This window comes from Scytonema sp. NUACC21 (assembly GCF_054684315.1).
The window spans coordinates 57,672-115,342 of the sequence record NZ_BAAFZH010000097.1 but is presented as its reverse complement, the minus strand read 5'-3'; the positions used below and the strand labels follow the sequence as shown (position 1 = coordinate 115,342).

The window sequence follows — 57,671 nt, the reverse complement described above, 5'->3', positions numbered from 1 at the left end:
TGTTTAAGTTTTTTAAAGGATGCTAAGAGGGTTGCCTAACTACAAAATTTGATAATTGTCACATAACTACCTACAAAATTTGATAATTATCACATAAAATGATAAGCAAAACTGAACTCTAGTCATTCGTCCTTTGTTAATTGCCTGTTGACTCTTGACTCTTGACTCTTGACTCTTGACTAAAATGAAACTAACGACTAGAGGACATTACAGTGTAAAAGCGTTGCTTGATTTAAGCTTACAGCCAGAATATGGCCCAGCATCTACTAAAGCAATAGCCTCCCGCCAAGATATCCCTGCTCCTTACCTGGAAAAATTACTAATAGAAATGCGCCGCGCTGGATTGGTGAAATCAATTCGCGGCAGTATTGGAGGTTATCAACTTGCGCGATCGCCCGCACAAATTTCTTTGGGAGAAATTTTAGAAGCAGTTGGTGAAACTATTGAACCCTTACCTCATCACCAAGCGTCTCCAACCCAAGCAGAAGATTGGGTAACCTATAGCCTTTGGCAGAGATTGCACCAAAAACTCAAAGAAGCGTTATACAGTATTACTCTGGCAGACCTATATTATGATGCTCGTAGTTGGCAAGCTTCTCTTGGAGAAGAAGCCAGTTTTATTGTTTAGTCATTAGTCTCTTAGCATAAACCCTAACAAAGGACAAAAGACTAATGACAGAGGAAACTCGTAAAAAAGACCAATGACATCTGCTGTTATTTTAATCATTGCCGCTACTATAGATTACTTAATTGGCGATCCTTGGGATTGGCCTCATCCAGTAAAAGTAATGGGATGGGTAATTTCGCACTTTACCAAACTCGCTTTAACATATTGTCATAATTCTGTCACGCAACGCATAGCTGGAATTTTGCTAGGCATCATCTTAATACTTGGTAGTGGCACTATTGGATATTTCCTTATTCTAACTACCAAACTTATACATCCCCTTTTAGGAGGAACATTAGAATGCATTCTCCTAGCCAGCTGTTTTGCTGGTCGCAGTTTGAGAGTAGCAGCCCAAACAGTTTTACAACCTCTAACAGCAGGTAACTTGTCGGAAGCTCGTTCTGTTTTGAGTAATTATGTTGGTCGAGATACAGAGAATTTGACAGAATCAGAAGTTTTGCGAGCAACTCTAGAAACTGTGACTGAGAATGCCACTGATGGGGTGATGGCTCCTCTTTTTTATGCGATTATTGGAGCGTTTGTACCTGTTGTCGGTTCGACTCCCTTAGCTTTAGCGTACAAAGCCAGCAGCACTCTCGATTCAATGGTGGGCTACCGGGAAGCGCCGTATACCTATTTAGGATGGTTTAGTGCAAGGGTGGAAGATTGCCTGAGTTGGATTCCATGTCGATTTTTCGTCATAACACTGGCACTTCTTTCAGGTAAACCTTTGCACGTTTGGCAAATTTGCCGTCGAGATGCTGTTAGCGATCCCAGTCCCAACTCTGGGTGGAGTGAGTGCGCCTACGCTGCTATTTTAGGTGTGCAAATGGGTGGTACAAATTGGTATCGTGGCATTGCAAAGCAAAAACCACTGCTTGGAGACGCTATCAATCCCATTACCTCAAGTTGTATCGAGCAAGCTATGCAACTGACTCGTTATTGTTTTTTACTTTGGTTGGGCATAGGTTGTACTTTACTTCATATATATAGTATTTATTAACTCACTCCCCGCCTCATAGATGCAGAATTGTAACGAGAGTAGTACCCACCTGAGATAAAAACAGGTAATCATGGAGATAGAGAATTCCTAGCTGCTCATTGTTAATAACCAATGGCTGGTTGCTGTATTGCGATTAGTCATTAGCCATTAGCTATTGTCAAAAACATGGTTCAGGGGTATCAGTCTATGATTCTATCTACTCAAGCTAAAGTTGTTGAAATTCTTTCACCACAAGAACTCCGTCGTACCGTTAATCGCCTCGCGTCCCAAATTGTAGAAAAAACTCCATATCTGTCTCAACTCGTTTTAATTGGTATCTATACCAGAGGTGTGCCATTAGCCCAGATGCTGGCACGTCAAATTGAGGCGCTTGAAGGTGTACCTATAGAAGTGGGAGCATTGGATATTACGTTTTATCGCGATGATTTGGATCAAATTGGGTTGCGGACTCCTGCAAAAACCGACATCCCTTTCGATCTCACGGGAAAAACAGTTATCCTCGTAGATGATGTCATTTATAAAGGTCGGACAATTCGTGCGGCTTTAAATGCTGTCAACGAATATGGTAGACCGGAGTCCATTCGTCTGGCAGTTTTGGTAGACAGGGGTCATCGTGAAGTCCCAATTCATCCAGATTTTGTTGGCAAGCAATTACCTACTGCCAAAGATGAGAGTGTCAAAGTCTTCCTACAAGAACTTGATGGACGAGATAGTGTGGAGTTAATAGGAGAGAAGTAGGCAAAACGAAGTAATTCGTAGTGAAACCGACTAAAGTCATTCGTCATTCGTAATTCGTAATTCGTAATGGCTATCTCAATTACGAACTACGAATTATCAATTAGGAATTCCTCATGACAGGACTAGCGTGATGGTGAACTAAGTACCATTTGCCACCAAAAAACTCAAAGATGTTCGTCGCTGTAGATTGGGCTTCGAGTCTTCTACCGTTGACAATTTGCAAAATATTCTCTACAAGTACCACATAAGCGACATTTTCGCGAACTTCTGTCGTAATGATATTTGTGTTGATCTCGATGTAAGCTGTATTTCTAAAGATTTTTACCCAGGAAGTCTGAATCTCCTTCCAGCCGCGCAGCACATTCCATCCAGGGTGAACGCACAGGCTACCAGTTCCTTGCGACCACACTGCACCCATTGCTTCAAGGTCTTTCTTTTCAAAGGCTCGATAAAAAGCTTCATTAACAGCTAAAACTTCAGAATGCTGGTGAGTCATAATTAGTTGCGTTAGGGCTTAGGATGAGCTTGCCTCATATCTATGATATCGGTGGGCAGTGCCCCCCCTACAAATCTACAAATCTCGGGAATTTTCTAATTTTCACTTTTAACGGTGCTAATCGTTTGTAAGAGTTGTTTTGCGGTATATGGTTTGGCTAAGAAGGCTTTGACTCCTACCTCTGTAACGGCATTAATCTTTTCAGTAGAAGCCAGCCCGCTCACAGCAATGATTTTTACGTCCGGATTAATTTTTTGTAGCGTCCGAATTGTTGTTAACCCATCCATAGATGGCATGACCATATCTGTTAAAACAATGGATATCTGATGCCGATATTCTGCATAAAGGGCGATCGCTTCAATGCCATCACTAGCAGTTATGGCTTTGTAGTTATAGTTTTCCAATGATGTTTTGGTAACTTCTCGAATTGAGTCTTCATCATCTACAACTAAAATCAATTCTCCATTCCCCTGTGGTAAATCCATTTCTTGCTCTTCCAGGGTTTCTTTTGCTTCTTGTGCTGGTAAATACACTTTAAACTGAGTGCCTTTCCCTATTTCACTGTAGACATTAATAAAACCGCTGTGACTCTTAATAATGCCTAGTACTGTAGAAAGTCCTAATCCAGTACCTTTTCCAATTTCTTTAGTGGTAAAAAATGGTTCAAAAATACGGTCTACTATTTCATAAGGAATACCAACTCCAGTATCTGAAACGGTAATGACCACATAAGACCCAACACGAGCATCAATGTGCATTCTAGCGTAATTTTCGTCAACTAAAAGATTTTCAGCAGCGATCAGCAAGGTACCACCATTGGGCATAGCATCACGAGCATTAACGCACAAATTCATCAAGACTTGATGTAGTTGAGTTGCATCACCAGAAACAGCCCACAGATTTTGTGCTATTTGAACGGACAACTGAATAGATTTGGGAAATGTTTCTCCTAGAACTTGCTGGATTTCTCTAATCAAATGCTTTAATTGGAGTAGAGTGCGATTGCCCTCTATTCCCCGAGTAAAAGAGAGCACTTGCTTCACCAAATTTGCTCCACGCTTAGCATTGGATATTAAGATAGGCAGCAATCGCTTACTGCGTTCATCATGCAATTGTGATTCCAGAAGTTGTGCCGTCATGAGAATAGGCGCAAGAACATTGTTAAGATCGTGAGCAATACCACTTGCTAGGGTACCAATGCTCTCAAGACGTTGGGCGCGAAAAAATTGTGCTTTTAGTTCTTTTTTTTCTGTGATATCAGTATTAACAACGAGAATTGATTGTCTTTTTTTATCAAACTCTCGTACCAAAGTCCAGCGACTCTCAACAATAATTTCTTTACCTAATTTTGTTCGTTGATATAACTCCCCTTCCCAAGAGCCACTTTTTACCAAGGAATTAAGAGCTGATTGTAATTGCGATAAATCTTTTTCATCCCACAGTTCTGGTACTTTCTTGCCTATCACCTCAGTTGATTTCCAACCATAAAGATTCTCGGCGGCTTTATTCCAAAATAAAATTTTGTTTTCTAAATCTCGTACAAAAATTGCGTCGGTGGCAACATCAAGTAAAGCTGCCTGTTCGCGTATTTTTAACTCGGCTCGTTTGCGTTCAAAAGCGTAGCGGATGGCACGTTCAAGCAGTGGTGCAGTCAATTGACCTTTTTCTAAATAATCTACTGCACCTGCTTTCATTGCCTCAATATCTATTTCCCTATCTCCCTGACCTGTCAGTAAAATGATTGGGGAAGAGCAGCCGAGATTTATGGCTTCATGCAACAGTTCCAAGCCGTTATATGCTCCCAAACGGTAATCTACAAGATACAGATCGTGTTGGTTATTAGCAAGAGCCTCCTTTGCTGACTGATAACTGTTAACCCATTCCAACTCGCAATAAGCCATCTGAAATTCACGGAACCAATCACGAGTTAGAGTGTAATCATCTTCGTCATCATCGACTAAAAGAACTTTAATGGGGATTTGCTTCATTTCTGCCTCCCTTTTTTATAGTGGCAGTTCCACGGTGTCAAACCAGTATTTTCCTATTGCCTTCATCACCTCAACCAAGGAAGCGAAAGTCGCTGGTTTAATAATGAAAGAGTTCGCACCCAAATCATAAGTACTGTGAATATCTTCCTCTGCCTTAGAGGTTGTGAGCACAACAATGGGAATTTGCCTGAGATTAGAGTCAGCTTTAATTTCCTTAAGCGCTTCACGACCATCTTTTTTGGGCATATTTAAATCTAGCAAGATTAGACACGGACGTGGTGCAATATTTTTGTCGGCATACTTACCACGTTGATGGAGATAATCCATCAACTCCTCACCATCAGTGACAGTGTACAATTCGTGAGTCAAGCGGCTTTCGGTCAATGCCTCACGAACTAACATACGGTCATCCTCATCGTCTTCAGCCATTAAGATTGTAGTGGTTGTTTGCCGACCATTCACTCTACGTTCTCTCCTTTACGTTGGTTATATCATTAATTGATTGTTAAAATAAAACCAATAGCGGAGCTCGGTTGTAAAATCATTACACCCTTTGCAGTATAATAAACTGTTATTCAGAAAAGCGAATCAAGCAGACGGATAAATTGGTAGTAAAACAATGAAACTCGATCCCTGACTTGGTTGACTCCGTGCAGTAATGGTCCAACCGTGACGCTCCACAATCTTACGGGCAATAGCTAACCCCATCCCCGTGCCTTCATATTCGTTGCGACCGTGCAAACGTTGAAAAACGTTAAAAATGCGATCGAGGTACTTTTCGTCAAAACCAATACCATTGTCTTCAACAATAATTTGACAATTGTCCGTAGAGTTTTGTTCGCTGTAAATTTTGACAATAGGTATCTCTTCTTTACGGTGAAACTTCAGCGCGTTGCTAATGAGATTTTGCAGCAATTGATGCATCTGTAGTGGATCGGCATGAACCGTCGGTAACTCACCCACTTCCACACGGGCTTGAGTTTGTAAAATACGGATTTCTAAATCAGATAAGACCTCTTGCATCACTTGGGTCAGATTCACTCGCTCAAAAGGTTTTGCTCTAGTGGTAACTCTTGAAAGTGTGAGCAAATCCTCAATTAAAGCATGCATCCTACGAGTTGCATTCTGCATCCGTTCAAGATAGTCGCTTCCCTGTTCGGTCAAAGCGTCACCACAAGAAGCTTTTAATCGCTCTCCAAATGTTTTTATTTTACGCAGTGGTTCTTGTAAGTCGTGAGAAGCAATAAAGGCAAATTGTTGCAGCTCCTCATTGGAACGCGTGAGTTCTTGTCGTTGGCGAGTTTCTTGTTCTAAAAGTTGAGCTTGAGCTAAAGCAATACCTATCTGATCTGCTAACTGTCGTAAAAGTTCAGTTTGCCAACTTGTCCACTCGCGAGGGGAAGCACATTGATGAGCAATAAGCAGACCCCATAATTTATTCTTTAAAAAGATAGGTACGACTAAGTTGGCTTTGACACCTAATTGTTGTAAAAATTTTATATAGCAAGATTCTACTGCTACCTGCTCAACGTTAGCAATAGAACCAATCCGCCCTTGACGATATTTCTCTATGTAATCCTCTTGAAAGCAGGGATCGTCAATATTATGTCCCAAAACAGACAGAAATCCAGGAACAACAGCCTCCTGTACAACAACTCCGGAACCATCTGATAGCAACCGAAAAATTAGTACGCGGTCTGCGTGCAACACCTGTTGCACTTCTGTGACGCTTGTTTGAAGAATTTCATCAATCTGCAAGGACTGACGAATTTTTAACGTGATGTCGGCAAATAATTGAGAGCGCTGTTCGCTGTCTCTGAGGGCGTCTTCGACTTTTTGACGCTCAATTGCCGCAGCCAGCATATTGGTCACAGCTTGTAAGAAGTAAATGTCATCTTTATTGAAGGTGTGCGATCGCGTTGTATGGACTTCTAAAACACCAAAAGGAGCGTTTTTTCCAGGAATTAATAACGAAAGACCACTGACTATTTCACCCTCGCCCAGCAACTGTGGTTTAGAAAAGCGCGTTTCCGTGCGAAAATCATTAACAATCACTGCTTCTTGAAAAAGTAGGGTATACCCAGCTTGAGAATCTCTTGCGGCGCTAACAGTTGTTTTTTCTACTAGATCTTCGTGCCAACCTACCCCTGCTTTTAGCTTGAAAGTTTGACCATCAGGCATAAGTTCCAAAATATTGCAATACTCCACCTCAAGGCTTTGGGCAACAAGGGTGACAGTTTCATGCATTAATGTAGTTAAACAAAGACCAGCTAATGCCATTTGACTGAGTTCTGCCACCAGTGCCTGTCTGTTGGCATAAACTTCCAGTGACTCTTCCGCTTGCTTGTGCTTAGTAATGTCCATATCTACTCCGGACATCCGCAGCGCTACTCCTTCAGAGTTACGAAAAACAACTCCCTTGCTTGCCATCCAATGAATAGTACCGTCTTGCCAAAGAACCCGGAATTCAATGTCGTATTCAGTTCCTTCTTGAAGAGCCTGTTTCACTGAACGGTTGACAAAATCACGGTCTTGGGGATGAAGGCGTTCAATAAAAGCTTCATAGGATGTACCTTCAATCTCATTTTCCAAAGGAAAAAGTGCTTTGAAACGATCTGACCAAGCCACTTTGTTACTTGTCATGTCCCAATCCCAAGTACTCATGCGAGCGGCTTCTAATGCTATCCTGAGTTGAGCCTCTCGTCTCTGGGCCTGCTGAGTTTGCTGTTGTAATTCTTGCATCGCACGACGGGCTTCCAATAGACGACGCACTCGCTGACGCAAAACTTGCCATTGAATTGGCTTGGTAACGTAATCTGTCGCACCAGCTGCGAAAGCACGCTCTACTGATACCTCATCCGCAAGCCCAGTAATCATTAATACGGGTGTTTCTGTACCACCAGGAAGTGTTTGTAATTGAGAACAACAGGTAAACCCATCCATCGTGGGCATAATAGCATCTAGCAGTACTATATCTGGCTGTAATTTTTTATACAATTTTAAAGCTTGCTGACCATTGCTTGCCTCTATCACCCGGTACCCTTCTCTTTCCAGGAGTCCCCGCATTTGTAACTGTGTAATATCATCGTCGTCTACAACCAGTATTATATTAGTCATTTATTATTTGTCTTTTATCATTTGTCACTAGTTTAAGACAAAGAACAAAGAATTATTGACCAATGACTGTGTGTAGAGTTTTTAATAATTCCTGTGCTGTATAGGGTTTTGGCAAAAATATTGTGGGTACAGCTGTTTTATTGAATAGCACTTGATCGCTTGTAGCCAATCCACTGACAGCAATGATACTCAAAAGAGGGTTCATTCTTTGCAAAGCACAGATAGCAGTGGCTCCATCCATGTTTGGCATCATCATATCTACAATTGCCGCACTAATTTTATCTTTGTACTGAGCATATAACGCTACTGCTTCTATGCCATCACTAGCAGTCATTACTTTATAATTATTATTTTCTAAAGAAGTTTTGGTAATTTCTCGCACAGCAGGTTCATCATCTACCACTAAAATCCATTCTCCAAATCCTGTTGGTATATCCAAATCTTCCACAGATTGCATAGCCACTGTATGGATAGCTGGCACATAGACTTTAAATATTGTGCCCTTACCCAAGCTGCTGGACACGCTAATAAAACCACCATGTCCTTTAACAATGCCCATAACTGTTGATAGCCCCAGCCCAGTTCCTTTACCAAATTCTTTGGTTGTAAAAAATGGTTCAAAAATTCTATCTAAAAGCTCATTGGAAATACCTACGCCTGTATCAGTGATTGTGAGAACAATGTAAGACCCTTCTTTAGCATCAAGATGCATCCTAGCAAAGTTTTCGTCAATGAACACGTTCTTAGCTGAGATTGTTAAAGTTCCACCTTTAGGCATTGCATCTCTAGCGTTAAGACACAAATTCATTAGAACTTGATGCAATTGAGTACTATCACCTTGCACTGGCAACAGGTCTGACTGAATCTCTGTTTGAACAGTTATGCATTTTGGAAATGTTTGCTCGACAATTTGCTTCATTTCCGCAATGAGATGCTTGATTTGGAGGACAGTGCGATCGCCCTCCATTCCACGTGCAAAAGAAAGAACTTGTTTAACCAAATTAGCGCCGCGTTTGCCATTATTTTCCACAATTGTTAGTATTTCCTTGCTGCGTTCATCCTGACATTTCATTTTGAGCATTTGGACTGACATTAAAATTGGAGAAAGAACATTATTCAAATCATGAGCAATTCCACTAGCAAGAGTTCCGATACTCTCCATGCGTTGAGCGCGTAAAAACTGCTTTTCCAGTTGTTTTTTCTGAGTTATATCAGTATCCACAACAAGAATAGATTTGGGTTGATAATATTCATCTCTTATTAGTGTCCAACGACTTTCAACTAGAATTTCTTTGCCAGACTTAGTAATTTTTTGCAATTCCCCTTGCCAAGAACCATGCTCTAAAATGTTTTTGTAAATTTCTAAATGTTGTGTTATCGGTTCGTTATATAAAATTTCATCAGCATTTTTACCAAGAGCTTCTTTCGCATCCCAACCATAAAGTTTTTCTGCGCTTTTATTCCATAGCAAAATTTTATTTTTCAAATCTCGCACAACAATTGCATCCGTAGCTATATCAAGTAACGCTGCTTGTTCGCGGATTTTTTGTTCTGCTTGTTTGCGTATGGTAATATCTTCAACAATATACGCAAATCGCTGACATTTTCCATAATCCTCCACAATTGCCGAGACTGTAGCCTTCAGCCATCTGTCACCATCAGCTGTTTCGTGGGGATATTCAAAGGTTACAGGTGATTGAGTGCGTTCTGCTTGACGGTAATAATTAATCCAATCACCTACGTACTTCTGTGACATACCCATGTCTCTAGCAAGGCGATTTCGCATTTCTGCTGGGGTGATGCCGAAGAATTTTGCTGTCGCAGCGTTATTAGAAGTATGCAGGATTTCATTGTTTGCCAGTTCAACAATGCCCATCATCATTGGCGCACTGTCAAAGAAACTGCTGAGTACAGATTCACTTTGCCGTAATGCTTCTTGTGCCTGTTTATAATCATTTTTTATACTTGCTACCTCAGTTAAGTTCCGGCGTAGTTCCAGTTGCCTCATAATCAAGCGACTAATTGCTTTGAGCGACTCTACTTGTTCCGACTTCATCTGGCGTGGTGTGCGATCGATAACACATAAAGTACCTATAACTTCTCCCTCTGGACTTATTAAAGGAACCCCAGCATAAAATCTTACATAGGGGGCAGAGGTAACTACAGGGTTACAGGCAAACCGTCGATCCGCCCAGGTGTCAGGAATAACTACAATATCGCGTTGTTCAACACAATAGGAGCAAAAACCTAAATCTACTGGCATTACTTCCACATCCAGCCCCACTTTTGCTTTAAACCACTGACGGTTAGTGTCTATAAAATTGATGAGTGAAATTGGTGTCGCACACACTTGGGCTGCGAGGAATGCTAAATCGTCAAATGCTTCTTCCGGTGAAGTGTCGAGAATCTGATAGTGATGGAGAACTTTTAACCTCGCTGCTTCATTTTTTAATAAGGAACTCATTATATCTTTTCCTACTTTTGCTGAATTATGGCTTTCAAAATGCTGTAACTCGCAGTTGTTAGAGATAATCAATATGGAGATTTTCAGGGCGGCTGCAGGAAATTCTTGCTACCTGTGAGTTTGTTGATGAGAGCCATAGATATCTAGATTTTCAGCTTGTGAGAATTATATATATCGAAATTTTCAACTTTTGAAAGCGAAATTTGTCGCTCAGAGTGCCTTCATGCGGTAGCCCTAACTGACAACTGTTTCCCTGGTTAATTAAGTGGTTACCATATTTGTTAACTCAATCGACTTACTAATTGATTTGTTAGAAGTTTATAAATGATTTTGTTACTTAACTATATTAATATGCCTAAAGGGGGATGACGACTTTTTTTCCGGATTTCAGTAAATTTTTTGAAATTATACAGTAGTTGCGTATAATTTCGTAAAAGTCTGTTAATATTTAAATTGTTATAATTGTTGCAAATACCTGCTAAAGGTTGTTGTCAGAGTAGGGATTGCAGTTTGAAGGACGTATCAAGGTTTTTGAATTCCCCACATACTTGTGGGCGTTTTTCCCCTATCGCTGTAACTCTAAGAACAAGAATTAAGTCAGTCGGTAGAAATAAAACCAAGTTTGTTAAGGAATGTAAACCTTACCATAACCCTGACAAATGACAAACGACAAAGAACGACTTTAACCAGATAACTTTACTTGTACCGATTTACATAAAAATTACCAAAAATGAATTTGGCTGTAACAAATCGATTTGCAACTCCCATAAAACCAAAAACCGAAGATGGCTTTGCCATTACCTTTGCGCCATTGTCTCTGGATGAAGTTTACGCTAAAGCTGATGACCTATCTAATGGGGCTGTGGTGGTTATGAGTGGAATGGTTCGCAATCAAACCAATGGTCAACCTGTGGTTGCTCTAGAGTATCAAGCTTATGAACCTATGGCTTTGCGTGTGTTTTATCAAATTGCTGCTGATATTCGCTCTTCATGGCCGATTGTCAATCGCGTCGTCATTCACCATCGCATTGGGCGTTTACAAGTTGGTGAAATTAGCGTTCTAGTCGCAGTAGGTTGTCCCCACCGTTCTGAAGCGTTTGAAGCTTGCCGCTATGCGATTGATACCCTCAAACACAATGCTCCCATTTGGAAGAAAGAACATTGGCAAGATGGTTCGAGTAGTTGGGTGAGTATTGGTGCTTGTGAAGAGCAAAATTGTTAGTGCTTTGTTGTTGTGAGTAGCTACTCACAACTCACAACTAACTTATATTTTCTTTATATTTTTTTACAAAAAAGCTACTTATCTATTTCAGTTTGTAACTATTTGCTTATCTCAAAAGGCTATTCCTTTAGACTTATCTCCAATAGAAACTTTTGGGGTAAATACCAATGCAATCATTAAGTTTCATTTGTCACGGTTCTGTAGTTGCTGTTTCCTTTGTAGCTTGTATTGTAGGTTTGCTTTTATTGTGGGAAGACAAGCAACACAAGAATGAAATAGAAGAAACAGAGAAAATTCTGTTTAGAATGAGCTTTTCTTACTGGCTCGTTTACTGTGTTGCTTTTGCTATTCAGAAACTTGTTCTCCCTGACTGGGAAACTCTATTGATGACTTTAAGAATAACAACCGCACTGTCATATTTCTTAACATTTTCTTGTATTATCAGTCTGCCACTACACAAATTGGCAGTACGTCATGTTCAAGATTAGTTATTGGTCATTAGTCATTTGTCATTGGTCATGAGTAATTGGGTGTCCAAGTCAAAATACCAGTTTTGGGGTCAAATACCGCACCACCAGGAAGATTAGGAGCCCAATAGGTCAGTTTATCGCGATCGCTGTCATTGGCAGCAACTTTAATTTGTAGGGTTTTACCTTCTGCACTACGAATAGTTATACCACTGTCGTTAGTAGCGATCGTTCCACCGGAAACCGCAGGAGTTGTAAATACGGGTTTATTATTTGCACCTGCGACATTGATAGTAAAGGATTGTGTTGTATAACCACCGCGCAAATCATAGGTGTAAAGGACAACCTTCTCTTGAAGAGTGCTACCTGCAACGGGAGTCCAATTAATTAACCCGTTAGCATCAACTGTCATTCCTGTTGGTGCATCGTAGAGCAGGTATCCTAGGACACTACCATCTGGGTCAAACGCTGAAATTTGATAGCTATAATCTTGACCTAGGGTTGCTGTTGTTACTGCAGTTGAGGTAATGACTGGGGCAAGGTTGGGATACGGCATTGCGTAGATGCCCGGTGTAAATTCAACCCTCAAGGCATCGGGGTTATTGACAGTAATGGTGCGTACTGTTGTAGATGCGCCAGACTTTAATCTTCCATCGGGTAAGCTATCCTTCAAATCAAGTAAATACGCACCAGAATCTGTACGTCCCACTGCGCCGTTGGGGACTCCTGTAAATGTTGCACTTGGGTCAAGTAGCAACATGACAGGTAATAATAAATCCTGGTCTGCCTTACTGGTAATTGTGACATCAAAGGATATTGTCCCCTCAGCGCGGTGACTTCTAGCATTGCTGAAGTTAAAATCAACTAGACTAGAGAAATTGGATACAGTCGTAAATCTCTCGCTGTATGCTGTTTCTAACTCAACGCCTGCGGTACTCTTGATATTTTGCAGTACCTTAAATTCATAATTACCCGCATCAAAGGTGTTGAAACCAAGCAATGCAGATTTCGTTGCTGTATCGTAGCGTACTGATACGGGATTAATGATGTTGCTATTACCACCAATTAACTGGTAATTATTTGGATTGAGTACCGACGCCAGATAGTTGCTTGCGCCTGCAAACATATCCGAGTCGAAGGTAACGGAAATAATGTTTTGTGGCAATGCAACGATCGCATCTTTAACCGGGTTAGTAGCAGAGACTTTTGGTGCGAGAGTCGGATTGAGGACATCGATTTGACCGGAATGGCTGATTAAAACCCGACCATCGGGAGTCACTTCAATATTTTCACCCCATGTGGTACCATCCTGCTTGCCAGTCGCTACTTTGATATGTTGCAGCGTTGCTAAATCCACCATCAATACGTCACCGTTATTGGTGGAAACAAATGCCAATCCAGCCAAACGGCTACCAGTCGCCCCAAACGCCAGGGAATCGACTTCTTCAGAGAAGGATAGCATTTGTTGGGCACGACCTTTGGCATCAAATTTGACAACAAGCCCTCTGTCCGGCCATGATGTTCCCCACAAGCTACCATCAGGAGCAAATGCCAAACTGTCAACCCGCAAGTCACTGTAGTGAGTAAATGTTTCCGCGATCGGGTTGAAAATTTCAATTCCGTTTCCGGAAGAAACATAGATCGACCCTGTTGTTGGATGAATTGCCAGTGTTTGAGTGATGCTATCACCGTATTGCTTGACAATTTGACCAGTTTGTGAATTAAGTTGCAGTAACGGACCACCACCTGTAGTCGCCCATAGCGTACCATTACGGTCAACTGACATATCAAATATGGGTTGCGATAGCGTCACTAGGGGAGTGGGGGAAGTTTGGGTTCCTTGTGAGGAGAAGCGATAGAGAGAACCACGGTTAGTTCCACCACTTGCTAGTACTGTACCATCTGGTAGGACAGCGATCGCCATCGCGCCAAGATTACCATGACTCTTAGGTATACCTGTTGCAAACGCACTTGCACTAAACGGACGCAATACAATTTCAAACTCAGGTTTGTTGGTAGTGGGTAAGGTTGCGGGAGTATTATTCTCGGCTTTTGCTTGAATAAATAACTCGTTGGTGGAAATTTGTTGCGATGGTGGTGCGGGTGGTAGGATATCCGGTTTGGTAGTAGCACTAACAGTAGGAATACTACCTAAGTTGACACTAAATCCATCGTTGGGGGTGATAATTCCCAATGGGGGCGCTTGTTTGTTACCTGCATTGTCAGTTGCGAGGGCGAGGAATTCGTATCTTGAACCTGCTAAACCGCTATATATTGCTTCTTTTTCTTGAGTTTGCGACTTCCAGACTTTGAAATCACCGCCATTTTCGGCAACGTAAACGGTGATATGTTTGACACCAGAACCAGAAGCATCATCAGTTGCATTCCAGGTTACGCGATAATCGGTTAGTGAGGGGGAGAGGGAGGGAGTGAGGGAAGGTGAGTTTTCACTATTGAGTGGAGTTACGTTAAGAGTAGCAGTGGGTGCAACGCCATCAATAATATTTACGATGCGATTGGTATCGATGGGGGAAGCAGTATTAAACAGGACTTTTGCACTGCTGGTAATTTCTGTTCCCGTAATACTGTTTTCCTTGGCTGCAATGGTGTAGCTAACAAATCCCGCACCTGCTCCTTTGGCATCGTTGGGTAATAAAATACCAACATTCGGGTTTTGTACAACTTCCAGAGTATTGGGGTCAATGGCTTCTAACAACCAACTCGCGGTGTTGGTGGCTAAGTCAATTCCCGCACTGACTCCTAGAATAAACCCTTTAGTCGCAGTAAAATCAAAGTCCCCTTGGAAAAAACTCCTCCCTGTCGGAATATTGACTTGAATATCACCCAACTTAATCCCCCCAAGTTGGAAGGTGCGTGGATCTAAGTCACTATCGAGTTTGGTCACTAACTGAACTTTGCCTACTGCTGTTGGTGCGGTACCGGCGTTTTCAAACCGGATCGTGTAGGGAAGTTCAACACCAACTGGGATAATATTATTGTTGCCGTAACCTAAGGGTCCGGTAAGGGAGACGAGGTTACTGGTACTGCTGGGTGTTATAAAGGCACTGTTAAAATTGGGTGCAGGGATGGCGACACCGGGAGGTAGTTCTACTCTGGCGTCTTTAAATGGAACGTAGATATTAAATGCTTGCTTTTGCGTCGCTCTTGACAATCCCCGGTCAAATTGTTGGAGGTTGGGAATGTCGTTGCTACCAATTTTACTGGCATCGTGACCGTACCATTTGCGGATGTTTTCAAAGAAGCTCACCAAATTACCTGTGGAGGTGATTGCTTGACCCGCAGGTCCTACCAACAACCCGGTAGCTAATGTCGCCATTAAACTAATAACTTGCGGGTTTTCTCGGATGGGAGGAGCAACGTTATCCGGTCGCAGCAGCCCAGCTTGTTCTAAGGCAGCTAGGAATGCGTTTGTCCAAGTGTCGGCATCGGCGGCTAAAATGGTTAGGGTGGGGGTTGCTGTTTTATCTTGGAGAATAGCAGAACGCAACCTCAGAGCTTCAAGTTTTTGTTCGGCGACAAATTCAGCACGGGTCATCGCCGTTGCGGTGGCGACAATGGGGAATTTGAACGCCAAATCGTCACCATTTAAATCCTCTAACAGTTCTGGTTCGCGTTGCAAGAGTTCCTGGAATCCAGGGTAGATTTGGACGCTGAAGTTTGCACCTGTAAATCCGGCGTTTGGTAGGTCGAGGATGTAACCGGGTGCGAGGATTTGTCCGTTGAGGTTAACATTTGAGACAATCGAAGCCCAGGGGACGTCATCCAGTTTTCCTTGGGGATTGTTTTGCGGTTGTCCGCTTAAGTTTGAGCTAAATTGTACGTAAGGAAGTTCCAAAATTGGGTTTGAGCCAAGTTCGGGAATGCCAAAGCTGAGGTGGACGTAAGGGGTGTCGATATTTGTTAAACTTTTCACCGATACGGCGTAATTACCAGTTTCCCCAGGCGCAAGTATATTTGGTCCGCCCAGTCCAACGGTGACATCAGTTTCAATGGCGCGTTCGATTAAATAGCGGTATGGAACGATCGCACTCTCGCCATCAGGGTTCGTAACTTTTACATCATACAACCCGTGGGGAGCATTCCTCAAATCAAAGATGGCGGTAATCTTGGTACTGTCTACCACCTCCCAACGGTCGGGAATATATTCGCCAATTCCCGGACGCACGAGTTTGACTGTTGCTCCTTTCTGAAATTGCGCCCCGGATATGGTGGTCGTAACGTAGCGGCTGTCACCACCTCTGTCAGTCGCTATATCGGTGATGCCAAATGGTAAGGCTTCTGCTTTAATGGTTACAGGTGTTTCATTTCCTGAGATTCCACGTAATAATACGTAGTATTTGCCTTGTTGCGTGTTGGAAACGATCGCGGTTTGGTCGGAACCAATGATTCCCTTTGAGGCGGTGATGTATTTTGTGCTGGTGGGGGAAACGTTAAAGCCGACGTAAATTTCATTCCCACTCGCCTCAGTTCCATCCGTTGTGATGCGGATTGTTTGTCCCGCATCGACGTTCAGTTCAAATAGCCGTTCTTGTCCTTTGGTCAGAGTTGTTGCTTGACCGACATTCAGTTGCAACCCAGAAGCATTCACTTTAAATGAATCTTCTGATGCTTTCAAGTTGTTGCTTTCCCCACCTTCAACTCCTTCGTAAACTTCATTGAAAATATCAGTGCGGACGATGAGGCGGTAGTTATCTGGAGTAACTCCCGGTAAGAAAATATTGTCAGATATATCGATATACTGTTCGTAGCTACCTGGAGTCAGAGTGGTTGGGTCTATACCAGCAAGAGTTCCACTGAAAGTTTTGCGCCCGATTAAGCGATCGCCAATATCCCATTTGTCATCATTAGACAAGTAGACCGCATCTGTCCAACTTCCGGTCATGGAGTTATTGCTATCATTAACAACACTCCATTTCACCGTCACGGGGTCTCCCACTTGGGTGCTATTAGGAATGGTAATATTTGTGACTTTTAAATCGACAGGTGGTGGCAGTTCAATAATCAGAGGTTGGGCGCTATGCTTATTGTTATTGCCTTCGTTACTACCTTCAAACACGTTACCACGTGGATTGGATAGAGTTGGGTCAGTCACAACAAAGACATAGTACGAACCATCAAGGTCGGTAGGGAGATAAAAGCTGGAAGAATTAGTATAACTGGAATTGCCATTCAACCCACCAGTACGTGGAATGGAACCAAGGTAGCGGTCAGCTAAGATATCGAGTTTGCGATCGCGTGAGAGGTAAATTAAATCGTTCCACTCGCTTTGTCGCGGTGGTGTGTTTCCTCCGCGATTGGTAACGGTATATTCAAGGTTGAGTTTTTGTCCTCTCAAAGCACGCTGTTCTTGAACTTCAAGTGCGGTGACTTGCAAGTCAGGTGCTTCGGTAAACTCAATATATAAATCTGCTAACGCTTGGTTGTTATCTTCCTTACTAAATTCCGGTACGCGAGCCATTTCACGGCTCACATACCACTCAAATCCCAGGTTATTCTCTCTGTAGGGAGCAAAATTATAGTTCGAGTCGGTAAACACTATGACTTTGAAGTCACCAGATATGTTATCTGGAAGGATAAATTCCTGACGTTGGGTGTAGGATTCACCTTGTTTTAAGATACCAGTGCGCTTGTACTCACCTAGGAAAATATCTTGAGCATCCAAACTATTATCGTCTTTACCGATGGAAAGATATACGCGATCGTACCAAATGCTTTCGCGGGTATCTCGCGTACCAATATTGCTAACCTTCCAGTTGACAGCTATAGTTTCCCCGGAGGTGGGTGCAATTCCCGGTTGAGGAGTTTCGATTTGAAGGTTGCTAATTTCTAAATCGGCTTCGCGGAAGATAACTGGAATTTTTGCCGATTTATAATTATTCGAGGTATCTTCATAGGCACTGGTTTCATATCCTACACGTTCCCAATAGTTACTTAACCAGCCTGTCGCTGGTAAACCACCACTTCTTGAAGCATCCGCTAGGCTCAAGTTCGTAAAGACGTGGATGTAATAGTCGTCTTTAATACCGACAGGGAGGGTGACGGTTTGCTTTTGGGTGTAAGATTGACCCGTACCCAATCCAGATTTCGGGAGATTTTGCGCGAACAATCCCAAGAAAGTGGCGTTGCTACCATTAAAAGTACTTTCTTTAGAAATCCAAACTTCATCGTACCAGTATCTTGTTCCCTCCCAGACAGATGCACCATTGTTTGTGACCGTCCATTCAATTGTCGTGGGGTCACCAGAATAGTTGGGGGTAAAGGTTTTGATATTGGTGACAGCAAAATCGGCACTTATGCTGGTGACAAGAGTAGGAGCAACATAAGTATTGTTGTTGGTATAGGGACCTTCCCAAATTTCTTTTAATGGATTGGTTGTGACGATAATGTATTGACCCGTCGCACCAGGGGAGAGGACAGTTTCTAACTCACTCGTGTAGGTAGCTGAGCGTGCGAGTTGTTGGTCGCGTCCAACATTGCCAAGATACCATTTTACCGTAGATGCTTCGAGGCTAGGTGCATCGGTAAGGTAAACCTCATCATACCACGACCCAGAGGTAATATCGACATTTCCATTATTCTTGACCGTCCAAGTGACTTTGAACGGTGTTCCACCCATTGCCACTTCAGTTGGCGTGACCGATACAATTTGTAAATCAGGAGCGGCGGGTAGTAAAACTTCTATTGGACTTGATGCGTAATTGTTGCTGTCAAGTTCGTTGGCGTCGTTTTGATTGGAATTATTACTAAAGGTATCTTCGTAAACATTATTGTACGCATCCGACCAGACTGTGATGTACCATTGTCCACCTTGTAAAACAGTTGGTAGTGTTACCTCAACTTCGTTTTCGTAGAAGTTGGTACCGTTGTAATCATTTTTGATTTGAAGCGTTCCTGTATGTGTGAAATTCCCTAGAAGAATATCTCGCTCGCCACCTTCTCGACTGTTAGAGGACGGACGACCAGATGTGCGCGTCAGCCAAATTGAGTCAGTCCAGCGATCGCGATCGGTTTCACCAGCACCAGAGTTAGTAACTTTATAGTTTACCTTAATTTTTGCCCCTGCAAACGCTTGGTCGGGGCTGACAACATGATTTGCAACCAAATCTGCAGGTGGTAGCGATGTTATCTTCAATTCCTTAACTAGAGTATTATTTCCATCCTGTGGGTATTCGTTGATACTATTTCCTGCATCAGTTTGGACGATAATATATGCGCGGTCGCGGAAATATTTGGGAATTTCAAAGTTAGCTAAATCGTGTTTGTATTTTCCAAGCCCTAAAAGAGCGCTATCGTTATTGAAGCTGCCAATTAAAGTATCGCCACTATCAATAAAACCATCTAAAGATAAGTACACATTATCAACCCATTTGCCTTTGGCTTCAACTTGACTGAGGTTGATGATTTCAAAGCTAGCGAATGCGGTACCTCCTGCAGAAACGCTTGTTAAAGGTACATCTATACTGTTGACGCGCAAATCGGGACGGTTGGGGAGGATAACTGTCAGATTGGACGTTGAAGTGAGGGTGTTGTTGGCGAGTGCGTTTGCTTGTTCGTACACGCCACGATTGCCGTACCTATCAGCTATATTGGTTTCAACAACAACTTCATAAGTCCCTTCAAGGCGAGAATCTAAGGTAAATGATTCGGTTTGGGTATAAAACTTACCTGCAACCAGTCCGTTTGTTTGCTTGAAGCTTCCCAAACCATATACAAATCCCGTGGCGATGTTCCGCAAGTAAACAGAGTCATACCACTCTCCACCCCCATCACCGGTATTGAGTGCATTGGAGTTAAATACCTGCCATGTGACGTCAATTTTACTACCTGCAAGTGCTTCGGGTATGGTGCTGATGCGATTGACGAATAAGTCAGGTGTGTTACCCCGTGCGATTTCAATGGCTTGAGAGAATGAGGTGTTGTTGTCGGTGTAGATAAATTCGTAAGGATTGTTACTACCGGCGGTGGTGACCCCAAGGTAGTATGTACCAGGTTCAAGGTCGTAGGGTATGAAGACATCTCGAGAGCGGGTGTAGGTGTTTTTCCCTGACTCGTGAGAAAGTGCGCCGGTACGGTCAAAAGAGTCAAGGGTGCGAAGAATTTCAAATGAACCTGTTTCTGTTTTACGTGCTAGCTGTACTCTGTCGTACCAAGAAGCGCTATCAGTGACACTAATCCCAAGGTTTTTCACTTCCCAGTTTACCCTGAAGAACGATCCGGTGCTTGCGGTTGCGTTTGTTTCAACTTTTGTGACAACTAAATCTGCATAAGGTTTGAGGGCGACGGCGAATTGAGATGGCGATCCGGCGGTGTTATTGGCTTCAAGTCCGTTTTCAAATACCGAATAAATGATTTTGCCATTCTCATCTCGGATATCTGCGTCTGTTTGAACAAATAATTTATACTTGCCCTGTAAGTAGTTGGGAAGCGCAATGACTTCCGTTCTCTGGTAAAATGCTCCTTTTGCCAGAGCACCTTCATGTAAAAAGCTTGCCAATACAATATCGTCGTTATTACCTATTTCTGAGTCAGCACTGGCAATAATGCGATCGTACCATTTGCTAGCTTGACCCGCACCTGTACCGTTGGTGGTGTTGGTGACCGTCCAATTTACCCCAAGGGTTGCAGGTGCAGGGACTTGGTCGCGCAAGATGAGAGATGATGATACCGTAACGTTCGATACAGCTAGATCTGCGTATTCTCCTAGTTGAATTTGTACCGCACTGTAGGCAACATTATTTTCTTCACCTGATATTTCTTTGACTTGGCCATCGGCATCAGTAACTAGAAGTAAGTAGTAATTACCACTGAATTCTATAGGTAAGTCTACATCAAGTTGTGTGGTGTAGTTGCTGCTTGCTCCTAGGGGGCGATCGTGCTGGAACTGCTTGAGGAACAAATCGCTAGAATCAAACTTATTATCTATTGATAGATAGATGCGGTCTACCCAATTATCTGTAACTGATGCCGTACCAGTATTGCTGACCGACCACCCCAAGGACACAGTTGTACCGGATGTGACTGTGGTGGGAGATGTGGTAATAGTTGGTACAAGGTCAATCGAGCCCAGAGTAATGGGGATAGCTTTAATATTATTATTTTCGTTTGTTTCCCCCTGTAAATTGGTGCGATCTCCTACAAATAGGAGGTAGCGGTTACCTGTAGTGGTGAAGGGAATAGTAATTTTACGCGTAACGGGGTAAGTGGCTTGTGAGGCTAATGGGGTGTTGTCTGCGTTCCAATAGTCAGCAACAGAAGTATCTTGGGCATCGAGGTTGGTGTCATCGCTCAGGTAAATGCTATCATACCAATCAGCAAAAGCGTCTCCAATACCGGAGTTAGCAACCGTCCAAGAAACGTCAATAGTCTCACCCAAGATGGCACGATTTGGAGCGGTGGCATCAGAGACAATTAAATCGGGAGCATTAATTGTGAGGGGTAAGAAGCGTACATTGTTGCTTTCGTTACTCTCGCCTTGTGTATTATCGCGGTCGGTGACAAAGAGCAGGTACTTGTTACCCCGTATTGTGCCAGGAAGAGTAACATTCAAGGTTTGAGTATAGTGAGTCAGCGCCGCCAAGGGCGTTTCATTGGTTGCTGATAAGGCACCCAGTTGAGTGTCGCTGTCATCTAAGGTTGTATTATCCGACAGGTAAACCGAGTCCCACCAATCTGCCGGGGCGGTAATATTCCCCGTGTTAGTCACAGTCCAGCCCACCTGAATTGTTTGGTTTACGCTTGCAGTTAATGGAGCAGTCGCAGCAGTTAGTTCAATATCCGGCGCACCCAATTCAATGGCAACTGGTGTGACATTGTTATTGTTGTTTGTCTCAGGTTGGTAATTGTCAAGGTCAGTCGCAAATAATAAATACCAAGTTCCTTGTTCGACCTTAGGAAGGGTGATATTGAGCTCGTTGGTGTAACTCATCCCTGCAGCCAGTGGCGTGTTTTCTCCTGCCCACTGGTAGCCAATTGATGTGTCATTGCTATCTAAAGTCGGGTTTGCTGAAAGGTAAACATGGTCCCACCAATCAGCCAGCGCTGCGCCAGTTCCCTGGTTAGTGACAGTCCAACTCACTGAAATTGTTGCACCCAAAATGCTGTTTTGTGGAGCGCTCACAGCAGAAACAACTAAATCCGGGGCTGTCACCGACAAAGCTACAGAACGTACATTGTCTGTTTCATTGATTTCTGCAAGTTGGTTACCATTGTTGTCAGTGGCAATCAACAAATACCAGTCACCAGGAGTGACAGATGGGATAGTCACGTTGTGGTTTTTACTGTAGCTTGCACCAGATTCTAGAGGGCTTTGATTGGCTGCCGATAGGTTACCTAAGTAAATATCGTTACTATCTAAAGTAGGATTGGCAGACAGGTAAACAGAATCCCACCAATCAGATAGGGCATCCCCCGTACCTTGATTTGTCACCGTCACTGAGATATTGATGCTCTCGTTCCATGTTGCTGTGGTGGGCGCACTGGCCTGAGAAACTTGGAGATTCGGTGCCTTAACAAAGAAAGGTATGGCTTTGGTATTGTTGTTGTTATCGGTCTCACCTTGGGCATTGTTGGCATCGGCAACAAACAGCAAGTATTTACTACCAGTTCCCGAGTGAGTGGGGATGGTAATGTTCTTGCTAGCTTGGGTGTAACTGCTATTGCCCGACATTGGCATAAACTCTGACGCGCTGAAGCTAGCAACAAATTGATCGGTGCCGTCTAGGATCGTGTCATCCGACAGATAAATTTGGTCGCTCCAAGTAGTCGCCGCCGTCTGTGTTTCAGTGTTTGTGACCGTCCACTCAACCTGGATAGTTTCGCCCCAAGTGGCAGCAGAAACCCCAGTGCTAGCACTACTGACGACTAAATCCGGTGCAGTTAGGGTAATCGGGACTGCCCGGAGATTATTGGTTTCGTTTGTTTCACTTTGTTGGGAACCTGCATCTGCAACAATCAGCAAATAGCGATTCCCCACAGTGGTGTTGGGAATGGTAATGTTGCGGTTAAAGTTGTAGGTTGCACCCACAGCAAGTGGGGTTTTTTCAGCTACGTTTTGATCCGAAACCGCCACATCGCTAGCATCAAGAGTTTGGTCATCAGACAGGTAAATTGTGTCGTACCAGTCTGCGGTTGCCTGTCTGTTGCCTTGGTTGAGTACAGTCCAGTTGAGTGCGATCGTTTCTCCCAAGACAGCTGTGCTTGGAGCAGTGGCGGTGGTAATTGTTAAGTCCGGTTCCGCATCCCCAATGACAATCGGGATTGCCCTGATATTATTATTTTCGTTAGTTTCTCCTTGAGCATTATGGATATCTGTGACTATCAACAGATAACGACCCCCGATTGGGATGGTGCTTGGCAACGTTAAGAGCTGGCTAACAGTGTAGTCATTCTCAACTGCTAAAGGAGTCAAGTTACCCATCCATATTTCTTTAAGCAGGGTATCTGTACTGGTGTTGAAAGTTGTGTCATCTGATAAATAGATGCGATCGTACCAGCCCGTATTAGCACTTGTATTGCCCTGATTCTTCACTTTCCAGCTTAGCTCAATCTGCGTGCTGGGATAGCTCTTAGCAGGGGCAGTGGCATCAGTGACTACCAAATCAGGAGTTAGGACTGTAATTGGGACAGCGCGGAGGTTGTTGGCTTTGCTGAGTTCACTCTGGTAGTTGTAAGCATCAGCGACAAACAGCAAGTATTGACTGCCTGTTCTGTCTTGGGGAATTGTAATATTACGGTTGAGGCTGTACTCCCCGTTTGCTGCCAATGGTATTTGAGACCATACCCATTGATCTCCAACTCTGGTATCGCTAGCATCGAGGGTATTATCGCTGGAGATGTAAACAAAATCATACCAGTCTGCTGATGCACTTAATGTACCCGTGTTCTTAACCGTCCAAGAAACAGAGATATTCTGCTGCGTTGATACCACGCTTGGGGCTGTTGCGGTTGTAACCTCTAAGTCTGCATTCTCACCCGTAATTGTGATGGGGATTGCCTTGACATTATTGCGCTCGTCACTCTCATTTTGATTGTTATACCGATCGCTGACAAATAGCAAATAACGGCTTCCGGGTTGACCTACTGAATTGTTGGGTAAGGTGACATTGATGTTACTGACCGTATAACTACCATCAACGGCAAGTGAAGTTTCTGTGTCTATCCAACGCTCATTCAGGTAAGAATCGGAACTATCGTAAATGGCATCGTTGGATAAGTAAATGTGGTCGTACCAGCCACGACCATACCACCAGTTGTACTGAGGGTTTGTAGCAATTTGTCCCTGGTTTTGGACAGTGTAAGACAGCTCGAAAGTAGAACCCGGAGCAACAGAATTGGCAGAAGCACCAGCATCAGAAACTACGAGGTCTGAAGCCTTAATGTAGATAGGAACTGCTTTGACATTGTTGTTCTCGTTTGTTTCGCCTTGGTAGTTATGGCGGTCAGCCACAAACAGCAAGTAACGGTTGCCCGCTTTGACGTAAGTGGGAATAGTTACATTGGAAGTAACGTTGTAGCTAGAGAGAGCCCCTAATGGGGTTGTCTCATAATTCCAATGGTCAGTGATGTATTCATCTGAGCCATCAAAGGTTGTATCGTCTGAGAGATATATTGAGTCATACCAATCCCGTGAGGCGATAACATCTCCAGAGTTGGTCACACTCCACGAGACTGATACGGTTTCCCCTAGTCCTACGGCAATTGGGGCGGTTGCATCAGAGACGACTAAATCGGGAGCAGTGATGGTGATGGGAGTTGCCCAAACGTTGTTTGTTTCGTCAGTTTCGCTTTGATAATTGCCACGATCGCTGACTATAAGTAAATAGCGATCGCCCAGTTTGTCCTGGGGAATCACAAGATCTCCAGTACGAACATCGGTGGCACCTGATGCTAGGGGCTCGGAAGCATTACGGGAAAAATTAGTGACGTAAGTGTCTGTTGTATCAAATTTGTTGTCGTCGGAAAGGTAAACCGAGTCATACCAGTCAGATGCGGCTGATACAGCCCCCGAATTTTTCACCGTCCAAGATACTGAAACAGTATCACCAACTGCCGCAGTTGTGGGAGCACTTCCAGTGGTAACGGTCAAATCGGGAATCGTGATGTCTATGGGGATGGCATAAACATTATTAGCATCACTGGTTTCTGCTTGGTAGTTGCCATAGCGATCGGTGATTACCAATAAATACCATTTCCCTGACCCGGTACGTTCTGGTAAAGTGAATTTCTGACTTTTGCTGTAAGTTCCGGATTCTGCCAGTTGAGCATTAATCCAGAAGTCGCCCATATAGCGGTCTGAATCATCGAAAACGGTGTTCTCAGACAGGTAAACCGAGTCATACCAACCGTTGCTCTGTGTCGGTACGCTTCCCTGGTTCTTCACCGTCCAGTTCACAGTAATCGATTCGCGTTCAGATGCGGTCAATGGAGCTGTTGCCTGTGTGACAATCAGGTCTGGAGGAATGATGGTAATGGGCAGTGCGTAGGCATTATTAGTGCGATTGCTTTCAGGTTTGTCTGGATTGGTGACAAACAGCAAGTACTTGTTCCCCAATCCTGCATTGGTGGGAATGACAATGTTTTGAGCTTGAGTGTAGCTCTCAAGTTCTGCCAGTGGTGTAGTACGTCCCACAGGACTACCCAGACGGGTGTCTTTACTGTCTAGAGTCGTATCATCAGAAAGATAGATTTGGTCAGTCCAGGCACTTTGAGTACTGCTAGTACCTACATTTGTCACTGTCCAGCTGGTGCTGATAGTTTGCCCCAGTCCAAAGGTTGTTGGGGCTGTCACATCACTCAAGCGCAAGTCAGATTCAAGGGGTGTTAAGCGGGCTGGGGTTAAGATGCTGCTGGGAATCACCTGCTTGCTACCGCCTACTGGGGTGTAGCTGAGAGTGACGCCTGCGTACCAATCGTATTCAAAATACTCCAGACGCAAATCGTGCTGTCCCGGCGTTAAGTAGATGGTTGCAGAATGTTCTTGAAAACCATGTACTCCCCCATTGTCAACAACTAAGCGATCGTTAATGTAAAGACGCGCACCATCATCGCTATTGATAGAAAAAGTAACATCCCCCTCAGTGGCAATGTTGATTTTGCCAGTCCAGCGTGCTGCGAAGTGGTCTGTTTGTCCTAAGTTTGCACCAAAGTCGTACCAAGTAGAACCAAAATTGACACAAGGGTCAACTCTCGTCAAAAGGGGAGCGAGGGCATCGTAGTTAGGAAAGTTATTAACAATACCACCAGGTACGTAGTATTCCCCCAAAAGCCCTGTCAAAGTAGTAACATCAAGCAAGGCTTCCAGCGTACCATAAGTCCCATAATTGGGGTTACTTGAGGATTGAGGACTATTTTGGTTTTGGACTGGGCTACCCGATTGCAGTAGGGGTAGGTTTGGATCGGGGTCAACAATGCTGATAGCAACTGCTTTAACATTATTGTTCTCATTGGTTTCACCCAAGCTCTTCCCCCCGTCGGCAGCAAATAGCAAGTACTTGCTGCCTTTTGTAACGGTGTTGGGCACTGAGAGCAGCTGTGTTATTGTGTAACCTGCGCCACTTTCTAACGGCAGTAGCCTTTCGGTTTGTATATCCTTGAGTAATGTATCGGTGTTAGTATCTAGTGTGTCATCATCGGACAAATACACCCAATCTGACAAAGACCCGTACCCGTAGTAGTCGCCATAGTTCCACCGGGGCTGCAATGCACTCCCGTTTCCCTGGTTAGTCACCGTCCAACTGGCTTCGATTCTTGCCCCTGCATAAGCCTGCTGGGGGGCAGTAGCATTAGACACAACAAGGTCGGGAGCCTCAATCGTGATGGGAACTACCTTGACGTTGTTAGACTTATCTGCATCACCCTGGTAGTTGTATTGATCCGCTACAAACAACAGGTAGCGATCGCCGTTAACATTATTTGGCAGGATGACATTTCGTTGAATGGTGTAACTACTTCCAACGGCTAAGGGTTGGTACGAGTTGTAGTTGCCCGAATAAGCATACGTTAAATAAACAGCCTCACTATTGAGTGTAGGAGTGCTAGACAGGTAGACATAGTCATACCAATCATAGCTAGTTGTCGCTACCGATCCAGAATTGGTGACAGTCCATTCAATGGGAATTTGCTGCCCAACGACTGCTGTACTAGGAGCGGTTGCTGCACTCAGCGATAGGTCTGAATTCTGCCCGTTAATAGTAAACGGTACGGCTAAAACGTTATTGCCTTCGTTAGTTTCGCTTTGGTAGTTGTTGGTATCGGCAACGAACAACAAATAACGATTCCCCGGACTGCCAACAAATGAAGTAGGTAGTGTAACATTTTGCTCCACCGAGTAGCTGCCCAATGGCGCTAACTGTATTGAGTTGTAGTTAGAGGTAAGATAGGTATCCGAACTGTCATAAACCGCGTCGTAGGATAGGAAGACGTGGTCGTACCACTGACCTGTGCTGGTTGTATCCCCAAGGTTTTTAATTGTCCAGGAAACGTCAATACTGTCTCCTGAGTTAGCGCTGGTGGGGGTATTTGCCTCTGCAACCACTAACTCAGGTGCATTGATGTAGATAGGAACTGCTTTGACGTTGTTATTCTCGTTAGTTTCACCTTGGTAGTTATCGCGGTCTGCAACAAGCAGCAAGTAACGATTACCCGCTTTGGCATGGGTGGGAATGGTCAAGTTGTGGGTGGCGCTGTAGCTAGTATTGCTAGCTAAGGGAGTTAACTCACCCGTCCATTTGTAGGAGATGTACTGGTCTGAGTCATCTAGGACTTGGTCATCTGAAAGGTAAAAATAGTCATACCAATCACCATCAGCAATCACGTTTCCCTGATTTGTTACTTGCCAGTTCACGGTAATTTCCTCGCCCAATGTCGCGCTACTGGGTGCAGTTGCATCAGCGACAATCAGGTCTGGAGCGTTCACTTCAACTGGAATTGCTTTAACATTGTTGTTTTCGTTTGTTTCGTATTGATTGTTGTTAGCGTCAGCAACAAACAGCAGGTAACGATTTCCCAAAACAGTATTGGGGATAATAACAGTCTTGGTCAGGGTATAAGTGTCTCCAACTGCCACAGGTGTACCGGATGTACCGGAATCAAACACACTCACATATTGGTCTGACCCATCCCAGGTGAGATCGTTGGACAGATAAATGTGGTCATACCAACTGTGGGTAGCTTCTACGTTCCCTTCATTTTTCACCGTCCAAGTTAACTCAGCGCTGCTACCTACTGTCACCCCAACCGGTGCAGTTGCTCCTGTCACGACTAAATCCGGTACGGTAATATCTATGGGAACCGCCCGGACGTTGTTGGTTTCACTTTCCTCAATTTGATAATTATCGCGATCGGCTACAAATAGCAAATACTGTTTTCCTGCCCCGATGCGCTCTGGGAGTGCCATATTTGTGGTCACTGTATAACTGGCACTAGGTGCTAATGGCGTTCGATCGCCAGTCCCAAGATAGCCCATGTAGCGGTCTGAGTTATCTAGGATGGTGTTGTCTGATAAGTAAACGTAATCATACCAATCGTTTGTCGCCACCACTTCCCCCTGATTGGTGACGGTCCAACTCAGGGCAATTATGCTTCTTTCTGCGGCTGTGGTCGGTGCAATTGCATTTGTGACCAGTAAGTCTGGCGCACCAACATTCGCATTCAGAGTGTACGTTCCTGTTACATTGTTACTATAACTCGTCACTCGAACTGTATACTTGATGCCTTCAATTGGCGTCCACCTCAGCAACGAGCTACCACCTTCACCAGAGCCATCATCGTTAGCGATGACTTGTCCTGTGTCTGCATTTATCAGCTGTAGATAAGTGTCAAAGCTCGGAGACGATAAGTTGAGGGTGACCAGTTTTCCGACTGTGAAATTAATCAACTCGTAATCATCACTAAAACTACCATTGCGAGTCGGATTCATCACATCCGTTGTGCTCAAGTCACTATTGACGGTGCCATTGTTAGCAGAAATTGTTGGTAATGCTAGTTCTGCTGCATCGTTAATAGGGTCATTCCCTCGAATCAAGTTATCTAAACCCGCTATGAGCAGGCGTCGGGTTCCTCTTGGTAATGTCGGGCTCATGACTCTGTCAGTCCCCACATGGTCTATACCAAGTACGTGCCCAAACTCGTGAGTTATGACTGTCAGTAAATCTACTCTCCCAAAAGCAGGATCGGTTTCATTTGCCAGCAGCTCGCTTGCTGACACAATATTGCTAAACTCACTATCCTCAGCCACAGAAGAATCGACAAACCACCCACTTCCTGCGGCGTCTTCATCCAGAGTCACAACGTCTCCTTCAGTCCAACCCAGTTGATAGCCTGGTAAATCCGCAATCAGCAGTTTGACATTTTCAAGCTGCTGTTTGTCCTCTTGAGTGATACCCAAACTAGCCCAACGTGCTGCAGCCTCATTACGGAAAACTTCTAAGATGGAGTCTGTTAATTGGGTTTTCGTTGACAAATCCCCGGTCTCACCAAGCTGAGTGATGGCATACTGCGGTTGGGTTTTACCCAGAACTGCATTACTTACAGCGTCGAATGGAATAGATGGAGTGCTGCTTGCAGTTAGGATAGGGCTTGAGTTAATCTCATCCTGACTTAAAATACCAACTAATGGGGTATCGCCAGTGCCTCCTGTAAGGGGATCTGTGTTCGTAACTGAACTTCCAAGTGATGTTTGTTCTCTTAACTGCGGGCTTGGAACTATGGTATTGGGTTGTTCAAAAACAAAAGTCGAAGATACTGGAGTGTTGAAGAGGTCTGTGCTGGGAGACCCAACAGGTGATGTCGGGGGATGACTTGGAGAAATTTCTTTTTCAGTACTCAATATCAACGAATCTGGAAACAAGGATGTTTTTGACCCGTCATTTAACGACAATGAGTCATTTGTGGAGAAAATCTCATTCATCCCTGACATATAGACCTCAATAAAAATAATGAATTCGTGAAAAGGTAGATAGGTTTTAAACAGGCGCTTTGGCTCTCGAGCTTTTCATCTCAAGAGCCACTGCAATTTTTTATCATGCCGAGTATTGGCGTTACCGAATACTCCCAAAGCCAATTGTCTTGGGATTTATAATCTCTAACTAGAAATCCAATTTTTTAATGAGTGATTCTTAACAAGAGATTAGCTATTAGCAATTAGCCAATAGCTAATTCAATGAATTTAGACAGCAGCACTCATAGTAAATAAATCTGGAACTGTAGCCGGAACGGAAACTGTAGAGTCATCGGAAGCTACTCTTAAGCTAGAAGATATTTTATTCAAAAATTTGTGATTAATGATATCAGAGTAAGTGTTCAAGTCAGTCTGCCAGTTCTGGATGCAGTTATGCAGGTTGCTGATTTTTTCGGCTCCAGAGTCACCACTCAGTTCGTAGCTAAAGCTGCCGGAAAACATCACGATTGGGGTGGTTGTTTCATCTTCTTTACGCAGTGCTGCTTCAGTGATGCTCAGGTAGAAAGGAGCACGTTGGAATTTGTAAACCAAATTGAGTGAAGCTCGCATGGGGGAATCTCCCTCGGATTGCCAAGCACCAGGAGACAACAGAGTTTCTGCCATGTAGAAGCGAGCGGCATCTGGAGACTCTGCAAAAGCAACGTAGCCTCTGGGATTGATACCTACAGCTTCATATTCTACATTAGGTAGGGTTTGTACGTATTTGCGAGCAATTTCTGCAATGTTCAATTCTGACATTGTCTTGTCGCCAATTGGCTCCATGAAAATCACTCGATTTGGTTCGGCAATAATGCTAATTCCATTCGTGAATGTGACCTGAGCCGCACTGTTGGTATAAACTGGCTGTCTTGCCAAATCCCAATCTTGAGGAACAATACCACTGCACTTGAGGAAGTCTGGGTTGAGAATCGAAGGGGAATGGTTTTTGGCCGCAACCACAATCACCAAATCTTGAACGACTAATTGTTGAGTCATGAGATTCCTTTCACTAATTTTAAAATTGACCGAAGTCAGAATACGATCGGCACACAAATATATACTGGATGGTTTTGGGTTTCATCCGGTTTCTCAGTTCCAAATATCTTGTAGTTGAATCTGTGATAATGAGTATTTCTGCGTGGGAACTGTGAATCGGTCAGAGCGAAAACTTCGAGCCGATTCAATTCTTATTCCTATTATTAAATTACCCCACGGATAGAAAACACGAGCAATTTTACTGAAAATTATCCGGATGAGAAAAATTTAGTGCAACAACTGAGATTGTTAAAAGCTTTTTAAATTCTTCTCACAAATCTTTGAGCATTTTGTAAGAAAAGTTTAAAGTTCGAGGTAACTGACAGTTCTGCTTTTCTCCTGAGTCAGGCGTTGACGAGCAATAAGCCTTATACTGAGCGCCTTTTTGTACTAGGTAGCTAAAAAAATTGCAGATGCATGCACAAAACGACAATCGGTCTGCATGCATCTGCGCTTAAAAAATCAAAATTTCGACTGACAAGACTCCTGCTTAAGCCACTAACTCAATTGCCCGTTTCGTCAACGCCTCAGCACTCAAACCATTAAACGCCATCAATTCACCGGCACTCGCAGTGGTTTCCCCACGCTTCCACGCGAAGGTATCCCGCTTGCTAGTACTCCTTAACATTACAGGTTCTAGCATTGCACTTGCACCACCAGTCACACCAATGAGGGCATCGCCATCAAACAACTCGGCAAATTTCTCATCACTAACAAAATCGCCATCGGGTTCAGAACAGGTATCCCAAGCAGTATCGTGGGGACGATACAAACGACGGGGGTTAATAACAGAAACTATCTTAACTCCAATACCTTCTTTTTCTAACACCGCCGCCGCTTCAAAAACTGGTATTAAAGTCATGTCTCCAATGACAGCAAAAACCACTGTTTTGGAACCGCCCTTTTGTTCTTCTTGACTAATGGGGGATTCTGGGGAATGCAACACGATCGCACCATCGCGCAATCCTTGACGGGTTTGTTCAAAAGTGGTGCGAATTGGCAATGGTGACTTACTAGCAGTGATAACAATGCCCTTATTCTTTGTCGTCAGCGCCCATTCATAACAAGTTTGAATGCTGTTAGCATCGGGGGGGAAAACAGGAAAGACATTACCATTCCGCATCATAGAAGCAAAATAAGCCTCAATTTCCGGACGTTGGTGAGTCCAACCGTTGCGCCCTTGTTCTAATGCGCCCGCAGTAAATAACGCAATCGTCGAGGGAGTGGGGCGGCGCAATTCTGCCATTGCTTGGGTGACTGTTCGGAGGAGACGTCGACCTGCACGGTCGGTTCGACCGAGCCCGTTGCCGTGACGATGACCGTGAGATCGCCGGGCTTCACCTCTGCCGTGGTATAGCTCACCGTGGTCCCGCCGGCCGACCAGAGATAGGCGCCATAGGCAAGCCCGGCGACGGCCACGAGGCCGAGGAGGCGCAGCCCCCAGCGGGCCCTAGGCCGTGCGGCCTGATCCAGAATCGCCTTCAGCTCGTCGGTTTCGGGAGAGGTCTGCGGTTTCACGTCGTCTTTCACGTCGGCTCCGTCTGGATCGTCCAACTCGCCGCCATCCTGGGGCAGGCGCGCTCTCAAGCCCTTGATCGCGGTCAAGCGCGATCAGGTTCCATGGCTATGGAGATAGACATTCGCAGCGGAAAGGACAGTGAAAGATTGGTCAGGTTGGGGAGGCGGGCAGCGGGCGGCCTCGGTAGCGAAACTTGCCAGTGTGGCGGAAGAGGGTATAGAGGTCAAATGATTTACGCTGTTAGTAAACAGCAGTGTAACAAAAAGGAAATTAGATTTATTTTAAATCAACTTTCTAAAACCTAAAATTTTCACTTCCTGGTAAATCTTGCAGTATAAGCCTTTGACTTTCATCCTTTAGCCTTTATACTGAGAATCTTTTTTTACTGGGTTTCCTTCCCAAACCCTGCATATCGTTGGGTTTCGCGCTTCGCTCAACCCAACCTACGCTATGGGTGATTTTCTAGCGGGAAGGGAGTAGGAGAGAATTTGGTCAACGACTCATTCTCCCTAGCGGAAATGGCTGATTTACCGGTTTATTGCTTTCGCTCAGTTGTTTGGCAATTGTACTTATGGTTTGTGTCCAAGGATGTTCCGGGTAGCGCAGGCAAAAAATATCGCTGCTTGCTAAATGAAACATTTCTTCACAAACGGGTAGTATTCCTGCAACGGGTGCATTGTAAGTTCTCTGAATTTGCTGCCGCAAGCCCTCAGAATTGAGTGCAGGTAATACTTTATTCACAACCAGTAGCATTTTTGGAACAGATAATTTGCGGGCAACATCTATTGTTACCGCTGTTCCCTGGTAGTCTTGCTTATCAGGACGCAGAATTACCACGAGTACATCAGAGATAACTACTGAAAGCAGGGTTTCTTCGTTAATTCCAGGGTGGGTATCAATAAACAAGTAATCTAACTGCAGTCGCTGCATTAGGTGACGAAAGCCATCGTTGAGCAAACGGGCATCATATCCTTCACGGATAATACGAGAAATTTCACCTGTTTTGATACTTGATGGTATCAAGTAGATTTTGCCTCGGTTGCCAAACCAACTTTGCCGTGTTCCTAAGATAGAACTTACATCATAAACGGCGGCTTCAATGCCACAACGTCCCCAAAGATAATCATTAAGTGTATATTTCACTTTGGTTTCATCCAAACCAAAGGGGACGTGAATTCCTGGTGATTGAATATCGGTATCTACAATAGCAACCCGCGACCCTGTGCGTGCAAGTAGAGTTGCGAGGTTAGCAGTCACGTTAGATTTACCAGTTCCTCCCCGAAAAGAGTGAATTGAGATAATTTTCGCCACGATCTTAATCTCCTTCAGTTATTGATTGTGACCATTGGTCGCGCATCTCTTTGGCTGTTTGTTGCAACTTCTGAAAATAATCCGTTTCGGCAATTTCAGCGACTTGGCGCACGAGTTTTGTCTGGTCTACTTCAACCCGTAGCTGTTGCAACTGTTTGGAAAGTTGATGTTCGCGGGCGCAAACTTCCCATACCATTTTTTGAAAGACTCGTCCGAGTTGTCCGAGTTCATCAGTCCGCTGAGCGATTTTTTCTAGCCCTCTGCGTTCCAATACTTCTAACTCGTTTGCCCTGACTGTCTCCAGACTCATTTTTTCTGCAAGTTGAGCCATCGGTTTTAATGGTTGGATCACTCTCCTTTTAAGTAAATAGTTAATGCAGAGGATAACTAATGCAAAAATGCCAATGAAGATGTTGATAAATATAAAAAGGGCTCGACGAGCATTCATGAAAATTTCACTGGCTGGTATGTAGACAATCTGGGTTCCGATAACCCGATCGAGTTCCCATCCATAACCGTTTTGGGTACCGTATTGATGGACGTGGCTTTTTGGGGCAATGTCTGGGGTACTGTGGCATTTTAGACACTTCGCATCGGTGATGGTTAAGGGTTGAGCGGTATAAAATAGTTGTTCTTCTGGTAAGTTGCGAACACCAGACAGTGTTTTGAGAGTGCGATCGCTTTGAAACCTCTCAACTAACTTAGCTTCAAATAGGTCAGCTCTATTAGTTACATTCGTCGGATTCAGTATTGCGTCTTTGTACACAAAATCTTTATATTTCCAATTTTGTTTTAGCACCTCAAACACCTGCCGCGCTGCAAAGCTGGGAATTGTTTCGGGAAGAAAACGAGTGTCTGAGTCACTGGAGGCTGCTAGCAGGGGTGCAATGCGATCGCTTGTGTAACTGCTTACCGAGTTAACCATCTGCATGACCATCTGTCCTCGATAACTGATTTCTGCTTGGGCTTTTTGTTCCAGTGCTTTAGATAAGACAAATCCACTCAGAACAATACCACCAATAAAAATCAGCGACAGAAGCAGCGTGAACTGAGACGCAAGCGTAAGACGACGTAGCATTTTCACAATTTCTACCAGCACTCTTTTCTTCTCATATATCTGGGGTGCATGAACTCGATCAACTATATCGATTTTGAACCTAGAGAATATCTGTTGTATCAAGCTAATAACTTCTTAACTTGCACGGTCTCAGTCAGGCTAACTCTTGTGGGACGGGCGTTCTGACCCGTTCTGCTATGCATTTTTATAAGCAAACCGCTTGGGATATCACTCCCGCCTCCAACTTTAGTAGGAGACGTTTCGGTGGAGAAGGCATAGTTGCAATCCAAACGTTTTTCCGATGTACAGCCCTTGTTGAAATTCCTATGATGAACACAGTTCAAGCGAAACGAAAACGCAGCAGAGAAAACTAAAGGTAATAATAAACAGTTTAAAACTTGCTGCTAAACATAACACAAGATATTTAAAGGAGAAAAACAATGACTAACGAAATTAAGAACGCAGTTGCAGTTGAATTATCCGAACTAGAACTCGATAGCGTCGCAGGTGGATTCTCAATAACTCTGGCACCAGGTCAAGGATTTGCATCTAATGCTAACAACTCCTTCTCACAAAGAAATCTTGTAGTCGGTCAACAAACCTTTGCAGGTCCTAATGGGAGCGGTACTTCTTCTGCGGCTAACTTGCAAGAAATCATTTCAACAGCAGGTCAAGGTATTGCGATTAATATCTAAGGCACTTCTAAGGGGCAAGCTTTTCGTGCTTCCCCTGTAACACAAAATTATCCAACACATAACTACACAATTAAAGGAATTAAAGGAGCAAAACAATGACTAACGAAATTAAGAACGCAGTTGCAGTTGAATTATCCGAACTAGAACTCGATAGCGTTGCAGGTGGATTTTCAATTACTTTGGCACCCGGTCAAGGATTTGCATCCGATGCTAGCAACTCTTTCTCACAAAGGAACCTTGTAGTCGGTCAACAAACCTTTGCAGGTCCTAATGGGAGCGGTACTGCTTCTGCGGCTAACTTGCAAGAAATCATTTCAACTGCAGGTCAAGGTATTGCGATTAATATCTAAGGCACTTCTAGGGGGCGTGCTTTTCGTGCTTGCCCCACAAAACAAAATTATCCAACACACAACGACACAACTAAAGGAGAAAAACAATGACTAACGAAACCAAGAACACTGTTGCAGTTGAATTATCCGAACTAGAACTCGATAGCGTCGCAGGTGGATTTTCAATTACTCTAGCACCCGGTCAAGGATTTGCATCCAATGCTAACAACTCCTTCTCACAAAGGAACCTCGTAGTCGGTCAACAAACCTTTGCAGGTCCAAATGGGAGCGGTACTTCTTCTGCGGCTAACTTGCAAGAAATCATTTCAACAGCAGGTCAAGGTATTGCAATTAGCCTCTAAGGCACTTTTAGGGGGCAAGCTTTTCGTGCTTCCCCCACAAAACAAAATTATCTAACACATAACGACACAATTAAAGGAGAAAAATCATGACTAACGAAATTAAGAACGCAGTTGCAGTTGAATTATCCGAACTAGAACTCGATAGCGTTGCAGGTGGATTCTCAATAACTCTGGCACCCGGTCAAGGATTTGCATCCAATGCTAACAACTCCTTCTCACAAAGAAATCTTGTAGTCGGTCAACAAACTTTTGCAGGTCCTAATGGGAGCGGTACTTCTTCTGCAGCTAACTTGCAAGAAATTATCTCGTCTGCAAGTCAAGGTATTGCGATTGGTATCTAATAGACCTCTCCAGAAATGGTGTAAGGGCGAACGCCCGAGACTAATACCATTTCTGTTTAAACGTGAAACATATCTTGTTGTAGAGACGCGCTGTTTGAGGCGTGTCTCTACAGGTTTTATACCTACCTACGCTTTTAGGTAATCTTCTACCGGAAAGGGAGTAGCCGATCTGCCGCTATGCTGTAGCGAAGCTATCGCTGTAATCCTCCTCCACACCGTATTATCTCAAAATTTGCATGAGTCTTACCGCGCCGGAACTAGTTTAATTTCAGAAACCATTAACAACTCAAGGGTATTGGTTTTAGAAGCTCAAGCCCTTGTTACAAAATGCTAACTTTAAAGGAGAAGAAATGTCTAATAAAATAGATGTACACCATACTCCCGTTGAACTCTCAGAACAGGAACTAGATAACGTAGCGGGTGGAATTGACATCTTTTTATCTGGGTCAATTTTTGAAAAGAGTGATGTGTTTGTAGGTAATAATTCAGGTTCAGGTCTAAACGGCTCTGGAACAAATTCTGTTTTCCAATCTTCTCACACGTTTTCTTCTGCATTTCAATTCATTGGTTTGGGCTTTGAGTCTATGGGTGATGTCATGAAGGTTCTCAAAGGTCTTGCCAGATTATTTGGTAGAAGATAGTCAACGAAATCAGTGAACAGTAATCGGCGAACAGCGATCGCATACAGCAAGGTCAATTTTGTTAACTGATAAATAAGTGGGCGGGAATCAACAGAACTACGTTACAAAATGTAAATGCATCTGAAACCCTTACCAGTGACGTTTTTTCTTACCGACCTACTTAACTGCTAACTGTGAACTGTAAAAGGGAGTTAATTTATGACAGAAGTTCTATTAAAAGAACTTAGCAATCAAGATATTGACTGGTTGTTAACAACTGGATATCGTATAGAAATTGAACCAGGAAGTGTTCTCATTCAGCAAGGTCAACCACTAGAGGAACTTCATATTCTCCTTGATGGTGCATTGACCGTTTCCCTTTCGCAAGCTGATGATAATCCACTGGGTCGTGCTTTTGCTGCACTGGAGGGAGGCAAACTAGCCGGACGGGAAATTGCTCGGTTATCGAGTGGTGAAATGGTGGGAGAAATTCCTTTTGTAGATACCTATTTACCTTCTACAACAGTTAGCGCGTTAACTAAATCTTTGGTTCTGGTGATTCCGCGATCGCAACTCCTCCATAAGTTGCAGCAGGACCTCAGTTTTGCCGCCCATCTGTACCGTGCAAGTGCAGTGCTGCTTGCGAATCGACTAGAACAAATGATTCACCAACTCGGACACAGTACCGTTGTTTTGAGTCAACCGCAACTAAGGGAAGCCTTAATTGTTTTTGCAGAGTTAGACGATAGCGATATCGATTGGTTGATTGCAGCCGGACGGGTTCAGCAACTGACAGCCAATACAGTGCTGATTCGGCGCGGTAGACCAATTGAAGCATTGCATATTTTACTTGATGGTGCGGTAGCACTGACAGAAGGGGAAGATGAAGGCAACCCACTAGCAAGAGTTTTTTCTGGTTTAGAGGACAACCAACCTTTAGAACGAGAATTTGCTCGTTTATCGCGAGGGGATATTCTTGGTGAAACACCATTTATTGAGGCACAACCTCCAGCAGTTACAGTCAGGGCGTTACAAGATTCACGAGTCTTGTCGATTCCTCGGTGGCGCTTAGCAGCAAAACTATTACATGACGTTGCTTTTGCCGCACGATTCTATAGAGTGCTTGCCGTCCTGTTAGCTGATAAGCAACAAGCGATCGTACAAAGACTTGGATATGGAAGGCTCTCTTACAGTCGCGGACAATCCTTGGAAAACTCCTACGCCAATGAACTCAACTCCCATTTCTTGTCACAAGTCGCATTGGCAGGAGCGAGATTTGAATGGATGCTCAAACGAATTCGGATTAACTAATTTTGGATTGTCAAGTCTCGCCACTAACTATTAACCACTAACTACTAACTAAAGTAAAAATGGTAACTCAACAAAATAACCTATTTCGCAAAGAAGCCTTAGAACGAGTCGCATCTCCAGAACAACTCGATCAATTAGTGAAAGTCGCCAGTCCCAAACGGTGGTTTTCTCTAGTTGCCCTTGGTTCATTGGTTGCTGCAGGATGTGCGTGGAGTCTGTTTGGACGTATTCCAATTATCGTCACAGGTCGGGGAGTCTTTGTTTATCCTAGTAAGGTGGTTACAGCCCAAGCATCGAGCCCCGGACGCCTTCTTTCAGTCAATGTGCAAGTGGGTACTATGGTGAAAAAAGGTCAAGTTTTAGCCACCATCGACCAATCAGAATTGCGTAAGCAATTGCAACTTTCCCGTGAGAAACTCGCTCAACTCCGATTCCAAGACCGAACTGCAAAGGAAGTACAAATGCAGCGTCTTGTTCTTGAACAAGCTGCAATTACACAACAACGTCAAACTTTACAGCAAAGTCTGCAAACAGTGCGATCGCTCACTCCCTTGCTGCGAGAAAGAGGGCTAGAGGCTATTCAACGCGAACGTCAAAATCTTCAACAACGCCTGCAAAGCCTGCGGGAGTTGCAACCCACACTCAAGCAGAGATGGGACGAACGCCAGAAACTTGTTTTACAAGGGGCAGTTCCTAAAGACACTGCATTACAAGCACGGCAAGATTATCTCAACACTCAAACACAAATCAACGAAGCAGAATCGCAATTAAACCAGCTTGATGTTAAAGAAGCTGACGCCCAACGCGAATATCTCCGTAACGTCAATCAGATAAACGAATTGCAAGCACAATTAAAAGCTTTGGATAGCCGAATGGCAACACAAGCCGAACAGGATTTAACAACCACCACCAATCGTCAAAAAGAAATTCAAGAAACCGAACGTTTAATTGCCCAATTAGAATTGCAACTACTTCATAGCAGTCAAATTGTGAGCGAGCATACCGGCAGAATTCTGGAAGTTACTGCAAAATCGGGACAACAAGTCGAACCAGGAATGGGAATTGGTACAATCGCAGCGCAAGATTCATCTGCCAAGTTAGTTAACGTCGCTTTTTTACCTGTCAGCGAAGGTAAGAAAATCAAACCAGGTATGTCCTTACAAATCACACCTACTACCGTAAAGCGCGAAGAATTTGGTGGTATGGAAGCAAAAGTGACCAGTGTGTCTGCATTTCCAGTGACACAGCAAGGTGCAGCCAGTTTGGTTGGCAATCCGGATATCTTACCTAGTGTGATGACAGAAGGTCCACAACTGGCGGTATTTACTGAACCACAACCTGATTCTTCAAATTTCAGTGGATATCGTTGGTCTTCCTCAAAGGGTCCGCAGTTGAAAATTACACCAGGAACGACAACTTCGGTGCGAATCACTGTAGAAGAACGTGCCCCGATTACATTCGTGTTGCCGATTTTGAAATCATGGACGGGAATGGGGTAAAGTAATGCAAATGAATGCGGAAAGTGGGTCGGTAAGAAAAAACGTCACTGGTAAGGGTCGTCCTTTGTGATTTGTCATTAGTAAGGGTTTCAGATGCATTTACATTTTGTAACTCCTGTCTTTTTATTCACGCCGACTTACTTGTGTTTCCCGAGTACCTGTTTGGTTGGGATTAGGCTGATTGACCTATGATTGAAGAAACGAATGGCAAGGGGTTTTATGCAGTCAGTGACCACCAATCCAATCCGTTGGACAACTTCCGATCTGGAAATTTTTGCGGGCGATCGCGTAAATCGCTATGAGATTATTGATGGAGAACTGTTTGTGACTAGAGCACCAGATTGGAAGCATCAAGCAGCTTGCATCAATATTGGAACCGTACTAAAGCTATGGTCAGACGAGAGTGGTTTAGGTCAGCCTGCAGTCACCCCCGGCATTGTTTTTTCAGAATCGGATAATGTCATCCCTGATATCGTTTGGGTAAGTCACGAACGTTTGGAAAGGTTGCTGGATGAAGCAGGACATCTAACTGCTGCCCCAGAGTTGGTCGTTGAGGTGTTATCTCCGGGCAAAGCGAATGAAAGACGCGATCGAGAAGCCAAGTTAAAGTTATACTCAGTACAAGGCGTTTATGAATATTGGATTGTAAATCTTAAAGAACAAACAGTTGAGATTTATCGCCGTAACGATGCAGTGCTAAAACTGGTAGCTACCTTATACCGACAAGATGAGCTGACCAGCCCAACACTACCTGGTTTTAATTGTGTAGTCAGCCAGTTTTTCTAGTTCCCACCAGTGCAATCGGCGAAAATAAGCCTACCATTGCACGCTCGTTATCAAGCTTGCAGTATAAACCCGTTACTTTTATCCTTTAGCCTTCAAGGAAATATCATGAAAAAAGTGAATGCACCCCAAGTGGTAAAAGCTGCCCGTTGTTGTTGACTTAAATCTAGCAGTCGGACTTTTTCTGTTTAGCTTCCCCAACTTAGCTAGAGACTAGCGGGTGAAGAAGGCAGAGCGCTTAACTCTATTGCAAATATCTGAGTGATAGATACCCTTAAATAGTCACATCTATTTCTACTAGATGCATCTGTAATTACACGTATTATCATCTTTGTCAAAAGTTTATATTCACAACCAAAGAAAAATATGGTTTGTAATCAACTTGTCTTAAAACTCTGTTATAGAGCAGATTTTAGCCAACAGATTTGACTGCATTATTTATGAACGGTTAATGAAGCTTAGCATCAAATGGCTTTAAAGCCGGGTATTTTTACTGAAATTTGTTACAATATGCAATATAAGTAAGTCAGTAAGAAAAACGTAACTGGTAAGGGCAGTCCTCAGTCATTGGTCATTAGTAAGGGTTTCAATTGTATTTACATTTTGTAACGTATTTCTGTTTATTCACACTGACTTCCTTATGTGAAGAAAAGTAAACATTGCTATACCCCAGACAAATGACAAGTGACTAATGACAAAGGACAACCAATCCACTCCTGCATTAGTTTACCCTCCCCTGAAATAGTGAGTTATTGACAACAACAATTAGCCATTAGCAATTAGCAATTAGCCATCATCACACTTATGTTCCAACAATTTTGGCAAAAACTGTTAAAAACAAAACCAAAATTTCGGCGGGTTCGTCGCACTCCCACGATGCTGCAAATGGAAGCGGTAGAATGTGGGGCAGCATCTTTGGGTATGATTTTGGGCTACTATGGTCGAATTGTTCCCCTGACAGAATTACGGCAAGCTTGCGGTATTTCACGGGATGGTAGTAAAGCCACGAATTTGCTAAATGCGGCTAGAAGTTATGGATTGCAAGCCAAGGGTTTTAAGGCAGATTTAGAAGCACTCGAACCCTTAGAATGCCCTTACATTGTCTTTTGGAATTTCAATCATTTTTTGGTTGTTGAAGGGTTTAGCCGTCAGCGTGTTTATCTCAATGACCCTGCAACTGGACCTCGCACCGTTTCATGGGAAGAATTTAACTCGGCGTTCACTGGAGTTGTTCTGGTGTTTGAAACAGGTCCGGGTTTTAAGAAAGGCGGGAAAAAGCCAAATCTTTTCTTAGCACTCTACTCGCGGTTGCGTGGGTCGTTATGGTCGCTTGTTTACTGTGTTATAGCGGGTTTCTTATTGGTATTACCTGGATTGGCAATGCCAACTTTTGCTCAGGTCTTTGTCGATCAAGTGCTGATTCAAGGTCGAGAAGATTGGTTGCGTCCTTTGATATTTGCAATGTTGTTTACTGCATTATTGAGCGGTTTGTTAACGCGATTGCAGTTGCAGCTATTGCGGCGCATGAAAATTAAATTGGCAATGGGAATGTCAAGTCGTTTTTTGTGGCATCTGTTACATCTTCCCGTTAGCTTTTATGACCAACGCTTTGCTGGGGAAATTAGCAGTCGAATTCAACTCAACGATCGCCTAGCGGAATTGCTTTCTGGTAAACTAGCCACAACAGTAATTTCAACTGTGATGGTAATTTTTTACGCAGTTGTGATGCTGCAATACGATCGCGTGTTGACTCTGATTGGTATTGTCTTTGTCATTGTCAATCTTTTGGCGTTGCAGTGGGTGGCACGGTTGCGGGGGGATACAAACACGCGGCTCATGCAAGAACAGGGGAAAGTCAGTGGAGTTGCGATCGCGGGCTTGCAAAGTATGGAAACCCTGAAAGCCTCTGGATTAGAATCAGATTTTTTCAATCGCTGGGCTGGATATTACGCGAAGGCTGTCAATGTTCGCCAAGATATGGACAACCTAAATCTGAGATTGGGGACATTACCCGCCTTTCTATCTGGCATAACCTCAATGCTGTTGCTTGTTGTTGGTGGCTTGCGCGTCATGGATGGTGCCTTGAGTATTGGGATGCTAGTGGCTTTTCAATCCCTGATGCAACAGTTTATGAATCCTGTCAATCAACTTATAAGTTTGGGTGGAGATTTACAAGAACTTGAAGGCAATCTGAATCGACTTGATGATGTGTTGCAAAATCCAGTGGAAGGGGACAAGGGAGATAAGGTAGAATCACATACCCCCACTTCCCCTAAATTGCAAGGATATCTGGAACTGCAGAATATTACCTTTGGTTACAATACAACAGCAGCCCCTTTGATTGAAAATTTTAGCCTTTCCCTAAAACCAGGACAGCGAGTGGCACTGGTAGGTGGCAGTGGTTCTGGAAAATCGACCATCGCCAAACTTGTGTGTGGATTATATGAGCCTTGGGCAGGTGAAATTTACTTTGACGGACAACCAAAACAGCAAATTCCGCGTCAGGTATTGGCAAATTCAATCGCTGCGATCGAGCAAGAGATATTGTTATTTGCTGGCACTGTAAGCGATAATCTCACATTGTGGGATACCACCATTCCAGAGAATAACTTAATCCAAGCTTGTCGAGATGCAGCCATTCACGATGTCGTGTTGTCACTACCTGGTGGCTACAGTGCTGATTTATTAGAAGGTGCAACAAATTTGAGTGGTGGGCAAAGGCAAAGATTGGAAATTGCTCGCGCCCTGGTTAACAATCCATCCATTTTGGTTATGGATGAAGCTACCAGCGCTTTAGATACCGAGACTGAAAAAATTATTGACCAAAACTTACGCCTGCGGGGTTGCACTTGTTTAATTGTGGCGCATCGCTTGAGCACCATTCGCGATTGCGATGAAATTATTGTTCTTGAACGTGGCAAAGTTGTACAACGTGGCACTCATGATGAATTGCGACAGGTTGAAGGACCCTATCTACATTTGATTAAGAGTGAAGGTGAATCACTGGATTCTTAATTATGACTTTGACTACCAACTGGGGCTAATGTGGAGATAATGAGCACCTATTTGTGTATTTTGTTTGCGATAGGCAAGGTACGGCTTATATTTCGCGATCGCTTCGGCGCAAGCCGTATCCGGCTTATCGCAAATCCCCACCAACTTTCTTAAGAATATCTGCATAACTTAAAGAGTAGTAGAAATAGTTTAATAATGTATGAGTTAAATCTAGTGCAACTACCAACCACTATTTGAGGGGATATGCTCTATGAATCACATACAGGCTTGGTTTCAGATCTCCCTTACATACACTCTACTCCTAGTTTCTACTACTACACCAGTTCGCTCTCAAATTATCCCGGATACTAGCTTGGGTGCAGAAAGTTCGGTTCTCACGCCAAACGTTCCGGTCGATGGTGTAAACGCAGACAGGATTGATGGTGGTGCTCAACGTGGTAGTAATCTTTTTCACAGTTTCAGTCAGTTTAATATCAATAATGACCAAAAAGTATACTTCTCCAATCCCATAGGAGTACAAAATATTCTGACACGGGTAACAGGCACACAGGTATCGAATATTTTGGGAACTTTGGGAGTGGATGGTAATGCAAATCTCTTTTTAATTAATCCTAATGGAATTATTTTTGGGCAAAATGCGCGATTAGATGTGGGGAATTCCTTTATAGGAACAACGGCAAATGGAGTTCGATTTGGAGAGCAAGGAATCTTTGGTGCAAGCAGTTCGGAAGCACCTCCATTGTTGACGATTCAGCCTTCAGCTTTACTTTTCAATCAAATTAATGATACAGCATTCATCGAAAATAACTCCATAGCGCCAGCTGGATTAGATCCCACTAGCTCTTTTAATACTTTTGGTTTGAGAGTTCTAGATGGTCGAAGTTTGCTGCTCCTAGGAGGTGATGTCAGAATCAACAGTGGTGGAATTGTAGCTTTTGATGGACACATCGATATAGGAGGTGTCAAAGGAACAGGATCTGTTGAATTGAATCAAAAGGGGGATAGTTTCAGTCTAAAGTTTCCCAGTGATTTACAAAGAGCAAATGTTTCACTGACAGATGGAGCAGGATTAATTGTAAGTGCAGGCGGTGGTGGTAATGTTATTCTAACTGGGAATAACATTAATATTTCCCAGAACAGTTCTATAGAGGCTGGTATTTTAGGTGGGTTGGGGTTATTTGGAAGACCAGCAGGGGATATTACACTTGATGCCACAGGAGTGGTAACTGTTAGCAACAATAGCTATATTTCTAACATTCTAAATTTTGGAGCAGTAGGAAATTCAGGAAACATTAATATTAAGGCTGAACGTGTGAGTATTGATAATGGTGGAATATTATCAGCCAGCACTTTTGGGGAGGGAAATGCAGGTAGTGTAAATATTACTGCTCTTGATACAGTTTTTTTGGATGATGGCACTGGTAATAGTTTTATATTCAATAACGTGCTGTTTGATGCTGTGGGCAATAGTGGAGGCATCAATATCGCAACAGGTTCATTTACTGTTAAAAATGGTGCTCAAATACAATCTCGTACATTAGGACAGGGCAATTCAGGTAAAGTGACCATCTTGGCTCGCGATACTGTGACATTGGATGGGAGAGATAGTAATGCGTTTTCGAGTGGAATCTTTAGCCAGGTTAATACTAGCGGACAAGGTAACAGTGGAGGGATTGATATTACAACAGGGTCTGTTTTTATCCAAAATGGTGGGCTACTTAATAGCAGTACCTTTGGTCAAGGAGATGCCGGCAGGATAGAAATTAAAGCTCGTGATACTGTTTCATTATCAGGGCAAGGCAGAAGCATTATTGAAAATGACGTTGGTTTTGGAGGCATTGGTAATAGTGGAGGTATCAGCATCAACACGGGTTCTTTGTTTCTCAGCGATAAAGCGTTCATTTCTTCAAATGTTGATGGAAGGGGTAATAGTGGAGGAGTAGAGATTGTAGCTCGCGATTTAGTTTCTTTGGACGACCCAGGGGAACTTGCTTTAGGTTCTCAACCTGGAACTCTGATTCTCAGCCGAGTTAACGATGGTGCAGTGGGGAATGGTGGTGATATTAACATCAAAACCGGCTCTCTACTTGCATTTAACTCTCAAATAAATACCAGTACCTTCGGTCAAGGCAGCTCGGGTAGTGTCATTATCGAGGCACGAGATCGAGTAGCTTTATTGCGAAGCACTGAGATTTTCACTGAAGTTGGTTGCCCTTGCGAAACCGATAGTGGCATTGGTGGGATTGGTAACGCAGGAGATATCAGAATAAAAACTGGTTTGCTGTTCCTAGATGGTGGTTCCAACTTGCGTGCTGACACGGAGAGCTTAGGTAATGCAGGTAACATTATTATTGAAGCGCGAGATAGCATCACCTTCAGTGGAAGCTTAGATGGATTTACCAGTGGTGCTTTCAGTCAAGTAGAACCTCAAGGTGTGGGACGAGGAGGCGATATCTTCATTACCACGCCTACCCTATCGCTTTCTGGCAACCACGAAATTAACACCAGAACTCAAGGGCAAGGAGATGCGGGAAATATCTTCATTAACGCAGATTCCATTTCGCTTGCAGGTTCCAATGTCCGTATTATCAGTAGTGCCAGTCAGGAAGCTCGCTTTCCTGGAACTTCAGGTAATGGAGGAGACATCAACATCACCACTGGGGCTCTACTCGTAACTGAGGGAGCACAGGTAACAGCTAACACAGAGATTGGAGGGTTTGCAGGCGACATCACCATCAACACGTCTCGACTGGTGCTGGACAATCAAGGTAGTATTAAGTCTGAATCTGTTGCTAATGCTGATGGTGGTAACATCACACTCAACGCCCGTAACCTCGTGCTTATGCGCCGCAACAGCAGTATCTCAACTAATGCAGGTACAGACCAAGCAGGGGGAAATGGAGGCAACATCAATATCAATACACCCTTCATTGTCGGTGTACCTCAAGAAAACAGTGATATCAGTGCAAACGCCTTTAGTGGTAAAGGCGGTAACGTTAACATCCGCGTTCAAAGCATCTTTGGCATCCAAGGGCGTTCAAAAGCATCACTTGAAACAAGTGACATCACTGCAAGTTCCGATCTGGGAGTACAGGGAGAAATCTCCATCACGCAACTTGAAATTCAACCAACACAAGAACTCATCGAACTACCAGATCGAGTCCTTGATGCTAGTAACCAAATTGCCCAAACCACCTGTTCTAGACGTGTTGTGGCTGGTCGTTCATTGGGAGAATTTTTTGTCACCGGACGCGGTAGTCTACCACCCAGCCCTCTGGAACCATTAGCCGCTTACTCTGACCTGGTTGCTCTTGCTACCTAACTTTTAATAAAGCTGACCTAACTCAAGCTAACTTTTCTGGAGGAGATTTCTCGCAGGCTGATTTTCGCTCTGCAAAACTAGATGGAGTAAACTGGGACAATGCCCAGCTAAAAGATACATTGTTCGATCCCGGAGTGACACCAAAGTAGGAAAGAAAATATAATTTTGCGCCTGATTTTACGGCGAAGACAGCGCAACTACGAACCTATCAAAACTTTTGCAGATTCAAGACGTTTACATTTTACTGCGGATATATTCCACCTGTCCGTAGAAGATTTTATCGTTATCACTATAGTAAATAGATCCGAAATAATCCTTGTATTGCATCATGCTATTCATAGCAATTGTTCAGCATATTTTGCTAACCAAACCTGCAAAGCATTTTCGTCAATCTCCCCAGATGCTAAACTCTCCATCACTAATACTATTTCCGGTTCTAGTGCATTGAAACTATAAGCATTCAACCCCAAAAAAACATACATCGCCATAAAAGCTGTACGCTTATTGCCATCTACAAAGGGATGATTTTCACACAAAGCAAAACCATAAGCCGCCGCCAATTCCAAGAGCGAAACCTCCGGCTGATAAGAAAATTTATGTCGGGCACGGGCTAAACTCGCTTCTAATAACGCCGCATCTCTCACCCCAGATAAACCGCCATACTGAGAAATCAAATCTTCATGGATAGCAAGCACCATCTGTTCCGTCAGCCAAGTTGGTTCATTCACTTAGCCAGTTCCTTTAAGGCATGACGAAACTTCTGGCTACCTTCCCGATAAATGGCCATTGCTTTCTCAAATTCAGGATCGTAAGGACTAAGCTGAATTCCATGTTCAGTTTCCGTCACAAATAAGGTATCCCCTTCAGAAAGGTTGAGCTTTTCTAACAACTCCTTAGAAAATGTCACCCCTACTGAATTACCAATTTTGCGTAACTTTAAGGTCTGGATCATTAAACTTACCCCAATGTAATTACGAGTGTAACTACAATTTTAGCCTTAAATTCCCAACTCCTCAAAGTTTTTAGCGATCGCACTGGCTAATTCCACCGCTTCCTGATTTAAGTCTTTTCACTCAATGTGGATGTCCCGCAATGTCTCCTCAAAATAACTTGGCGATCGCTTCGGCGCAAGCCGTACCCGGCTTATCGCAAATCCCCACCAACTTTGTTAAAAAACAATTGCATAAGTTCAACAGCCGCAGAAATCATCTAATAATGTATAAGTTGGACACGGTGAATCTACCATTACTTACCAATGAATCAGATACTGGCTTGGTTTCGGCATTCCCTTATCTACAGCCTGCTTCTTGTTTCTACAACTACACCAGTTCGCTCTCAGATTATCCCAGATAATACTCTAGGTGCAGAAAATTCATCTCTCACTCCAAACGTTGTCATCAATGGTGCAGATGCAGACAGGATTGATGGTGGTGCTCAGCGTGGTAGCAATCTTTTCCACAGTTTTAGTCGATTTAATATTAATGATGGGCAAAGAGTGTATTTTGCCAATCCTTTAGGAATACAAAATATTTTTACAAGGGTGACAGGTGGAGAAGGCTCAAATATTTTGGGCACATTAGGAGTCGAAGGCACAGCAAATTTGTTTCTGATTAATCCGAATGGCATTCTCTTCGGCAAAGATGCTCGTCTAGATGTTCGTGGTTCGTTTGTTGGAACCACAGCGAATGCAGTTCGGTTTGGTGAGACACTCTTCAGTGCAACAAACCCCGAAGCACCGCCTTTGTTAACCATCAATCCTTCAGCATTGTTCTTTACGCAATTGAATCCAGGAACAATTATCAACCAATCTCAAGCCCCAGCTGGGATAAATCCAGAAGGGAACAATACTACAGGCTTGCGAGTACCAGACGGTCAAAGTTTGTTACTTGTTGGCGGTAATATCAATATGGATGGAGGGGGACTCCGGGCTTACAGTGGACGAGTTGAGCTAGCAAGTTTGGCAGCACCTGGTAATGTGGGTTTAAATGTGGCAGGAAATACTCTGAGTTTGGATATTCCTGGCGATGTTCAAAGAGGGGATATTTCCTTAACGAACGAGGCTGGTGTTAGTGTCTTTGGGAGTGGTGGTGGGGATATTGTCCTGAATGCTCGCAATGTAGAAATGTCCAACAATTCTCTCCTTGTTGGTGGTATTGCTGAGGGAACAAATTCTCTTGGTGCAAGGGCGGGAGATATTCGCATCAATGCCACAGAGTCTATAACTATGACAAACAGCAACGTATTTAACGATGTTAGAGGTGTCGGGAATGGAGGTAATGTATTCATTCAAGCACTTCGTGATGTTACCCTAAGTAATGCTGATATCTTTAGCAATGTAGAAAGTAAAGGTATCGGTAATAGCGGCAATATTAATATCAGAGCCAGTTCGCTTACGCTTCGAGACAGCGCTCAACTGCAAACTTCTGCAAAAAAAGCTGATGAACCAATAGCTGCAATACAGAGAAATGCAGGCGATGTAAATATTGATGTCCAAGGTGCTGTTACCATTACTGGTACCATAAATGACTTCCCTAGTGCAATTTTTAGCAGCCTGGGGACAGGAGCAACAGGTAGGGGTGGTAATATTAAGATCAAATCAGGCTCCTTTACACTGAGTGATGGTGCTCAACTAGTTGCAGGTACTTCTGGGCAAGGAAATGCCGGCGATGTGAATATTGATGTCTCAGGTACTGTTACCATTACTGGTCGCAAAGATGGCTTTTCTAGTGCAATTTCTAGTAATTTGGAAACAGGAGCAACGGGTAGGGGAGGTAACATCAGTATCAAATCAGGCTCCTTTACACTCAGTGATGGTGCTGAACTCAGTGCTAGTACTTTTGGAGAAGGGGATGCGGGTAGTGTATTCATTCAAGCGTCGAATGATGTTGCCCTGACAAATGCCACTATCTTTAGCACTGTAGAGAGTGGAGGTATCGGCAATAGTGGTGACATTAGTATTCAAGCTAGAACCCTGACACTTAATGAAAGTGCTCAACTGCAAACTGCTGTGAAACAAGCGGAAGATAGCACACAATTACCTGCAGGGCAAGGAAATGCGGGGAATGTGAATATTGATGTTTCTGGTGACGTTACCATCACTGGTCGCAAAGATGACTTATCTAGTGCAATTTTTAGCAGATTGGGAACAGGAGCAACGGGTAGGGGTGGTAACATTAATATTAAATCTAGCTCTTTTACACTCAGTGATGGTGCTCTACTAAATGCTAGTACTTCTGGAAAGGGAGATGCTGGTGGTATATTTATCCAAGCATCTGGTGATGTTCTACTTGCAAATGGTGATATCTTTAGCAACGTAGGAAGTAGAGGTATAGGTAACGGTGGTGACATTAGTATTAAAGCTGGAACCTTAACACTTAAAGATGGTGCTCAGCTGCTAACTTCTGTGACAGAAGCCGATGGTACGCAATCAGTCGCAGGGCAAAGAAATGCAGGTAATGTAAATATCGATGTCTCAGGTGCTGTTACTATTACTGGTCGCAAAGATAACTTTTCTAGTGCAATTTTTAGCAGTTTGGGAACAGGTGCAACGGGTACAGGTGGTAACATTAATATCAAAGCAAGCTCTTTTACACTGAGTAACGGTGCTCGACTAAATGTTAGTACTTCTGGAAAGGGGGATGCTGGTAGTGTACTTATTCAAGCGTCGAATGATGTTGTCCTCACAAATGCTACTATCCTTAGTAATGTGCGAGGAGGAAGCATGGGTAATGGCGGAAATATTGAGATCGTAGCGAAGACAGTTTCATTAGAGGATAATTCTAGTCTGTTTGCCAGTACGAGTGGACAAGGAAATAGTGGTAATATTTCCTTAAAAGTGGCAGACAATGTTTCCGTAGCTAGACAAAGTGTTATTAATACAAATGTGTCAGAAGAAGCAGAGGGTAATGCTGGCGTTATAGATATTCAAGCAGGATTGGTGTCGTTAATTGATGATTCTTTTATCTCATCAAGTAATCTAGGTGGTCAAGGGGCGTCTGGTAATATATTAATAAATACTAAAAATAATTTTGTCATTCGTGACGGTAGTTTCTTAAGTGCCGATACTAATGGGCAGGGAGATGCAGGTCAGGTTGTTATTCGTGCAGGTGGAGATGTATTGATTACAGGTCGAAGCGAACGCCTCACTAGTGCAGTTAGTTCCGTAGTAGGGCAAACAGGAAGTGGTAATGCGGGAAATATTGAAATTCACGCTCGAAATTTTTCCTTGTCTAATGGTGCTAATTTAGTAAATTACAGCAGTGGCAATGGTAATGCTGGCAACATATATATTTTTACAGAAAATAATGTAAATATTATTGATTCTCAAATAGCATCTTATATAAATGGACAAGGGAATGCAGGAAAAATAACTATTCGCTCTGGTGATACCATCTCAATTTCTGGTCAAAGTTTTTTGGTTAATTCAATTGCAGAAAAGGCAGTAGGGAATGGTGCGGATTTGGAAATTGAATCGCGTAATTTTTATTTATTTGATGGTGCTCAATTATTTACCATAACGGTAAGTGACGGTCGTGCTGGTAGTGTAAGTATCAAAACTACTGAAGATATCACTTTAAAAAATGGTGCTCAGATTAGAGCTGATACTGGCGGAAACGGAAATGCAGGTAACGTGACTTTGATTGCTGGTGGTACTGTCTTTCTTGACGGAACGACCACCTCTCCCGATCGTCCCACGGGAATATCTACTGAAGCCACGAAGGAACCGGGATTTGTTGGTAGGGGTAAGGCTGGTGACATTAATATTACTGCTGGCAATCTTTCGATAAACCGTGCCATCCTGACTGCTGGTAATTCAGGAGAAGGAACTGTTGGGGACATTAATATTAATACTCGGTCTATCCAATTAGATAACGAAGGAAAAATTTTTGCTGAATCAAACTTAGGTAACGGTGGCAATGTTAATATAACAGCTTCTGATTTTTTACTGTTGCGTCGTGGTAGCAGTATTTCAACAACAGCAGGGAAGGCAAACTTAGAGGGAGATGGGGGTAACATTACTATCAATACGCCTTTTATTATTGCTGTTCCTAATGAAAACAGCGATATCGCTGCAAATGCTTTTACAGGTAGAGGTGGTAATGTTAACATCAACGCCAGGAATATTTTTGGCATTCAAGCACGTCCCAAACCTACCTCAGCAAGTGACATTACTGCTAGTTCGGAACTAGGTGTACAGGGACAAGTTGCGATCGCACAACCAGAAGTTCAATCCACTCAAAAACTCATTGAACTTCCAAATGAAGTCATAGACGCTAGCAGCCAAGTTGCCCAAATTTGTCCCAAAGGGATTAACGCCAGTTCTTTGAGTCAATTTATTATTACCGGGCGTGGTAGTTTACCTCCCAATCCTCTTGAACCACTTGTAGGTACACCAGACTTAAGCCGACTAGCAACTCTAGATGGAGATGATTCTGCTAACACAAGGGCGTGGAAACCAAAGGAAGTTGAAACTATGACAGATTTCAACACTCCCACGGAAATTATTGAAGCACAAAGCTTGGTCAAAACAGCAGATGGCAGTGTTATGTTAGTTGCTTCTGCACCAGAGCCTACCCCATCTTCTATAAATTTTCCCGTTCAGTCTCAAACAGCTTGTTCATCTCGCAATCTGGACAAAGCACATCATATACAGTCCAATCATTAGACTATCTCCGACTTTTCAGATAAATGAAGTGCATTCGTAGGGGCTAACGGTTGAGAGCCTTCACAACAATCTGTACCTTACGCTTGCCATTTCGTGAACTAAAAACTGCATCACTTTGAGTTTGTCTGAACGAGACAGCTTTCACAAAGTCCGAAATAAGTCAGCAATGTTCATATTGTAATTTCCTGCTATGACTGATTTTGTTGGCGTTTCCTGTCATTATCGTTTAAAATTAAAGAGCATAAACTGAAAAATTTTTATGAATTCCTTTTCATCTGTAACATCACAAAATAAGAACCAAGAGAATAGTGAAGTTTTAGTAAACGTTATTGTCAAGCAAGAAGCTAATGGCAGAACAGTTGCTATCGTTCCAGGGTTGCCTGAATTACAAGTTGAAGCAAGCGATCGCATAACAGCATTAGCCGAACTTCAGCAACGTCTAGAAACCCATCTAGCTGGTGCAGAAATTGTTTCAATATCAGTAAAATTGCCATCTACTGAGCAGAAAAACCCCTGGTTAGCAATGGCTGGAGGAAGTTTTATCTAATTCTACTGAAGCCTTTGATAGGGGCGACAAGTTCGCCGATTACCAAACTTTAGAAAGTCTCCAAGAGTACGTTTTAATTAACACCAAACGTCAGAGAGTCGAGTGTTTCCGCCGTAATGATGAAGGACTGTGGGTTTTACAATCTTACACGGCAGAAGATAAATCATTTCGACTACACAGTGTTAACTTTGAAGGAACAATGGCGGAGCTTTACGAAGATGTAGTTTTTGAATAAGCTATTCGGTGTCTGTAGGTTTAGGATCTAAAAACCAACAAACCCTGTTTTTGACATTCCTCTTTGTCGCCCATACGGGAGACGGTTCTCGATTAAGTCGCAATTCAATAAGGGTGGTTGTAAAAGGCATGAAAAATTGAATTTCCTCATGCTTAAGTAACTTTGTAATCTCTATTTCTGCTTCCCAATAATCAACATCATTACTGTCATTTAGTTGGCTTTCCATATCTTCAGAAAAGAATCCGCAGTAACCAACTAATTTCGAGCCGGAGGATGCAGTGATGCGTATCCACAAATTCTGTAAGTTCCCGCGCTGAAGAAGTTTACTCAAGTTAACATGGAAACATCGCAAGCTTTTGTCACTGCTGTAAGTATGGACATCCAAACCAAACTCTTCAAGGAGCTTTTCTTTTTCGTTCTCCTTTGTAAACATCTCGATGCTGTAATCCAGAATGGGATCGCTACGCTCGTCTACTGCACGAACAACAAACTGCTGCCACTTGTCAATTTTATTTAGTGTCTGCTGTGTAATATTCATAGCGTCCCTGTACCATTGTTCTCCCTCTTCTTTTGATGATACTTTCAGCGCTCTATCGACCAATTGAATGAGGCGATCGCCTGGGTTGCTCATAATTGTGCCATGATTTAGACCGTCAATTAGTGTGACTGGAGCAATACCAACATTTATCCATTCTCCAAAATGTATACGGTCTTTTATTAAGTTCTCTTGTGTCAAATCGAGAATTACTTTACGTGTGTTTAAGGTACATCCCGCCCATCGCACTGTACCATCAGTACCGTCTTCATTAATCAGTTTTCTCAGTCCTTGATATTTTTCTGTACCGCAAAAGATAAATACGTAAGGTGTTGTATTGTCCGATCCGTAAAATGGTTGAGGTTTCAGGGAGTCAATATTGTCAATAAGCAGTGGTTGTTGACTGCGGAGAAGTTCTAAATCGTTGCATAACAAATCTTTATGTGCCAAATCCCACGTAAATCGGCTACCTAGTTCTAGAGCATCAAGAACTCGATCGCCCGCTTCTAGAAAGTCAGGTCCAATTTTCCTGTTTCCCTTAAAGATGGAACCGAGCAAACTGCGTCCTTTATGTGCCAGAGGAGAACCAAAGCTAGCTGGAGCAAGTCCTATTAGGCGCTTGAGTCGATGGCGTCGCTTTTGTGGGGATGCGATTAGCCAGGAGCGGATAACGAGCATTCCAGTTGAGTGAACAATTGCATCAAACTCTCGATCTGGTTCCAGACCTTCTAAAAGCTGGAGCGCTCTATCAAAACCTTCAGCGATGTCTTTAATTGTTACCTCATTTGTGAGTGTTACATAGTTGCATATATGGATATCATTGATGTTATACCCGCACTTCTCTACAAGCGCGTTTTTCCAAGCTCTAAAAGATGTGCCTTCGTCTGAGTAACCGTGTATTAAAACAATTGGATTTTTTTTCATAAAAATTATCTATTAAGAGTATTGTAAGTTTTATATCTATCTTAATTTTTTCATTATTGTGGTTTTAACTTAACACGATCTATTTTGCCCAATAAGATAAATCAATAATTCTTATAAATAGAGATAATAAAGGAATAATTAAATCCTTCGCAGCATTGCAAAGATGTTGGCAAAATTTATTGCGATCGCTGTGGGAAATATTCTTTAAGCGCTTCAATGACCGAACAGGTGAATGTAGAGACGAGCCATGGCGCGTGTCTACAGAAAAACTAGGTTTTTTACGATTTCTGTACCGATGTTCTAGGTGCAATCGTTCAGCAATTTGCTGCATGAATTATTGATGCTCAACGGTATTTTTTTCACGTGCGTGGAGGTGCAAACCACTGTAAACTATTTGCGTCTCTAACTCGTTGTGCAATTAATACCTACAGTGTTATGCAAGCAAGTTTTTTAACTACCGTTTTGTTACCGATCGCCCTAGCTATCATCATGCTAAGCATGGGTTTATCTTTGCTACCAAAAGATTTTCAACGCGTGTCTCGCTATCCCAAAGCTGTTGCGGTAGGCTTGGCAAGCCAGTTAATTTTTTTACCGCTCCTTGGTTTTTTAATTGCCAAAATTGTACCAATGCCGCCGGAGATTGCTGTAGGTTTAATGGTACTGGCGCTGTGTCCCGGTGGTCCATCATCAAATCTAATTACGCATCTGGCAAATGGGGATGTTGCCCTCTCGATTACTCTAACGGCATTCAGCAGCATTGTGACGGTATTTACAATTCCGGTGTTTGCCAATCTAGCACTTCAGCATTTTATGGGGCAAACAACCACAATTGCGCTGCCCGTTGGTACAACAATGTTGCAAATTTTTCTGATTACGCTGCTTCCCACTGGTTTGGGAATGTTGGTGCGACAAATGTTTCCCGAGCTTGCCCGTCGTTTGGAGAAAGTAACTAACCGTTTGGCGATCGCTTTCCTTGCCATAATCATTATCATGTTGACCGTCCGGGAGTGGAGCCGCCTCCCTGGTTTTATCCTTCAGGTTGGGGTGGCTGTTGTGCTATTGAATGTTCTCTCGGTACTGGCGGGATTTTATCTCAGCAAGCTGTTTAACCTGGATATTCGCCAACAAATTTGCGTTGCAATTGAAGTGGGCATTCAAAATGGGACACTGGCGATCGCCATTACTGCTGGATTGCTGAACAACCCGGATATGGCTGTTCCCGCTGCTGTTTACAGCTTATTTATGAATGTCACGGGGTTGGCGGCGATTCACTACGGCAGAAAATTTGTCTCCACTAAAACTGACTTTTCAGGTCATGTGGAAAAACCAACTTGAACCTAAAGTGTATAACCGGAGTTGGTTATAAAAACAAACTCCGGTTGCATTTTCAGCTTATTAAATTCTCACTGGACAATAAAAGGAGCAATTAGAGACCACCGACGACTCCACCGTCCTCACGGGTGATGATGACTGTTGCAGAACGCGGGCGTCCAGATGGTCCGTAACCTTGACTGTGGGGCCAATTGCTGAACTGCGTGGGATTCGAGGCGGTAGAATCCTCACCTGGGTGCTGGATGTTGATAAACAATACTTTGCCATCTGGTGTGCTGGTGATGCCAGTCACCTCACAGTTCGTTGGGCTAGTTAGGAAGCGCCTAATCTGTTTGGTGTTGGGGTCAGCACACATCATGACATTGCCACCGATGTTTTTCCAATCACCGCGACCATCCCCTGCTTGGTCGGTTTGAATCCAGAGGCGACCAAAGTCGTCAAACCAGAGACCATCTGGTGCGCCGAAGTCGTCACCGTTAATGTTGCCGACCAAATTTTCCTCGGAATTGAGTCTGTCACCGCACTCAACGAAAAGGTCCCAGGTAAAAGTGGTAGCTGTGACAGTGCGTCCATCCTCACGCCAGCGGATGATGTGACCGTAACGGTTGTCAGGGCGGGGGTTGGCACTATCAACGGGAGGACGTGCGCTACCTGCTGCTGTTGAACCGTCTGGCTGGTTAGAGGAGGCTGGAGTTGTTCCGCGACGATTGTTGTTTGTCAAGGTGCAATAGATTTCAACCTCTTCAAATCCTCCTATCCGGGGACGCACGGCAGTCCACTCTGGACGATCCATCATTGTCGCACCCAGACGGTCAGCAGCTTGTCGTGTCTTGATAAGCACTTCAGCTTGGCTTCTGAACCCATTCTCTGGTGTCAGCCCACCCTGACCGTAGACTAGAGGGAGCCACTCGCCTGTGCCGTCGTCCTTGAACTTGGCAACGTATAGAGTGCCGTAGTCGAGCATATCACGATTGGCATTGCGATCGTACCGATTCAAGGGTCTGGCACATACGAACTTGTAGACATACTCGTTGCGCTCGTCATCACCCATATAAAAAGCAACGTAGTCGCTGTCATCAACGACAACCTGAGCGCTCTCATGCTTAAAGCGACCAA

At 43.6% G+C, this 57,671-nt stretch carries 34 protein-coding genes and 3 pseudogenes (1 of these 37 only partly in view); 20 read left to right on the top strand and 17 right to left on the bottom strand.

The features are described 5' to 3' along the window. Positions 1 to 184: 184 nt before the first annotated feature. The 3 genes from ACYRY3_RS29360 (at position 185) to pyrR (ending at position 2,408) form a co-directional block, all read left to right on the top strand. Positions 185 to 628, top strand: coding sequence for an Rrf2 family transcriptional regulator (locus ACYRY3_RS29360; RefSeq protein ID WP_460205275.1), 444 nt, complete (start codon positions 185 to 187; stop codon positions 626 to 628). A gap of 73 nt (positions 629 to 701) precedes the next feature. After that, positions 702 to 1,670: an adenosylcobinamide-phosphate synthase CbiB gene (gene cbiB / locus ACYRY3_RS29355; protein ID WP_460205204.1), complete on the top strand. Its 969-nt coding sequence runs from the start codon at positions 702 to 704 to the stop codon at positions 1,668 to 1,670. Between the two features lie 186 nt (positions 1,671 to 1,856). Continuing rightward, positions 1,857 to 2,408 (top strand): bifunctional pyr operon transcriptional regulator/uracil phosphoribosyltransferase PyrR, encoded by a 552-nt coding sequence (gene pyrR, locus ACYRY3_RS29350; RefSeq protein WP_460205203.1) that lies wholly within the window; start codon positions 1,857 to 1,859, stop codon positions 2,406 to 2,408. Positions 2,409 to 2,508: 100 nt separating this feature from the next. Here the strand turns inward: pyrR and ACYRY3_RS29345 are convergent, their stop codons facing one another. From ACYRY3_RS29345 to ACYRY3_RS29325, 5 genes are all read right to left on the bottom strand, one after another. Further along, positions 2,509 to 2,904, bottom strand: a complete 396-nt coding sequence (locus ACYRY3_RS29345) for a nuclear transport factor 2 family protein (protein ID WP_460205202.1) — start codon at positions 2,902 to 2,904, stop codon at positions 2,509 to 2,511. A gap of 95 nt (positions 2,905 to 2,999) precedes the next feature. Further along, on the bottom strand, positions 3,000 to 4,892 hold the full coding sequence (locus ACYRY3_RS29340) for a hybrid sensor histidine kinase/response regulator (protein ID WP_460205201.1): 1,893 nt from the start codon (positions 4,890 to 4,892) through the stop codon (positions 3,000 to 3,002). Positions 4,893 to 4,907: 15 nt separating this feature from the next. Further along, complete coding sequence (locus ACYRY3_RS29335) at positions 4,908 to 5,354, bottom strand: response regulator (protein ID WP_460205200.1); 447 nt, start codon at positions 5,352 to 5,354, stop codon at positions 4,908 to 4,910. A gap of 126 nt (positions 5,355 to 5,480) precedes the next feature. Beyond that, a complete protein-coding gene (locus ACYRY3_RS29330) occupies positions 5,481 to 8,009 on the bottom strand; it encodes a GAF domain-containing protein (protein WP_460205199.1) in 2,529 nt (842 codons plus the stop codon). A 52-nt stretch (positions 8,010 to 8,061) separates the two neighbouring features. After that, positions 8,062 to 10,473 (bottom strand): hybrid sensor histidine kinase/response regulator, encoded by a 2,412-nt coding sequence (locus tag ACYRY3_RS29325; RefSeq protein ID WP_460205198.1) that lies wholly within the window; start codon positions 10,471 to 10,473, stop codon positions 8,062 to 8,064. 730 nt (positions 10,474 to 11,203) lie between these two features. Between ACYRY3_RS29325 and ACYRY3_RS29320 the strand changes: the two genes are divergently transcribed. Beyond that, positions 11,204 to 11,695 (top strand): molybdenum cofactor biosynthesis protein MoaE, encoded by a 492-nt coding sequence (locus ACYRY3_RS29320; RefSeq protein ID WP_460205197.1) that lies wholly within the window; start codon positions 11,204 to 11,206, stop codon positions 11,693 to 11,695. A 167-nt stretch (positions 11,696 to 11,862) separates the two neighbouring features. After that, positions 11,863 to 12,183, top strand: coding sequence for a hypothetical protein (locus ACYRY3_RS29315; RefSeq protein WP_460205196.1), 321 nt, complete (start codon positions 11,863 to 11,865; stop codon positions 12,181 to 12,183). A gap of 28 nt (positions 12,184 to 12,211) precedes the next feature. On the opposite strand, the gene ACYRY3_RS29310 is transcribed toward ACYRY3_RS29315, so the two are convergent. The 6 genes and pseudogenes from ACYRY3_RS29310 to ACYRY3_RS29285 form a co-directional block, all read right to left on the bottom strand. After that, a complete protein-coding gene (locus ACYRY3_RS29310; RefSeq protein WP_460205195.1) occupies positions 12,212 to 30,097 on the bottom strand; it encodes a CARDB domain-containing protein in 17,886 nt (5,961 codons plus the stop codon). A gap of 249 nt (positions 30,098 to 30,346) precedes the next feature. Continuing rightward, the gene (locus ACYRY3_RS29305; protein WP_460205194.1) at positions 30,347 to 31,114 is read right to left on the bottom strand and encodes a hypothetical protein; all 768 of its coding nucleotides are present in this window, start codon (positions 31,112 to 31,114) and stop codon (positions 30,347 to 30,349) included. A gap of 529 nt (positions 31,115 to 31,643) precedes the next feature. Then, positions 31,644 to 32,417 (bottom strand): annotated as a pseudogene (locus ACYRY3_RS29300) (phosphoketolase); the annotation flags it as partial. Continuing rightward, positions 32,339 to 32,758, bottom strand: coding sequence for a hypothetical protein (locus ACYRY3_RS29295; RefSeq protein ID WP_460205193.1), 420 nt, complete (start codon positions 32,756 to 32,758; stop codon positions 32,339 to 32,341). The gene ACYRY3_RS29295 and the pseudogene ACYRY3_RS29300, both read right to left, overlap by 79 nt. Positions 32,759 to 33,164: 406 nt before the next feature. Then, positions 33,165 to 33,983: a MinD/ParA family ATP-binding protein gene (locus ACYRY3_RS29290; RefSeq protein WP_460205192.1), complete on the bottom strand. Its 819-nt coding sequence runs from the start codon at positions 33,981 to 33,983 to the stop codon at positions 33,165 to 33,167. A 4-nt stretch (positions 33,984 to 33,987) separates the two neighbouring features. Further along, positions 33,988 to 35,082: a c-type heme family protein gene (locus ACYRY3_RS29285; RefSeq protein ID WP_460205191.1), complete on the bottom strand. Its 1,095-nt coding sequence runs from the start codon at positions 35,080 to 35,082 to the stop codon at positions 33,988 to 33,990. A 398-nt stretch (positions 35,083 to 35,480) separates the two neighbouring features. On the opposite strand from ACYRY3_RS29285, the gene ACYRY3_RS29280 reads away from it, so the two are divergent. The 9 genes from ACYRY3_RS29280 (at position 35,481) to ACYRY3_RS29240 (ending at position 43,995) form a co-directional block, all read left to right on the top strand. Beyond that, entirely contained in the window at positions 35,481 to 35,735 is a 255-nt protein-coding gene (locus ACYRY3_RS29280) for a CTB family bacteriocin (RefSeq protein WP_460205190.1), read from the top strand. Between the two features lie 95 nt (positions 35,736 to 35,830). Continuing rightward, on the top strand, positions 35,831 to 36,085 hold the full coding sequence (locus ACYRY3_RS29275; RefSeq protein WP_460205189.1) for a CTB family bacteriocin: 255 nt from the start codon (positions 35,831 to 35,833) through the stop codon (positions 36,083 to 36,085). 86 nt (positions 36,086 to 36,171) lie between these two features. Continuing rightward, entirely contained in the window at positions 36,172 to 36,426 is a 255-nt protein-coding gene (locus ACYRY3_RS29270; protein WP_460205188.1) for a CTB family bacteriocin, read from the top strand. 86 nt (positions 36,427 to 36,512) lie between these two features. After that, on the top strand, positions 36,513 to 36,767 hold the full coding sequence (locus tag ACYRY3_RS29265; protein WP_460205187.1) for a CTB family bacteriocin: 255 nt from the start codon (positions 36,513 to 36,515) through the stop codon (positions 36,765 to 36,767). 350 nt (positions 36,768 to 37,117) lie between these two features. Further along, entirely contained in the window at positions 37,118 to 37,408 is a 291-nt protein-coding gene (locus tag ACYRY3_RS29260; RefSeq protein WP_460205186.1) for a CTB family bacteriocin, read from the top strand. A gap of 198 nt (positions 37,409 to 37,606) precedes the next feature. Continuing rightward, positions 37,607 to 38,698: a cyclic nucleotide-binding domain-containing protein gene (locus ACYRY3_RS29255; RefSeq protein ID WP_460205185.1), complete on the top strand. Its 1,092-nt coding sequence runs from the start codon at positions 37,607 to 37,609 to the stop codon at positions 38,696 to 38,698. A 59-nt stretch (positions 38,699 to 38,757) separates the two neighbouring features. Then, positions 38,758 to 40,197, top strand: a complete 1,440-nt coding sequence (locus ACYRY3_RS29250) for an NHLP bacteriocin system secretion protein (RefSeq protein WP_460205184.1) — start codon at positions 38,758 to 38,760, stop codon at positions 40,195 to 40,197. A 219-nt stretch (positions 40,198 to 40,416) separates the two neighbouring features. Beyond that, positions 40,417 to 40,983 carry a Uma2 family endonuclease gene (locus ACYRY3_RS29245; RefSeq protein ID WP_460205274.1) on the top strand — a complete coding sequence of 189 codons (567 nt, stop codon included), beginning with the start codon at positions 40,417 to 40,419 and terminating at the stop codon, positions 40,981 to 40,983. 801 nt (positions 40,984 to 41,784) lie between these two features. Then, positions 41,785 to 43,995: an NHLP family bacteriocin export ABC transporter peptidase/permease/ATPase subunit gene (locus ACYRY3_RS29240; protein WP_460205183.1), complete on the top strand. Its 2,211-nt coding sequence runs from the start codon at positions 41,785 to 41,787 to the stop codon at positions 43,993 to 43,995. A gap of 12 nt (positions 43,996 to 44,007) precedes the next feature. Here the strand turns inward: ACYRY3_RS29240 and ACYRY3_RS29235 are convergent, their stop codons facing one another. Then, entirely contained in the window at positions 44,008 to 44,160 is a 153-nt protein-coding gene (locus ACYRY3_RS29235) for a hypothetical protein (protein ID WP_460205182.1), read from the bottom strand. Positions 44,161 to 44,245: 85 nt separating this feature from the next. Here ACYRY3_RS29235 and ACYRY3_RS29230 point away from each other — a divergent pair, with 85 nt between their 5' ends. Both ACYRY3_RS29230 and ACYRY3_RS29225 read left to right on the top strand, forming a co-directional pair. Next, on the top strand, positions 44,246 to 47,317 hold the full coding sequence (locus ACYRY3_RS29230; protein WP_460205181.1) for a two-partner secretion domain-containing protein: 3,072 nt from the start codon (positions 44,246 to 44,248) through the stop codon (positions 47,315 to 47,317). A 53-nt stretch (positions 47,318 to 47,370) separates the two neighbouring features. Beyond that, a pseudogene (locus tag ACYRY3_RS29225) lies at positions 47,371 to 47,466 on the top strand (hypothetical protein); the annotation flags it as partial. Positions 47,467 to 47,652: 186 nt separating this feature from the next. On the opposite strand, the gene ACYRY3_RS29220 reads toward ACYRY3_RS29225, so the two are convergent. Both ACYRY3_RS29220 and ACYRY3_RS29215 read right to left on the bottom strand, forming a co-directional pair. Further along, complete coding sequence (locus ACYRY3_RS29220; RefSeq protein ID WP_460205180.1) at positions 47,653 to 48,045, bottom strand: type II toxin-antitoxin system death-on-curing family toxin; 393 nt, start codon at positions 48,043 to 48,045, stop codon at positions 47,653 to 47,655. After that, entirely contained in the window at positions 48,042 to 48,269 is a 228-nt protein-coding gene (locus ACYRY3_RS29215; RefSeq protein WP_460205179.1) for an AbrB/MazE/SpoVT family DNA-binding domain-containing protein, read from the bottom strand. The genes ACYRY3_RS29220 and ACYRY3_RS29215 overlap by 4 nt, the downstream gene beginning before the upstream one ends. Before the next feature lie 303 nt (positions 48,270 to 48,572). Here ACYRY3_RS29215 and ACYRY3_RS29210 point away from each other — a divergent pair, with 303 nt between their 5' ends. The 3 genes and pseudogenes from ACYRY3_RS29210 to ACYRY3_RS29200 form a co-directional block, all read left to right on the top strand. Then, positions 48,573 to 52,982 carry a two-partner secretion domain-containing protein gene (locus ACYRY3_RS29210; RefSeq protein WP_460205178.1) on the top strand — a complete coding sequence of 1,470 codons (4,410 nt, stop codon included), beginning with the start codon at positions 48,573 to 48,575 and terminating at the stop codon, positions 52,980 to 52,982. A gap of 259 nt (positions 52,983 to 53,241) precedes the next feature. Continuing rightward, a complete protein-coding gene (locus tag ACYRY3_RS29205; protein ID WP_460205177.1) occupies positions 53,242 to 53,529 on the top strand; it encodes a hypothetical protein in 288 nt (95 codons plus the stop codon). After that, positions 53,516 to 53,764, top strand: a pseudogene (locus ACYRY3_RS29200) (Uma2 family endonuclease); the annotation flags it as partial. The gene ACYRY3_RS29205 and the pseudogene ACYRY3_RS29200, both read left to right, overlap by 14 nt. A gap of 1 nt (position 53,765) precedes the next feature. Here the strand turns inward: ACYRY3_RS29200 and ACYRY3_RS29195 are convergent. Then, positions 53,766 to 55,223, bottom strand: coding sequence for an esterase/lipase family protein (locus ACYRY3_RS29195; RefSeq protein WP_460205176.1), 1,458 nt, complete (start codon positions 55,221 to 55,223; stop codon positions 53,766 to 53,768). A gap of 79 nt (positions 55,224 to 55,302) precedes the next feature. Then, a complete protein-coding gene (locus tag ACYRY3_RS29190; protein ID WP_460205175.1) occupies positions 55,303 to 55,554 on the bottom strand; it encodes a hypothetical protein in 252 nt (83 codons plus the stop codon). A gap of 104 nt (positions 55,555 to 55,658) precedes the next feature. Here ACYRY3_RS29190 and ACYRY3_RS29185 point away from each other — a divergent pair, with 104 nt between their 5' ends. After that, the gene (locus ACYRY3_RS29185; RefSeq protein ID WP_460205174.1) at positions 55,659 to 56,558 is read left to right on the top strand and encodes a bile acid:sodium symporter family protein; all 900 of its coding nucleotides are present in this window, start codon (positions 55,659 to 55,661) and stop codon (positions 56,556 to 56,558) included. A gap of 91 nt (positions 56,559 to 56,649) precedes the next feature. Here ACYRY3_RS29185 and ACYRY3_RS29180 read toward each other — a convergent pair whose 3' ends face one another. Continuing rightward, positions 56,650 to 57,671: the end of a PhoX family protein gene (locus ACYRY3_RS29180; protein ID WP_460205173.1), read on the bottom strand. It continues 1,147 nt past the right edge of the window; only the last 1,022 of its 2,169 coding nucleotides appear in the window; its start codon lies off the right edge, out of view; the stop codon is at positions 56,650 to 56,652.

What these genes read in the sequence shown, in the direction of transcription:
- ACYRY3_RS29340 (WP_460205201.1), bottom strand. Translation starts at nt 4,892, where the DNA reads ATGAAGCAAATCCCCATTAAAGTTCTTTTAGTCGATGATGACGAAGAT.
- cbiB (WP_460205204.1), top strand. Translation starts at nt 702, where the DNA reads ATGACATCTGCTGTTATTTTAATCATTGCCGCTACTATAGATTACTTA.
- ACYRY3_RS29275 (WP_460205189.1), top strand. Translation starts at nt 35,831, where the DNA reads ATGACTAACGAAATTAAGAACGCAGTTGCAGTTGAATTATCCGAACTA.
- ACYRY3_RS29245 (WP_460205274.1), top strand. Translation starts at nt 40,417, where the DNA reads ATGCAGTCAGTGACCACCAATCCAATCCGTTGGACAACTTCCGATCTG.
- ACYRY3_RS29190 (WP_460205175.1), bottom strand. Translation starts at nt 55,554, where the DNA reads ATGCAGCAAATTGCTGAACGATTGCACCTAGAACATCGGTACAGAAAT.
- ACYRY3_RS29240 (WP_460205183.1), top strand. Translation starts at nt 41,785, where the DNA reads ATGTTCCAACAATTTTGGCAAAAACTGTTAAAAACAAAACCAAAATTT.
- ACYRY3_RS29230 (WP_460205181.1), top strand. Translation starts at nt 44,246, where the DNA reads ATGAATCACATACAGGCTTGGTTTCAGATCTCCCTTACATACACTCTA.
- ACYRY3_RS29215 (WP_460205179.1), bottom strand. Translation starts at nt 48,269, where the DNA reads ATGATCCAGACCTTAAAGTTACGCAAAATTGGTAATTCAGTAGGGGTG.
- ACYRY3_RS29325 (WP_460205198.1), bottom strand. Translation starts at nt 10,473, where the DNA reads ATGAGTTCCTTATTAAAAAATGAAGCAGCGAGGTTAAAAGTTCTCCAT.
- ACYRY3_RS29195 (WP_460205176.1), bottom strand. Translation starts at nt 55,223, where the DNA reads ATGAAAAAAAATCCAATTGTTTTAATACACGGTTACTCAGACGAAGGC.
- ACYRY3_RS29255 (WP_460205185.1), top strand. Translation starts at nt 37,607, where the DNA reads ATGACAGAAGTTCTATTAAAAGAACTTAGCAATCAAGATATTGACTGG.
- ACYRY3_RS29270 (WP_460205188.1), top strand. Translation starts at nt 36,172, where the DNA reads ATGACTAACGAAACCAAGAACACTGTTGCAGTTGAATTATCCGAACTA.
- ACYRY3_RS29315 (WP_460205196.1), top strand. Translation starts at nt 11,863, where the DNA reads ATGCAATCATTAAGTTTCATTTGTCACGGTTCTGTAGTTGCTGTTTCC.
- ACYRY3_RS29185 (WP_460205174.1), top strand. Translation starts at nt 55,659, where the DNA reads ATGCAAGCAAGTTTTTTAACTACCGTTTTGTTACCGATCGCCCTAGCT.
- ACYRY3_RS29250 (WP_460205184.1), top strand. Translation starts at nt 38,758, where the DNA reads ATGGTAACTCAACAAAATAACCTATTTCGCAAAGAAGCCTTAGAACGA.
- ACYRY3_RS29310 (WP_460205195.1), bottom strand. Translation starts at nt 30,097, where the DNA reads ATGTCAGGGATGAATGAGATTTTCTCCACAAATGACTCATTGTCGTTA.
- pyrR (WP_460205203.1), top strand. Translation starts at nt 1,857, where the DNA reads ATGATTCTATCTACTCAAGCTAAAGTTGTTGAAATTCTTTCACCACAA.
- ACYRY3_RS29210 (WP_460205178.1), top strand. Translation starts at nt 48,573, where the DNA reads ATGAATCAGATACTGGCTTGGTTTCGGCATTCCCTTATCTACAGCCTG.
- ACYRY3_RS29320 (WP_460205197.1), top strand. Translation starts at nt 11,204, where the DNA reads ATGAATTTGGCTGTAACAAATCGATTTGCAACTCCCATAAAACCAAAA.
- ACYRY3_RS29280 (WP_460205190.1), top strand. Translation starts at nt 35,481, where the DNA reads ATGACTAACGAAATTAAGAACGCAGTTGCAGTTGAATTATCCGAACTA.
- ACYRY3_RS29235 (WP_460205182.1), bottom strand. Translation starts at nt 44,160, where the DNA reads ATGCAGATATTCTTAAGAAAGTTGGTGGGGATTTGCGATAAGCCGGAT.
- ACYRY3_RS29260 (WP_460205186.1), top strand. Translation starts at nt 37,118, where the DNA reads ATGTCTAATAAAATAGATGTACACCATACTCCCGTTGAACTCTCAGAA.
- ACYRY3_RS29360 (WP_460205275.1), top strand. Translation starts at nt 185, where the DNA reads ATGAAACTAACGACTAGAGGACATTACAGTGTAAAAGCGTTGCTTGAT.
- ACYRY3_RS29345 (WP_460205202.1), bottom strand. Translation starts at nt 2,904, where the DNA reads ATGACTCACCAGCATTCTGAAGTTTTAGCTGTTAATGAAGCTTTTTAT.
- ACYRY3_RS29305 (WP_460205194.1), bottom strand. Translation starts at nt 31,114, where the DNA reads ATGACTCAACAATTAGTCGTTCAAGATTTGGTGATTGTGGTTGCGGCC.
- ACYRY3_RS29265 (WP_460205187.1), top strand. Translation starts at nt 36,513, where the DNA reads ATGACTAACGAAATTAAGAACGCAGTTGCAGTTGAATTATCCGAACTA.
- ACYRY3_RS29330 (WP_460205199.1), bottom strand. Translation starts at nt 8,009, where the DNA reads ATGACTAATATAATACTGGTTGTAGACGACGATGATATTACACAGTTA.
- ACYRY3_RS29205 (WP_460205177.1), top strand. Translation starts at nt 53,242, where the DNA reads ATGAATTCCTTTTCATCTGTAACATCACAAAATAAGAACCAAGAGAAT.